Here is a 57671-nt window from a genome sequence, read left to right on the forward strand (position 1 = left end):
CTAGGTTGGGAAATTTACACCGACCTAGATGCAATGATCGCCAACCAAAACGACATTTCCGCCGCTGTAACCGCTTAAACGATTAAACCTAATCCCCCCTGGAAACCCAGGGGGCTTTGTCATGAAATTTATCCCTTTAGAAAATCCTGACCCAGCCATTTATCAGGATGAAGATTGGAACCTTTGGCGTTGTGGAGGAAAAACCGATGATGGTTACTTCATCATGTTTGAATGCGACGATGTGGGGCAATGGAATCCTCAAACCAGTTATGCAGAAGAATTTGCCCCCCATGAAATGGATCGCTTTGTCATTGTTAAAGCTATTCTGACCGCTTAAAATTTACCCAGGGGGGCTAGTCCCCCCACCAAAGGAGCCAAACCCTATGCCTACCATCGAAACTGACTTAAAAGACGTTCTAGCCAAGATTGACGCAAGGCTAGACCGAATAGAGCAAAAGCTAGAAGCACTGCCAAGACTAGAAACAGAAGTTGCCAACATCAAAGAAGATGTCAGGGAATTGAAAGGCAGTCAAAGGGCCCAAATCTGGGCTTTGATTGGCATTATTTTTTCCGTCATGATTAGCGCGATCGTCAAGTTTGGATTTTTTCCCAATCCCTAAATAATCAACAGAGCAATCCCCCTTTACTCGGAGATAAACCTTATGATTAACAACGACAATATTTGTTTAGATCAAATTGAGGAAGTCAAACGCCGGGATGATCGCTTCTTCCAGCTAGTCAACAAACAAGAGCAAACATCACGGACTATTATCATCGCCGCCGCTTCTGTTGTTGTTCTTAGCCCCGTCTTGGGAACTGTGGCAGAATTTGTGGCCAGGCTACTGGCTAACTAACCCTTAAGACTCCCATAGAACCTATCAGAAAAGGATTGTTTCTCGATCCAACGCTGATAGGTTTTTCTGTGTACTTCCTCCCCATGGCCCATCAGGGCGGCGGCCAGGTCGGTGGCCAAACCTTGTTCAAAAGCCCGCCGCGCCCAACAATGGCGGATATTGTAGGGGGCAACGGTTAACCCCAATCGCTTAAAGGCATGGGTGACGCGACTTCCCAAAGCTTCATTGTCTCCGTGGCAATCGGGCAAAGGCAGGGATGGATCTAACCTTTCCGCCCATTGGGGTAACAAAGGAAAAACAAACCTTTCCCGGTCAGTTTTGCCCCGGTCAACGTATAGGGTTGGGTAGTCAATTAGATCACAGCAAAAACATTCATAATTTCGCAGACCATAGACAATCATCAGCCCTGCCACCGTCCCCCAGGGGTCAGCATCCAACCCCGCCCAAAAATCCAATAGCAGGGAATCAGGGGGCAAATTCCTTGGGTTAACCGGGGTCAGCGGTGAATACTTGCCCCGATATTCCGAAACGCAATCAGGCAACCCCGCAAACTTGAGCAATTGAGCATAAGCCCCCACTAACCGCCGCCGGGTGCGAGAATCCGCCGGGGAAGCGATGACAATTTCTTTCAACACTTCCCCATCCAACGGGGCCGCCCAATCCACCTTGTTAAAGCATTTCCCCAAATATTCCTTCTCCCAAGTTTTTTGCTTGCCCCCCTTGGCTAAGTAATCCGCCCCCAAAGCCTCGATCCAATCCCCAAAGGTAGATTTTTCTGGGGCATGGTCAGGGAGCCAGTCAGCCCAACGGAAGCGATCGCAATCCAGGGCCGCCCTAATTTCCAGGCAAAGGGCAAAGGCCCGGTCAATTCCCCCCGGAGTAGTGGAAATCCCCAGGGCGATCCGTTGCTGTTTTTTCCCCGGGGCATCCCGTAAAGGGAACATTCCCCGGACAGACAACCAACCGCCCCGATCCTCCAGTTGAAGGTGAACCCCCCCGGTCTTTAACTTAGCGTTGGCCGTCTCAATTCTCATGGACTAAATACGGACTAAAATCATACTCACATTTACTTACATTTACCAACATTTCCGAAGGTTTATTTAGATTTACAAAGCGTAATAATCCCGAAAACCAAGCGGGTTAAAGGTTTTGGGCTTAAAGTTTGCAACATAAAAATGGCTCGGGGCGGATTTGAACCGCCGACCTTGGGCTTATGAGTCCCCTGCTCTAACCAACTGAGCTACCAAGCCTTGTCTGTTTCTTCAACGGACAGTTAACAACTATACACTAAATTCACAGCATGGCAAAATAATTTTTATGGGCTGTCGGGTACGGTGGCCAAAAGTTCGGGGGTGAGGGACACTTGGCTGAAATATTGTTTTTGGAATTGTTCTTCTGCAATTAAAGTTTCAATTTGCCGGACCAAAGCTTTCGGCCAGGCACTGCCGGGGGTTAACGCTGGGCTGTGCTCCTTGATCAGAATCAGAATTTGACTAGCTAAGCCATGGCTAAAATCCCATTGTTTTTGCAAGCTGAGGGGAGAAAGTTCGGCTGTTTTTCGTCCATGCCATTGTTCTTCTAACTGGGCCACTAAGGCAGTGGGACATTGGGGTAGAAAATGATAGGCCAGCACTAGGGGTTGTTGGGCGGCGATCGCGTGTTGGTAAGCCCGGCGTAATTCTGACCAACTACTGGGACAGGTACGGAGAACATGACCTTGGGGAGAAAGACCATTGTCTGGGCAATGGGGGGAACGGCGGTCAATTAAATTAGAACTAGTTTGGCTAGGGGTAATCCCTTGGGGTTGATGTAAACGAAAATCGATCAGACGCACTTCATAACGCCGATCGTAGGTGTTAAAGTCCAATTCCACCACCAAATCTAACGGTTCATTTTGGGGCAGTTCATCGGGATGGTGACCCCACCAGACCCCAGGGCATTGAATGATTTGACCATCGCCATCGGTTTGAGGTGGATATTCCGTCAGCCAAAAATTAGTTTTGAGATAGGACACCTTATTGCCGGTGCGGTCTTTGATGTTGCGAAAGCTGGGCCGCTCGACTTGTACTTTTTCTAGTAGTAGTTGGGGGGCGGGATTGCCCATGCCATAGGGTTCCAGCAAATTAAATTCCCGGAATAGGTCCTGTCCTAAATCTGCCACTGTGACCTGGAGGTCCACTGACAAAATGGGATCTAAACTAATTTGGGCTCCATAGCTTTGCCAAAACTGTTGATTAACTGCTTCCGTGAACAACGGCAATTTATCCAGCGGTAAGCTCAAGCCAGCGGCAAAGGGATGACCCCCAAAGCCCAACATTAAATGTCGTTGACTGTGCAGTAGGGCATAGAGGTCAATGTTGGCCACAGAACGGGCTGAACCCTTGGCAATTTCCCCATCTTGGGTGTTGAGCAAAATGGCCGGACGGCCACAGGTTTGGGCAACATGGCTGGCGGCTAGGCCTAAAACCCCCGTAGGCCATTGGGGATCGGTGAGTACTACTACCCCGGTGGTGGACAGGTCAATATTTTGGAGCCGTTGGTCAATTTCGGTGATGACGGATTTCTGCAGTCCCTTGCGTCTACTGTTGAGGGTTTCCGTTTCCGCGGCCAATTGATTGCAAATTTGTGGATCTCCGCTGGTGAGCAATTCCACCCCAAAGCTAGCATCCCCTTTAATGCGACTAATGGCGTTAATGCGGGGGCCAATACCAAAACCAATATCCGTGGGCCGATCGCCGTTACGGTTGCAAAGGTTAAGCAACGCATGGATACCAGGGCGGGTGGCGGTGCTTGGATCTTTTTGGGTACGAAGTTGGGCAATGCCCCGCTGGGCCAGGTAACGGCAATCCCCCTTCAGGGTGACTAAATCGGCAATCAAACCGATCGCCACTAAATCCAGTAACTTTTCCAAAGGTTGTTGGGGCACTGTGGGGTAATGGTCATAAAGAGCTTCCACCAATTTGAAAGCCACTGCAACCCCGGAAAGGTTAAACAGGGGATGGTCATCGGCAAAGTAACGGGGGTTAATAATCGCCACCACCTCCGGGCGATCGTCTGGCAATGTGTGGTGGTCAGTGACAATCACATCCATGCCCAACTGCCGAGCATAGAGAATTTCTGCCAAGTTGGTACTGCCGGTGTCACAGGTGACAATCAGCTTGGTGCCCTGGGCCGCTAAACGTTCTAGACCCGGTCGATTGAGCCCGTGAGATTCCCGCAAACGATTAGGAATGGTGTAACTCAACTGGTCAGCTTGGGGGAAAAACTGTCCCAATCCTTCCCATAACACCGCAGTGGAAGTAATGCCATCGGCATCGAAATCCCCCCAGATAGTTACCTTTTCCCTCTGTTCCATGGCCTGGCCCAACCGTTGTACGGCCCATTTCATTTCCTGGCCAAATTCCCAGGCACTAGTGGGAGTGTAATGCTCCGGCGTCACAAACCCGGCCAACTGATCCGCCGCTTGAATACCCCTTTGCCATAGCAACTGGGACGCAAATTTGCCGCTGGATTGGCCACAATGGCGACGTACTTGTTCGACGAAAATGGAGGGGGGGGTAACAGGGGGAATTAATTGCCAACGAAATTGGGCCATGGTCAAAGAATTGAAAGTGATTCCATGCTAACTTTTCCCCCTACTCCACAGTATGGCGGCTATCCACTCCAGCATTAATTTCCGTCAGGCTAGCTCGATATTGGGGAAATTGACCCATCAGTTGCTCCAATCGACGGCTATCAAAATCTTCCAATGCCTGGATAATGCCCCGGCCATAGGACTCTAAATCCTCCCAGCCATATTCCGTCCCCCAGCTTGCAAGGCGATCGCCAAAGTTTCTTAATTGTCGGGAAACGAGGGTGTGGCGTAAAGTGCTCCAAACGTTAGTTTCTTCCTGTTCTAGCAAGGAAATTAATTGTTGCCGTCGAGCTTGATCAATTAGGGGCACTGCCATAGAAGAGTGCTGACCAGATCTGCTTTGGTTAATTGAGCTGTTATCATCAGGGGCCATGTCCCCAGCCCTGGCCGGCAAAAATTTCTCCTTTGCACTGCTGGAGGCGATCGACCCATCCGAATTAACTCCATCGCCAGGGGAAAGACCGGACTCGGGCAAATTTTCCACCAAACGCACTGTCGGAAAACGCAAAATGAAAGTACTACCCTCCCCAGGTCGACTAAAAAGACTAATTTCTCCCCCCAACAATGAGGTTAAACGCTTGGTAATGGTCAAGCCTAAACCTGTGCCTCCATATTTGCGGGTGCTCTGTCCTTGACTCTGGGTGAAAACATCAAAAATCTTCGCTTGATCTTCCGGCGCAATGCCAATGCCAGTGTCAGTGACTTCAATGGCTAAAGAAATGTAGGTACCCTGGGAGCGGACTCGAATGTCTTCCACACCGATATAAATGAAAACCTGTCCCTCTTCGGTAAACTTAAGGGCATTACCCACTAAATTAAATAAAATTTGTCGCAGGCGTACCGCATCGAAATAAATAGGTTGGTTTAGACTTTCATCCACTTGGATAATTAACAGCAAACCTTTACTTTCAGCCTTGTAATCAAAAATTTGTTTGATTTCTCTAACGATTGTCCTTAAATCTACCGGCTCCAAATCAATTACTAATTTACCTGCTTCAATTTTAGAAATGTCTAAGATATCATCGATAAGTGCTAACAAAATCTTACTGCTAGAGCCAATGGTATTGAGGTATTTTTTTGTTTGGGACAAACTAAGATCTTTTTGTAAAAGTAAATCGCAAAAGCCTAGAATAGCATTCATTGGTGTCCGAATTTCGTGGCTAATATTAGCTAAAAATTCACCCTTAACACGGTTGGCCAATTCAGCATTTTCCTTTGCTTCTCTCAGCTTAACTTCAATGCATTGGCGTTCTTCGATTTCCTCTGCCAGTTGCTTATTAATCATAATTAAGGTATTGGTTCTTTCTGCCACTCTCGTTTCCAAGTTATCCCTAGCTTGCTTGATGGTTTTAAACTGACTTTGTAACGTGATCAGCATTTCATTAAAATTTTCATTAAGAGTAGCTACTTCACTCACTTCACTGTGGAGAGCGATGGGGGTTAAGCCTTGGTGTTCTAATTTGGCGGGGATGTCAGTGGTAATTTTAGCCAAAGTTAATAATGGATTAGCTACCCGTTTACTAACACGAATGGCAATGACTAAACCCACTAAACTTAAAAACAACAACAAGCCCAATTTTTGTACTGATTGAATCTGTAATTTCTCAATACTTTGTCGAGCAGGCAAGCCAATTACTAATTGCCAATCATTAATTTTATCCAAGGGCAAAATATGATAGTAATAGGAATCACGCCAGCGGAGAGCAGGATTAACTGGTTTATTCGGAGACCAATGGTAGGTTGATGGGGCCAGATTCCGGAGATTTCCTTCCTGAAAAGGCTGATAAAATTCTAAAGGTAATAGGTCATCAATAGTGCTGGCTATAATCTGATTTTGGGCATTGATGAGAGTAATATTTAATTCCTTAGTAACCCTATTTGCAGATAAAAGCTCTTTCGTTTTAGCCAGGTTTAAAGAAGCATTAACAAATCCCTCTAATCTGTTGTTAACCACTAGTGGAATAGTGATAGCCACATGGGGATCTATATTCACATTGGTGCGGTGTAGTCGAGATATTTGTGTTTTGAGAAGACTGGAAAAACCAGTTATTTTTTCTGCTTGAACCAGTCCTAATCGTGATTCTCCCACCTGATTCAACTCCGGTGAACTGGTAATAATTTTTCCCTGGCGATCGCCGACATAAATATTGCTAAAGCCAGCAAAAGCCGTTTGTATGGTCTGGGTCATGAGGTTAAGAGTAGGCAGTTGTGCCCCATTACCCTGATTAATTTCTGCTATTAAAGATGAGACTTTGGTGGCAAAAACTTCTGCTCCTTCTAGATGACTTTGGTACCAATCTTCAACGGAATTTTTAATGGGGATGGATAAAGCAGTTAATTCTTGAATTGTTTGCTTTTCCATTTGCAAAAAAGCTTCTTGACCATTAAAAACGGTGATAAATAGGAGGGGAAAAAAGATAAATGCTACCAAAAAATTAAATAAAGTTTGTTCAAAAGATATCTTTTTACAAACAGAAAAACCTGGTCTTCTTAAGGGAGAAAATTTCTGCTTTGATAAACTAAATCCAGTAATCAAAAAACTGGCAATTAAGCTATTAAAAATGCCATTGGCAGCTTGTTTAAGGGTAATTAAACTGGTGGTAACTGGGGTCATATCTAAACCCCAACGGTAAAAAAGATAAACCAAGGGCATGCCAATTAGCAGCCAAAAGAGACTGTTAATTAAGACTAAATTGGTTTGCCGACGGCGCAACATCAAGCCCACTACTAGGGCTTCAAGCATGATCATTAATATCCCGTAGCCATGGCGCCAAATGAATATGGTGTGACTGCCGGCGATCGCCGCACTAACTAAGCCCCAGGGCAAGCCATAGTAAACAAGCACCAGTAAAGTGGCGATGCTACCAAAAAGAAAATCAACTCCGAAAAATATATGTAGCTTAAAATAGTTTCCTCCATAACCCGCCAGTAAAAGGCAGGGCAAAAGCCAGTATTTTTGTAGGAGATTAGGAAATTTGCCCATGGGAAACCTAAGCTGAAATTAGGGAATAGAGGGGGCGCGTCGGTAAATAATCACCTCATTCTCTTGATATTCTGGCGTAAAAGCTGAATCCTGACCCACCTGTTGGGCTAGGGCTTCCACCGTGCCCTGGGAATTTTCCCAACCAGCGTAGTTGGTTTGCAATAACACCGCATCAAAACGGCTTAGATCGAAGGGAGCTTCCGCTTCAATGGCTAATTCTAGGTCAGGTCGATGGCTTAGGTGGGCCGCAAGGTGGGGAGAAGTCAAAACCCGATCGCCTGATTGCACCAAGGACACTGCTGTTTGTAGGTTAGCCAACTGTCCCCAATGGTGCCAATATCTACCGAAAAAGTAGGTGTATTTTCCCAAAGCTAAAAAGGCGATCACCGTCCAGAGAATAATCCACCGGGGCTTTTTTAACCAACTACTGCCCCGATACCAATGGGTCATCACCACCAGGAGCAGAAATGGCAAAATTGGCAACGAATATTGATGAATTAAATCCTTTTGAGGAAGATAGTCGGTGACTAAGTTAACAAATAGGGCGGGAATAGCCGGGATAGCCATGGCCCAGGCTTTACCCCAAATGCCCCAAATAATCGGCGCAGTTAATAGCACTAAATAAAATAAATTATCCAGCGTAAATAACATTCCTAAAACGATTTGGGGTTTAAGAATTAAATTTAAAATAATTTCTGTAACGGAATCCCCCAAAAAGCTATAGCGCCCCACTGCCGCCGCCTCTTCTCCACTAAAAGCTGGAATAATACCTTTGGTGGTAATAATAAACCAAGCAATGCCCGCTACAGTGGTAATGAGTCCCATTAACCTTTTTCTTTCCCAAATTAGCAACCAAATACCTAGCATAAATACGGTGAGGGAAAGCACCGCTTTGCTAGCCAAAATTATGATTAAACTAGTTAAGAAAATTCCCAACCTATTGGCTCTAGCGCTCCACACTGCCCACAGCAGAGCCGGTACAGCGATTACTTCAGTGTGAAAATCAAATAAATTGATATTAAAAACTAGGGGATATAGGCCATAAACCAAGGCCATGGTTAAACTCTCTTTTTCCCCTAAGCCTGTTTGTTTCGCCAATTGCCAAGTGGGCCATGCCCCCAAGGCTAAAGCGATCGCCTGAATGAAAAATAACCAATAAACAGAAGGATAAATTTTGTAAAAAATTGCGATGGGATAAACCAAAAAAGCGGCGTGATCCCCCAAAATATGGAAACCTCGAAAGGAGACCCGGGGATATTCCCCCTGACTGATCAGGTAAATAGCTTGGTCGAAAAAACCCAAATCCAGGGCGGTGGATTGAAACAGCCAGTGGCGCACTGTGGCACAAATGAAGAGAATGACAGCACCGATCGCCATTCCGATCAGCAGGGAGCGGGGGGGCAAAAATCCGTCAGGTTTGCTCTGGCTTACTTCCATGGTGATTCAACTAGGGCTAAAAACAAGGCAAAATTTGCCAAAACTCCTCCAACATTAGCAAAACAAGGGCGTTCTGTTGCCTTAATGGAGAAGATTCGGGGATCAATTACCATGTCAGACTGGGCCAAACCAACCACTGAAACCTCTTTCAGTCCTCAGGCTAGGATGGAATCGAGTCAGCAATGAATTTTGGAACAGGTTAAGTATCCATGGCCGAGGTTGTATGTTTTGGAGAAATGCTCTTTGACTGTTTGGCAGATCAATTGGGAGTGCCTTTGGAGCAAGTCAAATCCTGGACTAATTATGCCGGTGGCGCCCCTGCTAATGTGGCCTGTGCTTTGGTTAAACAGGCGATTAGCACCGCTTTCATCGGTCGTTTGGGGGCAGACAGGGCGGGACAAGAGTTAAAAACTGTTCTACAACAATGCCAAGTTAACGTTGATGGACTCCAAATTGATCCCCATAGACCCACTCGTTTAGTTTATGTAACCAGGACATGGGACGGCGATCGCCATTTTGCCGGGTTTGGGGCATATCACACCGGGGATTTTGCCGACACAGCGGTGCAGTGGGAAGCCATTCCTGAATCTTTATTCACCTCAGCCCAATATGTGGTGATGGGCACCATTGCCCTGGCCTATCCCCACAGTCGGACTGCCACGAAGCAGTTAGTGGTATTGGTAAAAAAACACCAGGTCAAGATCTTTTTGGATATCAATTGGCGATCAGTTTTTTGGGACGATGAAACGCAAGCCAAGGAACTGATTCCCACTCTGATTACCCACGCCCAAATTTTGAAATGTACCGACGAGGAAGCGGTCTGGTTGTTTGGTTACCAAGATCCGGTCACCATCCACAACAAATTTCCCCACCTCCAGGGGGTATTAGTCACCGCTGGGGACAAGGGTTGTGCCTATTCCCTAGGCAAAAACTATGGAGAAGTCCCTGCTTTTAGGGTCAATGTGCGGGATACCACCGGGGCGGGAGACAGTTTTGTGGCAGGATTTTTAGCCCAAGCCCTAATCCATGGGGACAAATTATTCACAGACGCTCACCTCAGTTGTCAGGCTGTGACCTATGCCAGTGCCATGGGAGCTTTCACTACTCTCCATCCTGGGGCGATCGCCGGTTAATCTCATTAACGTTAAAAAAATGTTGTTAACATTACCTAAATGAGGACTAATTCTATATGGTCTCAGTAAGTACGGCTTCTGCAACCTTGTTTAACAATGTGTCGGCCATAACCCTGTTACAAATAAATGAAATTGTCTGTAAAAGAGTGAAAGCTCCAACAAAAAACATCCACCCGGAGGAGAAACTGGTTGGCTGAAAGCCCAACAGCAATGGCTAACCGGTCAACATCAAAAAAAGTATAGAATACGGTAAAAAGTACGATTGTTAACCGTAAATTTTTAGCATTTTCCCTGGTGACAATGAATACACCACCATTGCAGCAAACCACAGATAAACCTAAACTAAGGCTTAATTCCCCATTTAAGTCCCTAATGCGAATCCATTGGTGGATGGCCCTCGCCTATCTAATTGTATTTTGTACTGGTATCTTAATGGTTAATCTAGAAAGGGGACAATTTTTACGCAGTGAACTATACGACTTCCACAAATCCATCGGCATATTAACCATGGCATTATTGACCTGGCGAATTTTCACCTTATTACAGGTTTGGTGGCGTAAATATACCAAACGTATCCCCAAATTATCCCCAGCTTGGTGGCGTAACTTTACCCTCCACCTGAGCTTATATTTCTTTATGGGAGTGGTGCCAATTTCCGGATTTCTGCTTTCTAATTCCTTTAAAGCTAATAATGTGAGATTTTTCTCCATTACCTTGCCCGATATTTTCCCCGAAAATGAAGCCATGGTAGAAATCGGACGCAATGCCCATTTTTGGTTAGCCTACACATTCTTACTTTTTATTTTCATACACATGTTGACTTATTGGAAAATAATCAGAGCTAATTGGCGAAGATGGGTCAATTTTATCAACAAATTTCAACAGCAAACCTAATTTTTTATCAAGATCCATGGCGTGGGAAAACCCTCAGATTTATCCGTGGGGAGTGTCAAGACAAACCCAGTCAAGCAGGAAGCCCACGCCTTTAGCGGAGGGAGCACTCAACGACCGAGAAGATTTTCAATTCCTTCACAGCCACCGGGAATAGTTTTTCTAGTTAACGTCCCCCCCAGGCACAGCAATAGCACCTCTGCTCCTCGCTTATATTTTTGGTATTACTGAAGTTGGCATTTTCCACCACTGCCCCCGTATATTCTCCAGTTTCGTAATTGGGAATATGGTTGCGACTGCGGGGACTGGCCTTATCCCCAGTGCCATAAAATAGCCTAGTTCCCTTCAGGTCAGCCCCATCAAGGTTGGCTTCGTAGAGCACCGCCCTGGATAGATTAGCCTTGACCAAATCCACTTGGCTGAGGTTAGCCCGGATGAGGTAAATCTCACTCAGATCCACCCAGCGCAGATCCTGCCCCACCAAATCCGCCGCCACCAGCATCACCCCCAGGTTAATTACCCTTAGGCCGTGGATGCGGTCTTCTTGGTAGCCCCCCATGCCATCAAAAATAGGGCGACCGAGGTAATAGTCCCGCTTGAGGGGAGTGAGTAGGCGGGATTGGGAAAGAAAGCGGAGAATTTTTGCCTTACCACCGGAATCCACACTGGCCAGAATGGCCGCCGTTCTTCCTTCAGCGAAGGCCCGTTCCTGGGGCCAATCTTCTAACATGCCTTGATCGCTCAAAGCTAGGTCTGAAATACCCTGAAAATAGGCGTCAATGGTCTGTTGCTGGGTGATGCGATTTTGTTGAATAGTCAAATCCTTGGAAATGACATATTGTTGCCAAGCAACGTACACTGCCAGCACAGCGATCATAATTTGCCCCAGGGCCCCCACCCATTCTGCCCAGGAACCAAATTCGTCGTATTTAAATTGATTGAGCCAATATTTGACAGAACTGTAAAGGCCTAGGTAATGGGCCAAAGCACCGCTTGCCAAGACAAAACCTAGCCCCCCCAACAGGGAACGCCGCTCTTGAACGGTGAGATAGTGCTGTATCCATGATTTGATGGTGGGGAGAATGACCTGCAAGGAAAACATCAGGGCTAACACCGCCGAAGTAAATCCCAACCAAGGCCAACGGCAGACTAACCCCAAGGCAATGCCCAGCACTGTCACCACCAGTAACCAAGGCATGGCCGGATCAACAGACTCTTGAAACACCCATTGGGGCAAAGAACGACGGGGCGGACTACTTTCCCCCGGCCCTAGGGCTGGAGGTAAATCGAACAACTCATTGGGCATAGCCAAAATATTCAGGACGAGGGCAATTCCTAGGATTTTAACCAAAAATATGTAGCGGGAAGTGCCACGCTCTAATCTTTGATTGAGCGATCCACCATAAACTATCGCGCAGGATAGTAGACGAAAGCCAAGTCATCGTGGTGGAAAACCTAGCTGTACGAAATATGATGCAAAATCATTGTCTTGCTAAGTCCATTGGACAAGTGGGATGGGGTCAATTTTGCACCATGTTGAAATACAAGTCGGAGTGGCAAGGAAAGGTCTATGTTGAATAGACAGATTCTTCCCATCTTCTAAAACCTGTAATATTTGCCTAAACAGAGTTGACAACCTTCCCCTGGATATTAGGTTTTGGCAGTGCGATAAATGTGGTGCTAAATATGACCGTGATATAAATACGGCACGCAACATCCGAGATGAAGGACTGCGTATTTTGACCTCGGGAACCGGGGATTCCGCCTATTGTCTAGCTGTAAGACAAGGTAGTAAAGGGCGCAAGTCTTCTACTACTTTGCAGGCTATTGGATAGGAAGCCTACACTGTAATCTTTGATTCAGCGTGGGTAGTTCACTGGATACCAGCGATGGTTATCCAAAGCGGCGATCGCCGTGAGTAGTTCCTTGGGCTGATGCACCAAAAAATCCGGCTCGTATTCCTGCAAAATGGCCGGCGGACTGAATCCCCAAGCCACGGAAATCATTGTTAACCGACTTTTCTTGGCGGCGCTGATGTCTCTGGTTTCATCCCCTACGTAAATTACTTCATCGGCCTTAAAATTATGCTCCTTCAACACCCGATTAATAATACGGTTTTTGCCAAATAGGGTGGTGCCTGCCTTAACAAAATCAAACATTTGTTCCAAATCATTGTTGCGCAAAAATATCCGCACATTATCCCCCAAATTAGAAGTGACAATGCCAAGCACATAACCCTTTTGCTTGAGTAGGGCCAACACTTCCTTAACATCTCCATAGGGTTTGAGGTCTTTGATTTCCTTGCCCAATTCCTTTTTAAACCGCTTCAAAATAAAGGGAATTTTAAAGGGGGAAACCTGGGAGTATTTAATAATTTCAGCCGAACTTAATTGCTTGAGGCGAGCCAATTCCACCTGGTCCACCGCTGGATAGCCAAACTCGTCCGCCAAACGATTGATAATGGCAAAAAAGGCATCGTGGGTATCGGCAATGGTGCCGTCAAAATCGAACAATACAGCTTTAATGGCCATGGTGAGGAGGGGGGCCAACTATTTGGTCAGTCTTTCATTGTAGATTAGCCTGGGCGTTCCGCCGTAACATAGCTGGTTTTATGCGCCTCAGGGCCGATGCGGTGAACTGTTGCTGCCAATCCGCCTCAGTGATATTAGCCAAAGCGTCTAACTCTGGGTTGAGATTGCCTTCGTAGGGATGAAAATCCGCCACGTCCGTGGGTTGGGCAAAACGCTCATTCCAGGGGCACACATCTTGGCAAATGTCACATCCCGCCACCCAACCTTGCAAATTGTTAGCGATCGCCGTGGGCAGGGTTTCCTCCCGATTTTCGATGGTGTGGTAAGCAATGCATTTGTTACTATCCACTACAAAGGGCGCCACAATGGCCTGGGTGGGACAGGCCTCTAGACAACGAGTACAAGTGCCGCAATGTTGACTGTGCGGGCGATCGCCGTTGAGGGGGATGTTAGTGACAATTTCCCCTAAAAATAACCAACTGCCGTAATCCCGACTAATCAAATTACCGTTCTTGCCCACCCAACCAAGGCCGGCCCGTTCGGCCCAGGCTTTGTCTTGAATGGGGCCCGTATCAACGTAATAGCGACTCTGTAAATCCGGCACCTGTTGTTCCAGCCACAAATTAAGAGCTTTGAGTTTTTTAGTTAAGACCCGATGGTAATCCCGTCCCCAGGCATAGCGGGAAATTTTACCAATCCCAGGCTGATCACTGCGGCGGTGGGAGGTGTAATAATTCAAGGCCACTGCAATCACCGACTGGGCCGACGGTAAAAGCTCTCTCACGTTTTGCCGTTTGGGATTATCCATCCAAGCCATGTCAGCGTTATAGCCCAGGGTAATCCAGCTTTGTAACCTTTGGGCTGCCTGATCGGTCTCCGTTGCCAAAACGTCAGCAATGCCCACCTGATGGAAACCGATCGCCAAGGCTTGGGCTTTAATGCGTTCCTCTAGGGGAGATTGGGACAAGGACAAAGGAAAAAATGAAGTTTGGGAGCTAAAACTTAGCTGTATTAACTATTAACAAACTACTCTAATTACTTAGTTGTCGTCAAAGGAGCCATGGCCCGCATCAAACTGGCCATTTCCAACGCATTCATGGCGTAGCCCCAACCGTGGTTGCTCTTAATGCCCGCCCGTTCTAGAGCTTGTTGCATGGTGTCCGTGGTTAAAATGCCAAAAATCACCGGCACCCCAGTCTGGCTGGCGATCGCCGCAATACCCTTGGCCGCTTCTCCGGCCACAAAATCAAAATGGGGAGTCTGCCCCCGGATCACCGCCCCCAGGCAAATAATCGCATCGTACTGCCCCGACACTGCCAACTTACGGGTCACCAACGGTACCTCAAAGCTACCGGGCACCCAAATATAATCCACCTGGGTACCTGTGGGGTCTACATCAATGCCATGGCGTTTGAGGCAATCTTGGCAACCGGAAAGTAATTTTTCCGTCACCAGGTCATTGAAACGGGCAATTACAAGGGCAAAACGAAATGGCCGGGCCGGAGGAGTAAACGACCCTTCATAAACTGTCATGGTGTAGTTCCCTAGATCGGGTTAGTGCTGAATCAAACTTTGCGGGGGCTATCCCCCACAGCATGGGTTCATCAACGGCCAGGCCGTGGGAGAAATATTACGGGGATAGGGCGATCGCCGCCCCTAGACGACCAGGAAGTTCAACAGGGCCACCACAATTACCAAAATGGCCCAAATACCGGAACCTAAATACAGCAAAGGCTTAGAACGGTCCCAGTTCTGGGGAGAAGCATAGGCCACTGGCACTCCCACCACCATCACGAAAGAAAAAAGCACCAGGGCCGCCAACGCAATCTGAAAAACAATGGACATTTTAGAGTTTCTCCTTATAAATTAGGCAAGACTGTCCCCGGCTGAAACCCTCGACAGTCGCTGATATGGGCAAATATTATCGTTGAATCTTTCCCTATGTAAGCTACCAAAATATGTGCCCTGAGGGAAGCACATAGCCAGATTACCCAGGGGTCATCGCCCAGCGACTTTGTCCAAGGTTTTTGTACAACCAACAAACTGGCGTCAGAATAAGATTCATCCTCAGGGAAGCAGGTCGATTTTTGGGAAACCAGACCATGCCTTAAATATTAAAATGGGCAGCGAGAGACTCGAACTCTCACGACCGAAGTCGCCACATTTTGAGTGTGGTGCGTCTACCAATTCCGCCAGCCGCCCTTGTTTTCTTCGGTGTTCAGATTATACGCATTTTTGCGCCCCTTGAGCAAGTTTTGATAGGTTTGGGAATCACTCCAACGATCAATTTCCCTGGCCCGGAGCACCGGCACCGGATGGGTCAGGTTTTGGGTTTGTAAATTCTTCAACATTGCCCCCATTTCATCTTCCCCCAGGCGATCGTATTCCCGGGCTTGGTCAATAAAAGCATCCAGATTTAACAGTGGAGCCAATTGGGGAGAACCACCGGCCAACTTCATCAACACCGACATCACCACCTTGGAATCCTGCACCGCCAACAGGGCCGCCCGATCACAGCTAAATTCAGCACAGCGCACCCACTCCAACATCTGGGACTGGAGGGATTGGGTCAACACCGCACCCCAGTTGGGGATTAGCCCCGCCGCCAACACCATAATGTTAGCCAAAGTCAAATACACCCCATGCTCACATTTAAGGTGTCCCAATTCATGGGCCATCACCGCTTGAATTTCCGCCGGAGTCAACATATCCACCAGAGAAGTGTGCATCACCATAAAAGGCTTTTTACCCCGCATGGCAAAAGTGTAGGCATTGGGTTGGGGATTTTGTTGGATGTAGAGTTCCGGCGCTTCCAGGTCGAGAATTTTACAGGCATCCAAAAGCAGTTGATAGAGATGGGGCAATTGTTTTTCCCCTACCCGGACACTGGCTGCCAAATTATTGAGGGCAAAAAACTTTTCCGCCACGGAGCCTAGCAATCCCCGCACCATCAGGTCTAGGCCAGGAATCTGCTTCAAGTTGGTGGTGGCCATTTGGTCCAAAGGATGGCGAAAATGGTCTGCCTTTAATCCCACCAAGGGAATGGAGTTGCTGATAAATTCTGACATTTTTAAAACCTGGCCTAACTTCACTGTTCAAATTCTATTGGTTTCTGAGCAGGAGGACATTGTGACAGCAACCATTCACCATGAGCCCAGGACAAGGCTTCCCCTTTGCTTCAGTTTAAGCAAAATCGGATAAAAGCCCCCCAGTATTGGGAAATTTAGAGAACAAATTAAAACTTTATCAATACCTCCGAAGTCCCGGTTACCCAGGCGATCGCTAAGGTTTCAAGCTAGTCTAAACATGGTGATCAAAATTGTTCTTACTGGCGGAGGGCTTGCCCCCTTTGTCCAACTCGTACTGTATAATTGAGAGTCTGTATCCTGGCTTGTACGGTAAGTAACAGGAGGCACGCATATTCACTAAACGGAGACTAAGGGATTAGGACTTAAAACTTACATGGTCAGTCAAACTTCTACAGCAACTATTGGATTCACTCTCGAGGACTTTGCCGCCCTTCTTGACAAGTACGATTATCATTTCAGTCCTGGGGACATTGTCGCTGGGACCGTATTTAGCATGGAGTCCCGGGGGGCTCTGATTGACATTGGGGCAAAAACCGCCGCCTATATTCCCATTCAGGAAATGTCGATCAACCGTGTGGATGACCCTGAAGAGGTGCTCCAGCCCAACGAAACCCGGGAATTTTTCATTCTGACCGATGAGAACGAAGACGGTCAGCTCACTCTTTCCATCCGCCGGATTGAGTATATGAGGGCTTGGGAAAGGGTCAGACAACTCCAAGCAGAAGACGCCACGGTGCGCTCCAATGTTTTTGCCACAAATCGTGGTGGTGCTTTAGTCAGAATTGAAGGACTGCGGGGCTTTATTCCCGGCTCCCACATCAGTGCCCGGGAAGCGAAAGAGGATCTAGTAGGGGAAGACCTGCCCCTGAAGTTTTTAGAAGTGGATGAAGAGCGTAATCGTCTAGTGCTCAGCCATCGTCGGGCCCTAGTAGAGCGGAAGATGAACGGTTTGGAAGTGGCCCAGGTAGTGGTGGGCTCAGTCCGGGGTATCAAACCCTACGGTGCTTTCATCGATATCGGTGGTGTCAGCGGTCTGTTGCACATTTCTGAAATTTCCCACGACCACATCGATACTCCCCACAGCGTCTTTAATGTCAATGATGAAATTAAGGTGATGATCATTGACCTAGATGCGGAACGGGGTCGTATTTCCCTGTCCACTAAGCAGTTGGAGCCGGAACCCGGTGCCATGCTAAAAGACCGGGATTTGGTCAACGAAAAAGCTGACGAGATGGCCGAGATTTTCCGGCAGAAACGTTTGGCGGAAGCCCAGGGCATTCCCTATGAGCCCCCCGCCTCCGTTGATGACACCGACGCCAACGATGAGGAAGATGAGTCCCTGGCTGTCAGCGCTGTGGATGAGTAATTGATCCCGTTGGTATTCCAATCGTCAGCAGAAATTCAATGATTTTCTGCCCATAAATCAATAACCCTGAGCTATTTTGGCCCAGGGCTTTTTATTGCACGTTGGTAAATAATGAGGACTTTGTTCTTGTCATCCTCAGTCCATCCCAAATCAATCAATTTCCGACGGCCACCGTTCCTCCAGTTGACCTTTATTAACTTTAATGATCTGGGCCGATCGCCGCCAGCGGTCATCAAAACGATTTAAGTGGGTGGTGGTAATAAGGGTTTGAAAGCGATCTTCAATGGCCATCAACAATTGCCCCTGGCGATCAAGGTCCAACTCCGCCAAGACATCATCCAATAACAACAGGGGCGGCTCCCCAATTACCGTTTCAATTAAACTTAATTCAGCCAATTTCAATGCCAGCACCAAGGTTCGTTGTTGTCCCTGGGAGCCATAGGTTCTGGCCGGGGTTTCATCAATGGCAAACCCCACTTCGTCTCGATGGGGCCCCACCACCGTTGCCCCCAGATGCAATTCTGCCGATCGCCGTTGGGCCAATCTTGCCAAAAAAGCCTGGTGTACTATTTCCGGTTCATCCCCTTCCCAGATCACATTGGGTTGATAGGTCACAGTGAGGGTCTCATTGCCGCCGCTAATGCGCCCATGCCACTCCTGGGCCAAGGGAGCTAGCCGGGCCAAACCCCTCGCCCGACGGCGGGCTACCCTAGTCCCCATTTCCACCAATTGCTGATCCCAGAGTTTCAAAGAAGCAGTTAATTCTTCCCCCAAAGCTAGACCGGTTTCCCACTGCTGTCGGAGGCTTTTTAGTAAAGCATTGCGTTGTTTAACAATATGTTGGTATTGAGCTAAAATGTGGGCATAGAGGGGTTCTAGTTGAGTTAATAAAGTATCTAGCCACTGGCGACGACAGTCCGGTGCGCCTCTGACCAAATCTAAATCTAAACAGGAAAATTCCACTGCATTTAAGCAACCCAAAAAATCTAACTGGCGGCGGCATTGGTTTTGGTTAATGCGTAGATTACGCCTGCCTGATCGCCGTAGGCCAATTTCTAATTCTGCCACACTGTACTGTCTTTCCAGTAAAGCTTTAATTTGGCCACTGGCCGCCCCATCCAACACCAATTCCTGGTCCCGGCTAGTACGATGACTTTTGAGGGTTGCTAATAGTTCTACTGCTTCCAATAAGTTAGATTTACCCTGGGCATTATTGCCCACCAAAATGGTTTTTTGAGCAGAAAATTCCACCTCCTCTTCCAGGTAATTGCGAAAGGCCCGTAAATAAAGTTTTTTCAGGTACATTTTTTTACTCAACGGGGCAAAAATCAGCAACCTTTGCCGGTCTAGGAAGCAAACTGTTGGGCATGGAAACGGGCATAGCGACCTTGGTGGGCCATCAATTCTTGATGACTACCCATTTCAACAATTTCCCCTCGTTCCAACACCACAATGCGGGTGGCCTTACGCACCGTAGCCAAGCGATGGGCAATAACAAACACAGTCCGTTGTTGAACAATGCGCTCTAAAGCTTCCTGCACCAGCGCTTCCGATTCCGAATCCAACGCCGAAGTAGCCTCATCTAAAATTAAAATGCTGGGATTGCGTAAAATCGCTCTGGCGATGGCAATGCGCTGACGTTGCCCTCCTGAAAGGGTGACCCCCCGCTCCCCCACATAGGTGTAATATCCCTGGCTCAACTCTGTAATGAACTGGTGGGCATTGGCGATGCAAGCCGCTTCCTCAATGGCTTTTAGGTCTAAATCAGTTTTGCCAAAGGCAATATTCTGGGCGATCGTGCCTGAAAAAAGAATATTTTCCTGGGGCACAATGGCAATTTGCCCCCGTAAACTTTTCAGGGTGATTCTATCAATGACGTGGCCATCAATGCGTAAACAACCCCCCGTGACGTCGTGGAGCCGCATCAATAGGTTCACCAAGGTACTCTTACCGGCCCCGGAAGCCCCCACCAAAGCGATCATTTCCCCTGGCTGGGCCTGTAAATTAATTCCACTCAAAACCGGTTTATCTTCTATGTAGGCAAAATCGACGTTTTCATAATGCACCGCTCCCTGGAGGTGGTCGATGGGCACGGCAGTGGGGCTATCTTCCACCGAAGGTTGCAGAGCAAAAATTTCAAAAATACGGTCAACGGAAGCTTCCCCCTGTTTGAACAAATTGTAATTGCTGGTGATGTGGCTAATGGGATCAATCAACATCGCTACCCCAGTGACGTAGCTAATAAATTCAATGCCAGTTAAGTTACCGAGGGAAATTTGCCAAGCCGCCAGGCAAAATAACACCACTACCCCCATGGCTTCCAAAAAACCCACCACCACAAACTGCAATGCCTTCATGCGTTCGGCCAAAAACTGCGATCGCCGATGTTGCTGGGCCTCTTCCCGAAACAAATCTAACTGGTAATCCTCGGCAGCAAAAGCTTTAACTAAACGGATGGCCCCCAACGTTTCCGTCAATAAAGAAGACAGATTAGAAATGCGGGTTTGACTACGGCGACTGAACTTTAACAACTGTTCCCCAAAAAAGCCGATTAGCACCGCCATTAGGGGGGCAATGACCAGCACCGCACAGGTAAGGGCCCAGTTGAGGTAGAACATGTAACCGAACACCACCACCAATTGCAACGCCGAAGGGACAAAATCGTGGAATAACTTATTCACCACTTCGCCGATGCGGTCAATGTCTTCTGTGAGTCGATAGGATAGGTCCCCTGTTTTTGCTTCCTCAAAATAGCTCAGGCTTAGCCGTTGCAGATGGGCATAGGTCTGCTCCCGCAGAGTCAATGCCATATTTAGCGCCGCCTTGGCCATGAGGGTATCCTGGCCATACTGGGCCATACCCCGCACCAGAAAAATTACTGCCGCCACCCCGGCCATAATCAAAATGGAGCGCACATCCCCCTCACCGATGTATTTGGCCATGCGTCCCACTAACCAGGCTAGGATAGGCCAAAAAACGGTAAATAACAGAGTACAGAGGAAAGCCAGACCGATGGTTCGCCGATGGGGACTAATGTAAGGGATTAACAGCCAGTAGCGAGATTTAGGGGAAGATTTTTTCTGCAAAGGACTAAATTACGTCGGGGAAAGAACCCCGTTGATTCTACCAAAATGTTACTGGTCCAGGGGCCGCAGGATGGGAACTCCATGGGTGATAATTGTCTCCGTTCTGTCCCTACTGTTTGGCCCAAAACTAATCCCTATGCTTTAGACACCGGGGGTAAGGCACCGGAATAAATTAAGCCTTTTTGGGCATCGATGGTGACAATGGCTCCATCCCGGATCTTTTGGGTAGCCCCCTTAAAACCCACAATCACCGGCACCCCCAGCCGCAAACCGATAATGGCTGCATGGCTGGTTAAGCTCTCTTCTTCGGTGATAATGCCCGCCGCCCGCCGCATCATTTCCACGCAATCGGCATTGGTAGAGGGTACCACTAAAATTTCTCCCTGGGTAAATTGGGCGATCGCCCGGGGATGTCCCGCTACCCTGGCCCGACCACTGACAGCCCCCTGGCCAATGCCTACGCCCCGTCCGAGAATGGCCTTGACCACTTCCACTTTAATTAAATCCGTGGAACCAGCCACCCCCTGCAATGTCCCAGCAGTCATCACCACCAGGTCTCCATCCCGGAGGAAATGGTTTTCCTGGGCCACGTTAATGGCGGCTTGGAACGTTTGACTGGTGGAGGGTAAATCTAACACGAGGAGGGGCTTAACTCCCCACACCAACTGCAACTGACGGGACACGTCCACATGGGGAGTAACGGCCAGAATGGGGGTTTTGGGGCGGAACTTGGACACATGGCGGGCCGTGGAGCCGGTTTTGGTCAAGGACATAATGGCCGCGGCGTTGAGAGTTTCCGCAATCTGGCTGACCGCACTGGAAATAGCATTGGGAATAGAAGTACGACTGGCTTCCGCTTGGGAAGGATTGATATCTTCTTGCTCAATGCGCTCCGCAATTTTGGCCATTATGGCCACCGCTTCCACGGGAAATTTACCGATCGCCGTTTCGTTGGAAAGCATCACCGCATCGGTACCATCGAGGATAGCATTGGCCACATCGGACACCTCAGCCCTGGTGGGTCGGGGGCTGTTGACCATACTATCTAGCATTTGGGTGGCGGTAATAACGGGAATGCCCAAACGGTTAGCGGTGGCAATGAGCTTTTTCTGCAAAATCGGCACATCCTCCGCCGGCAGTTCTACCCCCAAATCCCCCCGGGCCACCATTACCCCATCACATTTTTCCAGCACCGCCTGCATATCTTTGATGGCTTCGTGCTTTTCAATTTTGGCGATCACCGGCACTGATTTCCCCGCCGCCGCAATTAAACCTTTAATTTCATCAATGTCCTGGGGATTGCGTACAAAGCTCAGGGCCACCCAGTCCACCCCCTGGTCAAGGCCAAACATCAAATCTTCCTTATCCTTGTCCGTCATCGCCTTAACGGAAAGACAAACCCCAGGGAAGTTAACCCCTTTATTGCTAGAAAGGGTCCCCCCCACAATTACCCGACAGTGCAGATCCCGATTGACTCGGTCAATTTCCTCCACTAGCATTTCCAGTTTGCCGTCGTCTAGCAAAATCCTTGCCCCGGAGGGGACTTCATCCGCTAAATGCTCGTAGCTGATGGAACTAATAACCTCAGTACACTCCACCGGGCGACTGGTGAGAATGTAGGGGTCACCATTTTTCAGTTGTACGGAACCTGCATCATTCAAAAATTTACCCACCCGAATTTTGGGCCCCTGTAAATCCTGCAAGATGCCCACCGGTTGGTTCAATTCAAAGGCAATTTGACGAATCAAACGGATACTTTGTTGATGGTAGCTATGGTCCCCATGGGAAAAGTTGAGGCGGAAAGTGGTGGCACCGGCTTGGATCAATTGTCTCAGCACTTCCTTGCTTTGGGTCGCGGGGCCGATGGTAGCGACAATTTTGGTACGACGGGGAAGGGGAGACGTTTGCATAATGGGCTGAAATTAGGGGCAGTTAAATATAATAGTTAAGGCCGTGGAATTTTAGGCGGCGCCGGGGAAATATTCCCATTATCCGCCACGATCGCCGTTTCAGTTGCACCGGATTAGGGGGCGAAGAATGATAGGGTGGGCCGTGGGAAATTTTTTCTCCAAGGTTTTATAGGGTTTTGTATGGATGGTTCCGGTTCCGCTTTGTTAGCTCTGTTAAAGGATTACAGTCGTTTAGAAATCCGCATTCCCCAGAATGATCAAGAACGGAATGACCTCCGCCGGGCCATTATCTGGATTTGTGGCCAGAGCGAAACGGAAAATTTTGGCATTTGTGCCGACGACCAACATAGTGCCGAAGCCGCTTTAGGACAATATCTCCGGGCCCTGGACTACGACTCGGCGCACCGCGCAGCGGATCTCTGCGAGATCGCCATGGAAGAGCAGACCATCCAAGGGCCAGTATATTTGAAATGCCAGAGCCAATCCCTGCGGTTTTATGTGGCTAGTTATGAGGGTAGTTACCGGGGGGTGTTGATTTCCTGCCAAACGGAGGATGAAGCCCTGGCGGGAACTTATGGTTATTTTCCTTTGGATTTGTTCGCCGATTGAATGGAAGTTGAAAGACTAGGTTCAGCACACTTTAAACCGCTTTAAGTTAAAGGAAAGGGATTCTTCTCCACCCCGGCCACCTTAGACTTTCGCTTCTTGATGCTGCTGGGGAACGAAATAGTTGCCCCACCCAGGCTTCACCTGAACTAATCAAATAAACGAAAGTAGGGGTAACGTTTGGGAATGCCCTTTTCCTTTTCCAGGTCAAAGTTAATTACCCGCCAACAATCATCCTCTGTACCTGGGGAACTGAATTCTACCGGCAGACCGTAAAGACGGGGCAGGGGACTATCCCGGTCCTCGGGGTTACGCCAGCTACCTTGCCGTTGCAGATAAACGCTGACCAAATCGTAGTAACGGTGGGCAATAATTACCTTTGTGGCTCGGTAACCTTCGGTGTAGAGGCGATCTAAAGCTTCATGAATTTCAAAGCGGATACCGTCGGGGTGGGTATGTTGCCGATACCATTCCCCCTGCCAAAAGCGCCAGTGGCGACCAGATTGTAAATGGACTAAATCCTCTGTGTCGGGGTTAACTTCAAAGGCTCCATGGCGATTACAAAGGTACGTGTCTGTCAGGGTCAACGCTGGAATAGTTTGCCGACAGTGGGGACATTGGATTTCTGGGCCGAAAAGGGGGTATTGTAAACCGAGATTTTGCATGGAAAACCGTTGGAATGGGCGGTTAAAGCAGAGGCCCCCACATTATAACCAAGGGATCTTTTCCTGGGTTTCTGGCCTAAACTTAGGCCGACAATCATTCTTTCTTCCCCCTGGCGATCGCCTATGTTAGATGCCCTCGACCTTTCCCTCAAGCTGGATAAAGAGAGTTATAAAGAACAACTAGAGGATTTGATGCGGCAGTTGCGGAATCTGCAACAGTCCTGTTGGGAAGAAAAAACTCCAGTCATCATTGTCTTAGAGGGTTGGGCCGCCGCCGGTAAAGGCACATTGCTCAAGAAAATTGTTAACTACATGGATCCGAGGGGATTTTCCGTCAATCCCATTTTTGCGGCCAATGAACAGGAAAGAATGTACCCTTTTCTTTGGCGTTTTTGGCAAAAGCTTCCCCCCAAGGGGAGTTTGGGCTTTTTCTACCATAGTTGGTACACCAATTGTCTTGAGGAAAGATTATTTGGTCGGCTCCCCGCCTCCCAGGTGCATTTAGTGATGCGGGACATTAACGCCTTTGAGCGCCAGTTGGTGGAAGACGGAGCGGCGATCGCCAAATTTTGGGTACATATCAGCCAAAAAGAATTAAAAAAACGCCTGAAAAAATACGAAGCCGACGAGCTGGAAATGTGGCGGGTGCGGCCGGAGGATTGGCAACAGGAAAAACGCTACCAGGAATACTCCGCCCTAGTGGAAGAAATGCTCACTTACACCAGCACTGGCTACGGCCCCTGGACCCTGGTGGAGGGGGACTGTGAACGGTGGTCAAGGGTAAAGGTACTGTCCCAACTGGTGGCGGTAATTGTCCAAGCCCTAGACCAAAAGCGGGCCAGGGTCAACGCTAAAATTGCCCCCAGCCCCCCCCAAAAGGAATTGCTTCCCACTGAGCCCAATTTCCTGGCCAAAGTGGACTTGAGCCTGCAACTAAGCAAGGACGACTATCGGCAACGGTTGCGGGATAGCCAGATTGAACTACGTAAATTACAGGCCAAGATTTACCAAGAAAAAGTCCCCGTAATTGCCCTATTTGAAGGTTGGGATGCCGCTGGTAAGGGAGGGGCCATCAAACGTTTAACCGACACCCTCGATCCCCGTAGTTACCAAGTCAACACCTTTGCCGCTCCCACGGAGGAAGAAGCCCAATTCCATTACCTCTGGCGTTTTTGGCGCCGCATTCCCCCCGGCGGGAAATTTGGTATCTTTGACCGTAGTTGGTACGGTCGGGTGATGGTGGAGCGGGTGGAAGGGTTTGCCCGGGAGAAGGAATGGTTACGGGCTTACCGGGAAATCAATGAATTTGAAGCGGAATTAACGGCAGAAGGCTATGTGGTGGTGAAATTTTTCCTCCATATCAGCCCTGAAGAACAATTAGCCCGGTTTGAAGAACGGCAAAACAATCCCTTCAAGCAATATAAGCTCACCGATGAAGACTGGCGCAATCGGGAGAAATGGCCCCTCTACGACGTTGCTGTGAACCAGATGATGGCCCGCACCAATACCCCCGCCGCTCCCTGGACAGTGGTGCCCGCCAACGATAAATATTTCGCTCGGGTGCAGGTGATTCAAACGGTGGTGGAAGCGGTGAAAATGGAACTCAAACGCCGGGGCAAGGGCTAAGCCTGTCTGACCCCTTTGCCCGCCGTGATAAAATGCCCTTTAATTCGATCCAGACCCCTAACCCCCTATTGCCGTGGTTCTAGCCTCTTCCCACCCCTCCTCCTCCCTTACTCGCCATGGGACTCTGCAAACCTGGTTAACAGGCCTCAGTCAGCGCATTATTGACGGCGATTGCCTAACACGGGAAGAAGCATTGCAGTTGGCGGCGATCGAAGGGGAAGAAAATATTCTCCTGCTCTGCGAGGCGGCCAATGACATTCGTCAAGCCTGCTGTGGCAATGTGGTAGACCTGTGTAGCATCATCAACGTTAAATCCGGTAACTGCTCGGAAAATTGTGGCTTTTGTTCCCAGTCTAGTCACCATCCCGACCCCAACTCTCCCATCTACGGTCTGAAAACCGAGGCGGAAATCTTGGAACAGGCCAGGGCGGCGGCGGCGGCGGGGGCCAAACGCTTTTGCTTAGTTAGTCAGGGTCGGGGGCCTAAATACCATAGCCCCAAGGATAAAGAATTTGAGCAAATTCTGGCCACGGTGCGGCAAATTATCCAGGAAACCAACATTAAGCCCTGTTGCGCGTTGGGGGAAGTGACCCCGGAACAGGCCCAGCAATTGAAGGAAGCTGGAGTGACTCGCTATAACCATAATCTGGAGGCATCCGCCACCTATTACGACAAAATTGTTACCACCCACACCTGGCAAGACCGGGTCGATACGGTGAAAAATCTCAAAGCGGCCGGCATTCAAGCTTGTACTGGCGGCATTTTGGGCATGGGGGAAACCTGGGAAGACCGCATTGACCTAGCTTTGGCTCTGCGGGAATTGGAAGTGGAATCCGTGCCCCTGAATCTACTCAACCCCCGCCCTGGCACTCCTTTGGGGGAACAACAAAAGTTAAGTCCCTACGATGCCCTCAAGGCGATCGCCATTTTCCGGTTTATTTTGCCCCAACAAATTATTCGTTATGCCGGGGGCCGGGAAGCGGTAATGGGAGAATTACAGGATTTAGGTCTAAAGGCAGGCATTAACGCTATGCTAGTGGGCCATTATTTAACTACCCTGGGTCAACCCCCCGAACAGGATCAACAATTATTGGCATCTCTTGGCCTCGAAGGGGGAGAGGCCCCTATCCCCGGTGAATACCAATCCTGAATCTGACCTGGACCTCGTGACGGAGGAGATTGAACTCCCCAAGCCTTCCCTGCTGGCAGAAGTCCTGTTGGCGATCGCCGGACTGCTGTTGACTGTTTTTTGTACTTTTGTGCAGGTATTTGCCACCAATCCCCCTTGGCAATGGTGGGAGGAAGGCATTTATTCCAATCCTTTGGGCACAACTTACCAGGTGGGGGCCGTATTGCTCGCCGCCTGTCTGGGAGGAGCTAGGGCCGGGGCGATCGCCCAGTTGGGCTACATTACCCTTGGGCTAGCCTGGTTGCCCATTTTTGCCCATGGGGGGGGCTGGGATTATTGGCAACAACCCACCTTTGGCTATCTGTTGGGCTTTATTCCTGGAGCTTGGCTCTGTGGTTGGTTAGCTTACCGCTCCCAAACCAAAATTGAAACCCTGGCCCTCAGTTGCCTCGCCGGTTTGGGAGTCATCCACGGTGCGGGTATAGTCTATTTAGGCATGATGGCTGTGTTGAAACTGGGTAATCCCCCCATTCTGCCCCTGGCAGACTTGCCCCAGGCCCTATTGACTTTTTCCCTCATGGCGTTGCCCGGCCAGATTATCCTGGTCTGTTTAACCGCCGTGTTGGCTTACTTTTTGCGGAGAATTTTATTTTATTGATGGCCCGGTCTTTTTCCTTCGCTAAAAATTCCCTCTTCTGGCAAGTGGCGATCGCCGGCATTATCCTGGATCAGATCAGTAAACTTTGGGTGAGTCAGGCCATGGACCCCGTAGGCACCACTTGGCCTCTGTGGTCTGGGGTGTTCCATTTCACCTATGTGCTCAATACCGGGGCGGCGTTCAGTGCTTTTCGCGGCGGCGCTGGCTGGTTAAAATGGCTTTCCCTCGCAGTAAGCGTCGGCTTAATTATCTTTGCCGGCAAAGTTTCCCTCCGCAAGTTAGAACAATTAGGCTATGGTTGCATCCTGGCGGGGGCAGTGGGTAATGGCATCGACCGTTTTCTTTTCGGCCATGTGATCGACTTTGTGGATTTTCGCCTGATTAATTTCCCCATTTTCAACCTGGCCGATGTTTCCATTAACATTGGCATTGCCGCCCTGCTCTGGGCCAGTTTTTTCCCAGTTTCCTCTCGTAAGACGGAGTAACGATTAAAGCTAGTCTGTAAACTAGAAATTTGAAGTGACAATACAAATTTTTCTTGGAATCTCCGAAAAAAAGTAAATTGGAGAAGCATTAATTTAGATATGAAAATTAGAATTTATCCCTCTTCCGTCAGACTGAGGGAATTAAAATGGAGATAAAAGGCTGAAAAGCGCGGAGGGAGAATGACAAAGACAAGAGAGGCGAAAAAGACAGTACAGTGTGTAGACACATATAGTGAACTGTATAAAGATATATTTCCAGAAGTGAGGTCTTATGAGTCATTTAAATATATCATTGTGGGAATATTAAGTGATATAAAAAGAAAGAGTTTACCTGCAATAGCATCATCACTAGGATTGAAAAATGAACAGGGATTACTGCATTTCATGACAGATTCTCCTTGGGAATTAAAAGAATTAGAAAAAAGAAGATTAAATATTATCTTAGAAGTTTTAGAAGGAAGAGAAATAATAGTAATAATAGATGAAACAGGAGACCCCAAAAAAGGGAAAACAACAGATTATGTAAAAAGACAATATATTGGAAATTTAGGAAAAATAGAAAGCGGTATAGTGTCAGTAAATGCCTATGGTTACTGCAATGGAGTAACGTTTCCTCTAGAATCAAAAGTATTTAAACCAAAAGAAAGATTAAAAGAGGGAGATAAGTATAAAACAAAGCCGGAATTAGCAGTAGAGATAATAAAAGAACTAGAAGAAAGTGGTTTTAAAATAAAAAGAGTAGTGTCAGATAGCTTATATGGAGAAAGCCATAGCAATTTTATCAGTGCCGTAGAGGAATTAAAAATAGAATATGCAGTGGGAATCCGGAGCAATCATGGGGTCTGGCTTCCAAAGGAAGCTAAAGTAAGGGCAAATAAGTGGAGGAGGTTTGAACATATAAGATGGGATGGAAAACAGGAAGATAGGTATATCAGAGAAATAGTTTATGGCAAAAAAAACGCAATAAGATATTGGGAAATTAAAACAGAAACAGAAAAAGAGGAGGAAAAAGCAGGATGGTTTGTAATGACTCGAATACCAGATATTAAATATAAAGAAGTTGGCAGAATATATGGGGTAAGGTCATGGATAGAATATGGATTTAAGCAATGCAAAAGTGAATTAGGATGGGCAGATTTTAGGGTAACTCATTATGAGCAAATTCAAAAATGGTGGGAATTAGTGATGTGTGCATATTGTATGATTTGTTTTTATGATGAGAATTTTAATCCGACTCTAAATTCAACGTCAAAGTATCATCAAAAGCATGAAAAATGGGATAAAGAAGAAGGGTGGAAAAAATGGCTAAACAACCTACGATTAGTGATCTCTGTATTTAATGCAATAAATCTTATCAAAAAGTGGTTAAAAGTATTTCCATTTGCCCATGTTTTGGATGAGTTAACTAAACTTTACAACAAGGTTGATAAGCTAGATCGATTAAAGTATTTGCTAAATTCATGGAATACATTCTATTCTTCTTCTGCCTAGATTGATGAAAGAGGGTTATAGCAAAGGACGAGATAGTTAGGACAGTTCTCTCAACGCTATATCCAATGCAGAAATCAGCGATTCTCCATTACTAACAAGTTGGGAAACATAACGTTTTAGTCTCGCCCAGAACTTCTCAATTTTGTTCAAGTCTGGTGAATATGGTGGTAAAAATATAACCTCACACCCAGCTTTTGCTACCAATGCCTTTATTCTTTCTTTCGGATGAAAGCTTGCATTATCCATGATTAGTATCTGACCTGGTATTAACTCTGGTAATAACATTTCTTCTATCCACGTGCATACTACTTGAGCGTTACAGTATCCTTCAAATATCATTGGAGCTATTGTTGTTCCATTCCACCAACAACTTATTATGCTGACTCTCTTGGTTCTATGTCCTAATTTGCTCGCCTTTAATCTCTCTGATTTATGACAGTACCCATAGGGGTAGTCTAGAGTGTCATCTAGACCGGCTTGATCCATATAAATCAGTTTTTCTGCCGCATATTGCTTGATTTCATCTTCAAATGCCTTTCTCTCTTCCTCTTCTATTTCCCTGTAAATATAAGTTTTTTTTTCTAGTAAACCCTATTTTCTTTAGAGCCTTACTTATTCTTATTCTACTTACAGGCTCTGGCCATTTTTCTGCCATTTGTTTTTGCGTTAAATGACCGTTCTCCTCCGCAAATTCTCTGAATTTATCCAAATCATCTATTTTCGGTCGTGGACCACGCTCATAATCTCTCTTCGCGGCTACACTTCCTGTTTCTTTCTTCTTTTTTATCCATAGGTCTAAGGTGTTGCGACTAATGTTCAGTGTTCGGCAGACATGGCTTTTCTTCTCTCCTTTTTCTACTGCACTTACCGCTTTCTCTCTTAGATCTACACTGTAGGGGGCTGGCATCGCTTTTTTCCTAACTCTTTCCATACATTATGTCCTAACCTTAGCAATCTTTGCTATAGCTTTTTCAAGAGCTTTGACTAGAATATCGGCATTATCGAGGATTGTGCCAAGTTTTTTTTGAAATAAATGAGCTTTGTCTTTACCTCTGTCGTGGTTGAAATTTAAACAATAGGTGTAGATTTTTTTGTGATAATCTGCCCGTTCAGGATTGGGTAATTTCATGACGATTGAAGGCTCGATCTCACTGTTTGAATCATTTGAATCAAAATATCTGCTGCTTGTTCAATTTCTGCATCGGTTATAAATTTCCCTATGCCAATCCGTAAGGCTCCATCAATTAGGTCAGGAGGGAGATTCATCGCTCTCAACACATGGGAGGGCACAATGGTGCCGCTAGAGCAGGCTGAGCCGGTGGATATGGCTATTTGCTCCCGGATTCGAGCAATAATAGTACTGTTGGGAATATCAGGTATGGCGATGTGTAAGTTGCCTGCTAAACGCTGAGACTGATTGCCGTTAACAATCATCTCAGGGATAGCTTCTTGGAGTCTGGTTTGAAGATTGTCTCTTTTTCTGGCGATCTCCGTTTCATCTTCCTCCATTTCCAATCCACGTAAACGACAGGCTTCTCCAAGTCCAACAATGCCGGGGAGATTGAACGTGCCAGGGCGCAGTCCTTGTTGTTGCCCACCACCTAAAAACAGGGGTTCAAGAGAATGATTGGTTTTGCGGATCAGTGCGCCAACACCTTGGGGAGCATAAAGTTTATGACCAGATAGAGCCAGCATGGTGATGTCCCAATCCTGAAAATTAATTGGAATTTTACCGATCGCTTGGGATGCGTCACAAAAGAAAGGGACGGCATGACGCTTGGCGATTGCCGCAATTTTTTCAATGGGATAAATGGTTCCGACTTCGTTATTGGCGGCCATGATGCAGAGCAAGTCTAATCCTTGACGGCAGACTTCTTCAATTTCATTGATATTTAGGTTTGCTTGGGCATCAACGGTTAGGATGAGCAATTCGATGTGCCCTTGTTTTTGAAGAATTTGACAGGTATCGAGAACAGCTTTATGTTCAACGGCAGAGATAGCTATGCGGGGAATTTTTTGTTGCTTTTCTAGGGCCAAAACTGTGCCTTGGATAGCGAGGTTAACACTTTCGGTTGCGCCGGAGGTGAAAATAATTTCCTGGGGACGACAGTGAATTAAATCTGCAATTTGCTGTTTACCCTGGTCAACAGCCCTACGGGCACGATCGCCGACGGCATGGTCAACACTGCTGGCATTACCAAATTGCGTTGTCATAAATTCCACAACCTTTTCGGTAACCCTTGGGTCAACGGGGGTTGTGGCATGGTAATCGAGGTAAATCATTTTTTACAGCGATAAAAAACTTCCGAGTAGTTAAAGACCTTATAAGAGTAGCAATCCGGTAAAAAATATAATAACCATCGCATTAAAGTTTGCCATGTATGAGAAGAGTCTAAGCTAAGATTCATTTCAGTTAAAAAGTGATCAATAATATTCTTCATTTCCCCAAATCTGCGAGGCTTATCTAAATGTTTGTCTATGTACTGGATAATCGGTGTTTGTTTTAAAGCTAAAGCGATATATAAGTTAAAATTTTTCTCTGATAATCCTTGGGTAAAAGAAAGATATTCTAGTTCTTGTTTTGCCAGTTCTTTGCCTGTTGTGGTCAACCGTTCCCATTGATCAGAGTAAGCAAGGTAAAGTTCTTGCGGATTTCTCAATAATGGAATCCAATTAGGATTGACTTCAAATATGGAGAAATTGGACGGAGAATTAAGTTCAATCTTAATATCAATATTCTCTATCATATTTTTATAGGTTTCATAAATATCTTGCGTGACCAAAAAACTTTGAGAGATAAGATTTTCTTCAAAATCTTGAAGAGACTTATCGGTAAATGAGCAACAAATAAGTAATTCTAAATTAGATTGTTTGTTAAATCCCAAGCCTCGATTTGTTAAATTTGCCGAACCAAGTAAACACAAGTCATCAAAACGATAATATTTTGCGTGTAAATATTGACATAAAAACAACTGAGATCTTTCACGATCATTAATTAGATTCCAAATTTCTATGTCACTAACACCTCCAAGAATTTCTTCAGGAATCCATCGGGTGACAATTATCAAATCAATGTTTTCTGAAGTTTTATCTAAAATTTGAGACAATACACTTTGTTTGATAAAGGGAGCAACTAATACCAATTCAATTTTAGTATTGTCTGTACGGGACAGAATATTATTACCTAGGTCTTGATACATTATTCGTTTCTCAAGAACTCTCCAGCAACTAAACCCCAATCTCTCCTAGCACGGCTTGCATTTTGCTTTAATTCTCCTGGAGGTAATTCGTCTTCATATCTTGCCCAAGCCATGATGAGTAATTCTAGACCATCTAATGCATTAATCAATCTATTTTTTAGAGTTTCGATGTCAGCATCTTCTACATTTTTTTCTAAAATTTCAACTAAATTGTTATATGCCGGATGATTCATATTGAGGGTGACCATCACAGACCCCCCTTTAGATTTAACAGAGAAGAATGCATCATTATCGTCAAGGTAAGCTTTTGTCCAAGTATATTTGAAATTATTTTCTACAGTGATATCTGCGATTTCTGTTGCTTGAGTTTCTGTAAATCCATCATTAATTAATGTCTCTTTAATTTCCGCTTTCTTTTGAGGTATTGGTAAAATTTCTGTTTTATCACTTTCTCCAGCATAGCCTTTTCTTTGACGCTCTCTAGTCACAAGAGTTGCTGATTCTTCTACTTTGTAAGGATCATGGCGTTTGTTAGAGTTGTCTTTTCTTGTGCCTTTGGTTTGATTTTTTAATAATTTGCGAATTAAAGACAAATTATTATCTATTTTATGAACAATTTTAATCAATAGAGCGTTCGGATCGTTACTTTGCTCTAATTCTTGAATATATTCATGAATAGTTTTGTCATCTTCTACTAATGAATCTAAGTCTATTTCAAGAAATTCTTTAAAATTGCGTGCAGATTGTTTATTATTAGTTACACCAAAAATTTCATCCAGGGCAGGAGGGAATTCGACTTCAACTCCCCACCAACGCTCAGTTGGATCGTGGGTATTTACCATTCCCGCATCAAGCTCTAGCTCTCTTCCAGCCCTGACAATTGAAACGCCTAAGTTTTTTGATGCGTGTTTACCATGAAGCTTTCCACCGGGATTTTGACCTTGACGAGCCTCTTCGCTGGCATAGGAGAATCTAACTGAAACAATATGCTCTTTGCCATTCAAAAGATAAGGAAATTTTACAATATCATCTTCACTATCTTCCCAAGGAATAAACATGGAACGATTTGAAAAGGGCTCCGGACAAGATGTTTTCTCCATTAAATACATTGGATCATTCGGTAAAGCATTTTGATCAATTTTAGAGCTATAGTATAAGTCCTCCAAATCAAAAGTGACCAGTCTAATTTGAACATCACCTTTATGAAGAAAGCGACGGTATATCCTACCAATTAATAATTCTGAATTATTGATAATTGCCTTGCCTGTACGCCACATACAGCGATCAATTTTTGACCAAACCACTAAAGTTCCTGAGTTACGAAAACTCTTCCCTACTTGTCGCCATACTTGAGGAATTTGTTTTGAAGTGGGCGTAGGAACTTCCGTAATTTGTTTTTCTTTGATTTCATCAATATCCAAATAGGTATAAAGCGCATTTTCTACGCTATCAGTCCATGACCAAACATCGACTCTCTGGCATTGGGAAATCGAAGATGAGGGTAATCCCATGCCGAAGCGACCAATACCTGTATGTTTATCCGACTCTAGATATGTGCCATTACCAAATTGTAAGGCAAGGCGTAAAACATCGGCACTCATGCCACTGCCATTGTCTAACACACCTATTTGATGAATTTGATTAGTGGCTCTTTGTCCTGTTTTATTTTTGACTTCACCACAAAGTAATTCTACTTGAGTGGCTCCTGCTTGGATGGCATTGTCCATTAATTCTGCGATCGCATAGGCAGCATTTTTATAGCCGTTATCTCGCATTGCAGTAACAGCTAGGTGAGCAGGTACAATTTCATGAGTTTTCTGGGTCATGGTTTTTTCCTCCAAACGTCTTCCCAATTGTGAAAAGCTTCTGTAACAGATCCGAAACCAGGGAGCTGATTATCAACTACAGTAACAATTTCGGCAGTTTCATTGCCTCCGGCTTTAACCCCTCGAATAGCTCTACCTACCATCTGACTGTAGAGAACCAGAGATTTAGTCGGTCGGGCAATAACTGCGGCACTGGTTTTAGGTGCGTCGAATCCAGTGGTTAAAACACCATAGTTACAGAGAATTTTTGATTCGGCATCATTGTTTTTAAAATTGCTAATAATTTTTTCTCGGTCAAATTTAGGAGTTTCGCCTGTAACAACCTCGGATGAATAACCCCTCACTTTTAATACAGTAGAAATCACTTTAGCATGATGTACTGATATTGCAAAAAAGATAATGCGTTGATGACGTTGAGTTAAATCTTCTAGTTCTAAGATGATGCGTAAGTTGCGTTGCTCATCTTCTTCTAGTCGCTTGAGAATAGCATTCGGAATTTCCAACTGTTGATTAATTTTGTCTATGTCTTGCAGACTAAGTTCTACACCACTATCGTAAAACAAGGAGCGGTAATTCGCTTTAGCAAGGTATTGTTGATCAACTAAATAATCAACTGGGCTGTCATATCCTTCAATTTCAAGAGTAACTTTATTGTTAGCAAAGAATTTAGAAAGTTGTGCATCCGCATCAATATTATTCCATGTTCTGCCGGGGGTTGCCGTTAAACCTAACAGAGCGTTTTTTTCATAGGGAACAACTAAAGAATCTAAAACAAGACTATAGGTTTCAGCTATTGCTTGATGGGCTTCATCAATAATGACTAGAGAAGAACGAGCACCTAAACGGTTAATAAACTGAATACTTTTTTTAGTAGTGTTGTAGAGCTTAGAGAGTCCAGCGACGATAAATCCATCTCGAACATCTGTTGAATCCAGATCATGACTTCCCCAAAACCGATAAATGGACATCGGACGATCGCCAAGAGATTGCCACGCCTTATGAAATTCCTGAACAGCCTGTTCACAAAGTTCTTCACTATAGGCAAGCCAAATCACCAGTGTAGGTTCATTATCTCTCAAATGATCAGCAATAATATTCATCGCTGTTCGAGTCTTACCTGCCCCTGTAGGCATGTGTAGAATTACTCGACAGGGATCTTTTCTTAAATGTTGTTTTATTTTAAAAGCCGCATTACGTTGATGACTAAATAAACTATATTTAGGATATAAAATTTCCTCTGAAACACCCTCTATATTTATCTCTTGATTATTACTTTGAATTGGCACTTCAAAAAAACGAAATAAATCTCTTTCTTTTTCAGAACCTTTAGGTATTTTAATTGATTCTAGTGATTCAATATTATCATATGGTAAATCTAATATTGTAGCGAGAATTTCTCGTTGTTTAGCACTTAGTAAAGAAAAAATAATATCTCTTGTCTTCTTATTGATTAATAAGATTCTGGCATCAACAGTTTTAATTAAATGATTTTTTATATGGTTGTCTGAACTATAGCCCAGAGTTTTCAAGAGTTTTGATACATCTTGATCAAGTAGACTAGATATTTTTCCTGAATTGGCTTTTAAGAGAGAATATAGGTCCAAGATTTATTCTACCTCTAAAAGTTTTTCTAGTTTGACTGTGACTTTTCTGCTCAATTCATCAAATCTACTTTCTAAAACCTCTTTATAAAAAGCATTATTGAAATCATCCGGGGCTTCTTTTAGTTTACTCTCCATTGAGGTAGAGATTATATGATCGTCTAGAGAAGTACTTGTTAATTTTTCAAAGTATTGCTTAGGGGATAAATCACTAATCTTTCGGTTAGCGGCTTTAGAAATATCAGTCAAATTTAACGGTGAATTGAGAATATGTTTTTTGTCTCTTCTGAGAACTTTTGTGCTTTCTTCAATCTTCGTCGCTGTATCTAGAGGAATAATATGATGCGTCTCTAACGATCTATCTTGATTTTTAGCAATTTCCAACGCTTTCAACCTCTGAGGATGAGAGTTGTCATAGTTAATTGAGTTGAGTAAAAAGTCTTTTGGCTGACTAGCCAAAATAAACTGAAGAATTTCAGTCCTAATAGCAGTAGATGGTAAATTATCTTCTTGATGTAGAAGTAAGCTTTTTGTGGCATATTCATCTTTATTTAATATATTTTCTTCGTCTGTTTTGAAAGGATTTTCATAGCCTTCTATAAAGCACCACTTGTATAACTTTTTAAGATCTTCAATACATTGTTCGTTTTGCCGATTGCTATAACGGCCAGAAAATAAGCTAAGCCAATACCAGTACTCAATTTTATTTAATAGAGAATCGTTATAATTAAAAGACAATTCTAGTGGGTCTTGAATATTATCTGGCTTCAGTTCTATTTTGATTTCATCTATTTTTTCTATCTCCAAGGATTTTGAATCGGCTTGAAAAAAGCAGTATGCGATTGGTAAAAGCATTAACTTATAATGTAGATCACCAATAAAAATTACACCACATCGAAACTGAAGAAAAGAAAAAGCCTTTATTAAAGAAGATGTAGCAATCTTGATATTTTTATTAATTTCAGTCGGCTTTAAATTCAAAATTTTATTCCTTTTAATATAATCGACACTTATTTTGTCAACATTAAAATCTTCCCCCGAAGAGTAACAAATAATTGATAAGGTATTAAGTAATTCTTCTTTAAAAACTTTATCTATAGAATTATCCTTAATAACTCTTATTGCTTCAGGATTCCAGTCAATCAAAGCATTAGTAGGATGACTTTGACTTGATAAAGTTACTGGTATCTGAAACTCTTGAGATAACCATTCCTTTAGTGTGTCAACCAGCGAACGAGTACCTGCTTTTGCTGTTTTTGCGACAATAAGATCAAAATTATTTAAAGGTGTCCCTGATTCATTTATCGTTTCAAAAATTGCAGCAGCTCTAGCTATTTCAGCTGTTGGCAAAATAGTCTCTAGAAGCTCAATTTCTAGCAAACTTTCTAGTGCAGAGTTAAAGTCTGTTGCCCATTGAGTTGCCAAATCACGCAGTGCATCATCAAGCTCAGATTCAGAAGAATCATTGCTGATATCAGGGTTTATATGACCGAGAAGATTGTTTGCATTTATCTTATTATCTTTGATTTTTGCAAGAAGATACTCTCGTTTTTCGTTGGAAATCTGCTTTAAAACTCGTCTATGTATAGATGTACTTTCAGATCCCTTTCTATAAATTTCATATAAGGGGACAAGTTTCTTCGCTGCGAGCTTTTTCGAAAGAACAAGGGCTTTTTGATTTTGATCTTCAATTAAATTATCATTGTCATCTTTTGGAATATATGCAGGATGATAAATTTTTTCTTCTGCTTCTTTAACGAGAATTTTATATGTAAAAATATAATCTTGAATTTGATCAGGTTCATATTGAGATAAGGACTCCTTGTTAAATCTCAAGCTTTTGTAGCCAAAAATATCATCTTGATCTGGAAAAGTATCATCTTCATTTGGAGATGTATTGATTTTTAAATACCATCGATTCCTTAAAGGAGCATATAATTTATCCCATGTTTCTTTCCAATCTTTTTCACTCAATAAATATAGATCATCAAACACACTTTTAATACAAGAAAGTCTTTGTTGACCATCCAGTAAAAATCTACATTCTTCTACTGGTTCTGAAGAAATAGCAACGCCTAATCTTCGAGATGGGAAGTCATCTTTAGTTCCCCTAAGCATTAATACACTACCGATTGGCAAACCAACAATCAAAGAGGAAAGTAATTTTTTTTGTTTTTCAATACTCCAAACAAAATCTCTTTGAAAATCTGGTAGAACAATCGCTCCTCGTGATTCTTCTCTAAAAAAAATCCTTAAAGTCTCTTTAGAAAATTCCATAGTAAAATTAATTTCTTATTTTTTAGTTACAGATGACAAGCTAAACAAGGCAGTTGCATATTCTCTTCCTCTAGTACAACCTCTAAAGATTCTGCTAAAGGTCGATTTGGAGCCGCTTTCGTTTCTCGCTGCATTGCTTTTTTATGCTTTGCAATAATTTCCTCTTTTCTTGCTAAAAGCCCCCGTAGCGTTTCCCCTTGAGTCCAAGTATAGGTACGCCCATCACTGTGGTTTTCCTCATAGGCGATCGCCTGCTCAAAAAGATCTGGATGTTCTTGGGCTAGCATTACCCATTCATATTTACGCTGGAAAAAGCAGAAAAAACAACCTGAACGGCTACGCCAGCGATAATAGTCTGGCATTCCAATCCCACTGTCTTCGAGGATTTGGATAATATCTGCTTTGACTAAGCCACGCTCTTTGAAAGGGAAGACCGGCTTAATATTAGGTTTTGTTGAGATGTAACCATCTCGATCCTCGTCCGCACGGATACCGATATAACTGATGGCATCATCATCACCAACAAATATTTCAAATGGCTTGATCTTCATCATGCTCGTACACCAGCGCATTTGAGGAGATGGCAACATTCCACCATGAAGATCTAGAAGATGGTCAAATCCCCTGTTGGCACTCAAGTACTTAATCTTAATGCCTAACCGGGCCCGAATACGGTCAAGGTATTCATAGGTTTCTGGCAACTCTTTGTGAGTATCGCAGAAGAAATACTCTAAATCTGGAATTTCCTTATGCAGCAACACAGCTAAGGCCGTCGAGTCTTTGCCTCCAGATAGCCCTAGAACTTTTCGTACTTTTTTACTCACGCATTACCCCAATGGTATGGGACTTAAGCCAGTATATTAACACCTAAATCATAAAGCCAAACAAATCAATTTACAAAACTCAACAACTTACCTTCTATGGTATATGCAATTTTTATTTTCCTGTTATTCCTTGAGGCGATTTTTTCGCTTTAATTTGCCTAATTGCTCTTTATTTAACCGCTCTAGGAGAGTTTCCATTAATTCCATCAGGATAACTTGCTGTAACTGAGGATCTTCCTTGTCTATCTCCCCTAAGATTCTATTGAGTGTTTCCTGGGCCTGGGCCTTACGCTGGCGTTCAATCCACACCATTCGATTTTCCTCTTGTCCATCTGGACGAGTAACCGTTATTCTGCGGGCTTCATAGGTATCTCCCTTGGGTTCAATATCTTTTTGTAAAGCTTCTAAATTTTTGAAGCGGCGTGATATATCCGCTAACTGAACCTCAAACTGTGTCTCATCTTGATCCGTCCATGACTCTGCTGGCTTATCCGCAATAATCATTAGCAATGCTTCTAACCACTGCCGATCTGGAACACTATGATCACAAGCAGCAATTAAAAAGCGTTTTAACAATGGTTCAACACATTGATCAAATAAAAATTTGGAACGAGTTTCCAAATCCTCTCGAAGCTTGAGAGAATCTTTTTGAATTCCAAATGCTTGATAAATCAAAAACTGACAGCGAGATAACAATGCATCATAGGCTCCGTGAATTTCTTTTAAAACTTCAACCAGCTTTTTTTTCAATAATTGAGCTTTATGAGTTTGATTTTCATCGCCATCGGGCAAAATTGGTTCGAGTCCTAAAGCTTTGGGAATTCCCACAAATAAAAGCTCATCTGGCTCAACAGTTTTCTGTAAGATTGTCAGAATTTTTCTGGCTTCTGGAGAACATTGTTGGGATTGTTGAGTATAACGAGGGAGCTTTTTAACAAATTGATATAAAGGTGATACAACTGTTAAAAGAGTAGTATTTCTCATTGCACCAACTGGTTTTAAATTAGGTGACTTAAGAATACTTTCTAGCTCTTTAAATACCTCTGCACGAATACCTGCAATTTCAAATGACTTGACAGCAAAGCGCTCTGGATAACGTATCAATAGCTCAAGATGCTCCACCCCTAACAAAGGAACAAAAGTCCCATCTTGATAAATGCCAATATCATCCATGTGATGGATTAAAATCGCAGTCAACAAAATTGGAATAACACCTTGTTTAATTCCATAGGGAGGTTGCTCTATTTTTTTGTATAGGGCATCTAGTGTCCCGGGTTTTTCCTTAGCTTCCATACAAAAATCTTCAATTGCTTCCCAAGCCGTAGCAAGACCAGATTCTGGCTTAGGCGGCATAAATCCCCATTCATCATCCATAAATAGACGATGAATATGGCTTACTTCTAGCAATGATGCATACATGGTCACTTCTGGGCCATAACCTTCCAAACCTAGCCGTGGATATTCACTTTTTTCGATCATCGCTACAATTAACTCGCGCCGCGCTTTACTACCTTGGGAGGTTAATTCTCGTCGATTGATCAGTTCATTATCGAGTTGAATACCTTTTACATAAATCTGATCACAAAGCGCTGAAAGTTTTGACTGCAAAGTCCGGGCATGTTTAACAATTACAACCTCCCCTGTTATCCAGCATTTATTTTTACTAGACGACCAACTAAACGCTTTTGCAATTGCTTCATCTAGCAAACGTTCAGCTTCTAGTAGTCGATGTCGAACTTCACGACGAGCAACACCATCATTTTGTAACTCTGGGGCATTTTTATAGATAATTTGAAGTGCCTGAAACTCCCTGCTCCGTGTTCTCAGTAAATCGAAACTATGAATAGCGATCAGAATTAGCGGTTTATAATCCGCTGTTAATTTAGGGGGATCTTGAATAATTTCAGTATCCAGCCAATATAGAATTAAACCATCAAAGCTTGGATCGGAACAGGTTAAATTTTCCCACTGTTCAGTTCCATCAGTATAACGTTGCTCAAAATAACGCAAATTACCTGTTTGATTGTAATGTCTCTGGGCAACTAAAGGCTTTAATGGAGAGACTTCTTGCAATAAATCAGCTAGACGACTGCGGTTCTTTTCGACCTGTTCGGCGATCGCCAACTCCACATTAAAATCAGACCCCTCCCAAATTCGTAACTCATCCAACTGACGACGATGGGTAATTAAACCTTTTTGCATTAACTGTTTAATTTCAGCTTGCCAGTAATCAGATTCCTTACTTTCTGCTTGATCACATAACGCCCAAGTAACCAATGCTGAAGTTGCCTTCAGGTTTCCTGTCGTTGTTACCAAGTTCAAAATCCCCACGGTTTTCAGAACCTCTAGTGTTTGGGGAGATTGATCACGAGCATCTTCAATTAATCCCTGAATCTCCACCCACCGTTGCAGATTCAACCGAGACGCTAATCCCGTTACCGCTTCCACAAAATAGTCGTATAAGTGATGAAGTTTAAGGGTCGGTAAGCTAGAGGCAATAACAATCGTCTCTAAAAAGTGCTTAAAAGAATGGGGTTCATCACTCGTCAAAAACGTAAACAGTGATCGATCATTTTGAGCATAGCGAGTGCATAAAAGCGGTAACACAAACGCTGTGAGAGGATGCAACGGATAAACCTGTGTCAATAACTCTGGCGTTGTTTCCTGATCGCCAATTAAACCCGATAATGTCTGATGCCATTGCCCACTTTTTTCTTGAACCGTCCCTAGGATTGATTCAGCCTTTTCCCGATCAATCACCTGAGCAATTAATCGAGTCATTTGATTTGGTGATTCTGTAAACGGAATATCTTCAAATCGACCTTGAATCTTATTCCACTCATTCTGCTCTGTCACCGAAAGGCGATCGCCATAGCCCCCAAAAGATTGATGGAGCAGCCCAATAAAATAAACTTGATTCTCCCCAGAAAGCGACAACTCCGCTAATTGTTGGAGTAAATATAAATCGGTAATCCCTTGATTTTGGGCAGCATATTCTAAATTCTTGCCTAATTCATCCACAATTATGAGAAGTGGCTTATTGGCCATCACCACTAACTCTTTAATCGCCCGCAAAATTGCCTTTGGCGTAACCTGACAATCCCCCGTCTCTGATTCAACTTTCCAATCCGTGAGTTGACGCAAAAGCTTGTCTGCTCGCTGATTTTTTGGAAAAAAAGCCTCTGCCCCTTGGGATAATGCACGGGCCAATGTCCAGGTTAATGGCTCCTGTTGACCAGTTGCAAAAGCCACCATCAATCCCTCGGCAGGCAAAGCAGTGATCGCCTCTAGAATCGGGCTTGTCGGTTTCAAAAATCGCTCTGCAATTGCGACAGCAACGTTATGAACTTCCGTATTTTTTGGCGTACAAAGACTTGCTAAAAAATGAATAAAGGCAGACTTTCCCGTTCCGTATACCCCTGTCAATGTCCAGGCACGATGAGTCTTAGGTTTTGAGAATGTAGGTAAAATCCGCTCTAATGTCGCCGTAGAACGCTCTGTAAGAACATAACCTTCAACCGTGCTTGCTTTGCCTAAATCTCGTTCTAAATTGACTGAACGATAATAACGGCGATGTATCTGGAAATATTGGCTTAGGGTAGTCACGATTGCTTAAATCAATAAATACTAAATATCAGCGTAATAGGTTTCTAGGACTTGGTTAGCTAATGCTATCGGCTCTGAATCAAACCAGAATTGCAATTTACCGGCCGCATCTTCTAGCCCTAAACGGTTGTGGGTACGGCCAACTGTCTCTATTGCACCGCATAAACTACTCTCTGTTAACTTAAAAACCATTCCCGGACTCCCTTCATCATAAAGGAGCTTGGCTAAAGGAATTGTCCGTGCCGTCTCATTAACTCGCTGAGCATAGTTCAAGACTGCATACAAAATAACTTCAGGGACTAAGGTCGATTTATATCCTAAACGAAACAAGTAATGATTGCCACTGGCTGGACTAATCAATCCTAAATCCACAAAAGGACAATCTAACGATTCTTCACTGGCAATAAACTTTTTAATATTAGGTTGCTTAGCATACATCCTAAGCAAACAACTGACATCTTTTTTTAGAGAAGATTCAGCAATATTCCCCGATAGGCGATCACCGTAATCAACTAACGCATCCAATAGGTCACGGTCGGTAAATTCCAAACGATTAAATTGATTAAATATGAACCACCAAGCCGAGGCTAAACATGGTGTTTCTAGTAACTTCCAGTGTAATAACCATAGCGATGCGGGATCTTCCAAATAAGAATCCCATCCCTGATCTCCCAGTAATGCTTCTCCAAAAATCGTTGGTTGATCATCTTCCAACAACTTAAAGGCTTCGCACCAGTAGCGAATTGATCGCACCATATTCTTCCCGACTCCAAGCAACACTGGTGCATCTTCTGCTAAAAAAATGCGCGAATTATCCCTTGCTCGATCAAATCCTTTTTTGAGCCAACCAAAACGTGGATGAAATGTCTCATGTCTTGCAAAGATAGGTTTTAACTGATTTTTATATTTTGGAATATCAAGATCAAATTGAACTTTCATAATCATGTATTTTAATGCCTTACTATTTTAGCATTTATTGTGTCATAATCTATGGAGGTAGGTGGTGCCATTAATATGACAAGTTAATGTCAAGTCAATTTTAATCTTTCATCATCATGTTTTATAAGGTGTGAATTGTAAATTCATAATCAAAGAACTCTTTGCATAAACAATTGAATTTTTGACGAATAAAGCTTTTTTAGTGTAATTGTAATAGACGAAACTTTGGCAATTAAATTACATAAATAGTGCTATTTTTATAAGCTTCAATTATTCTCTTTCTTATTTTCATTGGTAGAGCTGTGATTGTTTTCAGGCTCCTTTTATGCGTGCTATTGTAATATCTTGTCAGGAAGTTTGTGCTGTCTATGTTTCTCTGAGAACTGGAATCGGCTTTCCTTCTACTAATTCCGGCGATCGCCGCTATCCCTCTCTTTTGGAATGAAAAGCCCAAGCCAATTAATGTTGGTGCCTGACCTGTTCCATTGTTCTTGCCTCTCAATGTCACGATTTGTGAACTTAACCCCATACCTTATGCCAACATTGCTTGATTTTGTTAAAGTCGATACAGAAAATATTCGTTTTATCTTCCTCAACTTTGTCTAAAAAAGACATCATTGGGAAATTGCCAGGGATTCTGTCACTTTTATGGTCACAGGATCTGGCCGCAGTGTGACCCAGCATTGTTTTATCCCAACCAATCCTGGGCCGGGGAGGCATAAAACCTTTTGAGCAATATGGAGGACCGCTGATGAATACCGCATCTCCCATTGACTGGGATGAAATGTTTGAGTATTTGCCGGGGACAATAGTAGAACTCAACTCCGAACCGGGGGTTTTATATCAAATCGACTGTTACGAAACCTGTATGGTTCCACCCATCTGGTTAGTGGGGGATCCACGGCCACGCTATCCTCACCAGATGCGGATTGTGTCGCGTCAGCAGGTTAAGGCTTGTGAGTTGGAGCTTGAACCATCCTTTGCCTGATGGGAAAGAATCCTGTGATTCCCGAACCTGAAGGCCATGGCAATGGAGATTTTTCATACAGCAACAGCAACCCAGCCATAACAACAAAAAAAAGCCAAGGTCAACGGTGGAAGACTAGGAGGAGGATAATACAATGGAATATCCCGCTTAATCCCTCATCAGACCTCAGCAAGAATCGGCTATGAAAGCAATTATGGTGGTTGGTACCACCTCCCATGCCGGGAAATCTTTTCTGACCACCGGTTTGTGTCGCCTGCTCCATCGTCGGGGTTATCGGGTCACTCCCTTTAAAGGGCAAAACATGGCCCTCAATGCCTTTGTCACCGTTGATGGTGGAGAAATGGGCCACGCCCAAGCAGTGCAGGCCTGGGCCGCCGGGACTGTTCCCAGGGTGGCCATGAATCCCATTTTGCTCAAACCCCAGGGGGATATGACTTCCCAGGTGATTATGTTGGGTAAGGCCGTAGGCACCACCAGGGCCCAGGAATATTACCAAAATTACTTTGACCGGGGCTGGCAGGCGATCGCCGCATCGTTGCACATTTTAGCTCAGGATTTTGACGTGGTGGTGTGCGAAGGGGCGGGTAGTCCAGCGGAAATTAACCTTAAGCATCGAGATTTGACTAATATGCGGGTGGCCAGCCATCTCGGGGCCGCCACTATTCTCATTGCCGACATTGACCGGGGTGGTGTGTTTGCCCATGTTGTCGGGACTTTGCAACTGTTGGAGCCAGAGGAAAGAAAATTAATCAAAGGCATCGTCATCAATAAATTTCGCGGCCAACGTTCCCTGTTGGATAGTGGTGTTACCTGGCTAGAAGAATATACCGGCATTCCTGTATTGGGAGTCATTCCCTATGGGCAAAATCTCTTCTCAGCGGAGGATTCCCTCGATTTGCTGGAAAGGAGCGGTCGCCCCAGCCAAGGAGATATTCGCATAGTAGTACTCCGCTTGCCCCGCATTGCTAATTTCACCGATTTTGAGCCCTTGGAGGCGGAATCCGGTGTTTATGTGGAGTATCTTCCCCTAGAAAAGCAGTTGGGCCACCCCGATGCCGTAATTATTCCCGGCAGTAAAACCACGATCGCCGATCTGCAAGCGTTACAAAACAGTGGCATGGGTCAGCAAATTATGACCTACGTCCAAGCTGGTGGCACTGTGATGGGCATTTGCGGCGGCTATCAAATGCTGGGGAAAAGTATTGCCGATCCAGAAAATATCGAAGGCAATCTTAGCAATTGCCAAGGGTTGGGACTCTTACCCCTGACCACGGTCATCACCCCGGAAAAAATTACCCGCCAACAGGAAACCATCACTTGCGCTCCCCAGCCAGGTTTAAGGGTCACTGGCTACGAAATCCACCAAGGCATCAGTCGGCGATCGGAACATAGCCAAGACTGTCTGCCCATGTTTGACCGGGAAGAGCTAGGCATGGTTAATGGGCAACAAAACCTTTGGGGTTGCTACCTCCACGGCCTATTCGATAACGGTGCCTGGCGGCGGTGTTGGTTAAATAACCTACGTCAACGACGGGGCTTGGGGCCATTACCAACCGCTATTGGCAATTATCAAGAACAACGGGAAGCCATGTTAGATTCATTAGCAGATTTTGTCGAAGCCCATGTCAACCTCAATCCGATTTTGCAGTCATTCCCAGGGGAAAATGAAACACTTTAATTAATAGTTTTTTAGGATGATGAAAGGAATTGCGGCAGAAGAGGCTTTTGTCACCCAGAATATTGCTGATGAGTGGACTCAATACACTGGTTAATAGCCTAGGATTGTTCGACCACATTTTCCCCCTCCAGGGTGACCAATAACGGCATGATATTTTCCTCCAAGCGACCCATGCGAATGAGATCGGCATAGGTTTCTGCTTCGATGTCCAACACCGTCTGGTCAAACTTTTTGTTGGCCACTTCCTGTAATAGGGGATATTCCTGTAAAAGCAGTTTGAGTTTGTCGGTGACGCTTTGCAACTGGCCTTGGACTAATTCCTGCTTATAACGCAGCCGCTCTGGATTAATGTCAGGAAATTCATCGGATTTTTGTATTTCTGCCAACACCCGCCGTAGGGCAATTTGTCGGGATACTAGCTCTGCATACTCCAAGCGTTGGGGTTGATCGCCAATTAAATCCAAGCCTTTGAGTACAAATTGGGTGGTTAGTCCCTGTACCAATAGGGTGAATAGCACCACACCAAACACAATGTCGATAATGGCCTGTCTCTCGGCGATCGCCTGGGGCACACTCAGGGCGACGGCAATGGCCACAGACCCCCGCAATCCTCCCCACCACAGCACGGTTTGCTCCTGGAGAGTAATGTGGGTACTGCTAATCTGATCACTCACCTTGTTGCTAATCAAGCTCAGACCAAAAACGCTCACTAAGCGAGTCACCACCACTGCCGCAATGGCAATCAAAATCAAATTGAGGTGATCCGAAAGGCTGCTTAGGCCAATTTGATCACCAATCAACAGGAAGATAATGGAATTAACAAAGAAGGCAACAAATTCCCAAAAAATACTGACAATCAACCTGGTGCGGGGATTCATGCCAATGCGAGAGCCGTAGTTGCCCAACACCATGCCCACTACCACCACACCAATTACCCCTGATCCCCCCAGGTTTTCCGCCAGAATATAGGCACCATAGGCTGACACCAGGGTAAGGGATTGCTCCACAAAGGGAAGGTCAAATCGTTGGGTCAACAAAGATAAGCTAAAACCAATCAGCAGGCCACAGCCCACCCCAATGCCGATCACTGTGACAAATCGAGCTAGGGTAGTGGACAAATCAAAAGTGCTAGTGCCCAGGGGAATGCCCACCAAAATAAGGAAGACCACCACCGCCACGCCGTCGTTAAACAGGCTCTCTCCTTCCATTAACGTATTTAGTTTTTTGCTAGCCCCCAACTCTTTAAACAGGGCAATTACCGACACCGGATCCGTGGCTGAAAGGGCCGCTGCCGCTAAAAAGGCGATCGCCAACTCCATGCCCCCCCAGTGGGAAAGGGGAAAGGCAATGCCCACCACACAGATGACCACCCCGAAGGTGGCAAAGAGGATAATGGGAAACCAATTTTCTTTGAGATTGCGCCACTGCAAATTCCACGCCGCTTCAAACAAGAGGGGAGGCAGAAAAATTTCCATGATCAATTCCGGCGATAAATTGATCAGTTTCACATCCACAAAGGCTAGGGCCATGCCCACAATTACCAACAGCAGGGTGTAGGGAATTTTCCGCAGAATTGGCACGGTCTTGGACAGGGTCGCAATGCTTAGGGAAACCGAGAGCACAATTAGGAATTGCTCTAGGTTATAGGAAATCGAGAGGGATTCGTTGACCGCTGTATCCACGGTTTAGGCTCCTTTCTGGCTGAAATCTCCCCCATTATGGGGCCACTCCGGTCTGAGAGCAAAGTAAAACCTAGAGTTTGGGCCAGTCCATGGCCAGCTAAGCAGATTTTTTCTGAGGCAAAAGTCCATTGATCTGGAGGGCAACCAAAGAATAAACCGAGATGACCATCCATTAATTCCAATTCACCAGACTGAGCTTGTCAAAATCATTGGTTTTATTCTATCATCAATTATCTGATAACAATCTCAGGTCTATGCAAGTGAAGATCATGGCCATTAGTTTATCCCAGTTATTGACTCCAGCGCGGCCTAGACCCAAGCCCGGCCAGGACTGGCAACCAAAAATTACCGAAATTTAGCTTCAGTTCCAGTCCAGTCTGGGTTTGAAAAAATTTTAATCCGTCTCCCCAAATTGTCCATCCCCATCTAATCACCATCTTCATCAAGGACATGCAAGCAACCTTACACCAATTAAAAGTTTTTGAAGCCACCGCTAGACATGGCAGTTTCACCAGGGCGGCAGAGGAACTGTACATTACCCAACCCACCGTTTCTAGCCAAATTAAACAGTTATCTAAAACCGTAGGGCTTCCCCTGTTTGAACAGATTGGCAAACGACTCTACCTGACGGAAGCGGGGCAGGAACTGCTGGTCACTTGTCAAGATATTTTTCGCCGCCTAGATAACTTTGCCATGAAGGTGGCAGACATCAAGGGCACAAAACAGGGGCGTTTACGCTTGGCGGTAATTACCACGGCAAAATATTTTATTCCCCGTTTACTGGGGGAATTTATCCAAAAATACCCTGGCATCGAAGTCTCTCTCAAGGTGACTAACCATGAGCAGATTCGTCATCGGATGCAAAATAATGAAGATGATTTGTACATTGTTAGTGAGCCGCCGGAAGAAATTGACCTTAATTACCAGCCTTTTTTAGATAATCCCTTGGTGGTCATTGCCCGTCGGGACCATCCCCTAGCGGGAAAAAGCAATGTTCCCATTACGGCGTTAAATAATGAAGCGTTCATTATGCGGGAAAAGGGCTCCGGTACTCGTTTAGCAGTACAAAATTTGTTCCACCGCCACTATGTTGATGTGCGGGTTCGCCTGGAATTGGGCAGTAATGAAGCGATTAAACAGGCGATCGCCGGTGGCATGGGCATTTCTGTATTATCCCAACATACCCTGGTGTCGGAGGGTGCCCGCAGTGAGCTGGCTATTTTGGACATTGACGAATTCCCCATCAAACGCCGTTGGTACGTGGCTAACCTGGCGGGCAAACAACTGTCGGTTATTACCCAAACCTTTTTGGACTATCTCACGGCCGTTACCAAAAATATGCCACCCCCATTTGCGGAGGAGTTTTCCACTGCGAAATCCGTGGTGGAAATTTCCTAGTTCCTAGCTGGTTGGGAATGGTACAGCGAGTTCAACTCCGTTGATTTGAGTATGGCCTTGGCAATTGTAGTTTTGCCTCGTTTTGCTTCTGTGTGCCATCTGAAAGTTGTTCATGACGCAGAAGTAGCGCCAATTCAAAGTTGAAGCGCATCAAAATTTGATGAAATACCTCAAAAGGAGTGCGATTAAGTAAGTTTTTTTGTTTTATTCAGCTATCCCTCTTCCGTCAGACTGAGGGAATTAAAATGGAGATAAAAGGCTGAAAAGCGCGGAGGGAGAATGACAAAGACAAGAGAGGCGAAAAAGACAGTACAGTGTGTAGACACATATAGTGAACTGTATAAAGATATATTTCCAGAAGTGAGGTCTTATGAGTCATTTAAATATATCATTGTGGGAATATTAAGTGATATAAAAAGAAAGAGTTTACCTGCAATAGCATCATCACTAGGATTGAAAAATGAACAGGGATTACTGCATTTCATGACAGATTCTCCTTGGGAATTAAAAGAATTAGAAAAAAGAAGATTAAATATTATCTTAGAAGTTTTAGAAGGAAGAGAAATAATAGTAATAATAGATGAAACAGGAGACCCCAAAAAAGGGAAAACAACAGATTATGTAAAAAGACAATATATTGGAAATTTAGGAAAAATAGAAAGCGGTATAGTGTCAGTAAATGCCTATGGTTACTGCAATGGAGTAACGTTTCCTCTAGAATCAAAAGTATTTAAACCAAAAGAAAGATTAAAAGAGGGAGATAAGTATAAAACAAAGCCGGAATTAGCAGTAGAGATAATAAAAGAACTAGAAGAAAGTGGTTTTAAAATAAAAAGAGTAGTGTCAGATAGCTTATATGGAGAAAGCCATAGCAATTTTATCAGTGCCGTAGAGGAATTAAAAATAGAATATGCAGTGGGAGTCCGGAGCAATCATGGGGTCTGGCTTCCAAAGGAAGCTAAAGTAAGGGCAAATAAGTGGAGGAGGTTTGAACATATAAGATGGGATGGAAAACAGGAAGATAGGTATATCAGAGAAATAGTTTATGGCAAAAAAAACGCAATAAGATATTGGGAAATTAAAACAGAAACAGAAAAAGAGGAGGAAAAAGCAGGATGGTTTGTAATGACTCGAATACCAGATATTAAATATAAAGAAGTTGTCAGAATATATGGGGTAAGGTCATGGATAGAATATGGATTTAAGCAATGCAAAAGTGAATTAGGATGGGCAGATTTTAGGGTAACTCATTATGAGCAAATTCAAAAATGGTGGGAATTAGTGATGTGTGCATATTGTATGATTTGTTTTTATGATGAGAATTTTAATCCGACTCTAAATTCAACGTCAAAGTATCATCAAAAGCATGAAAAATGGGATAAAGAAGAAGGGTGGAAAAAATGGCTAAACAACCTACGATTAGTGATCTCTGTATTTAATGCAATAAATCTTATCAAAAAGTGGTTAAAAGTATTTCCATTTGCCCATGTTTTGGATGAGTTAACTAAACTTTACAACAAGATTGATAAGCTAGATCGATTAAAGTATTTGCTAAATTCATGGAATACATTCTATTCTTCTTCTGCCTAGATTGATGAAAGAGGGCTATAGCAAAGATTGCTAAGGTTAGGACATAATGTATGGAAAGAGTTAGGAAAAAAGCGATGCCAGCCCCCTACAGTGTAGATCTAAGAGAGAAAGCGGTAAGTGCAGTAGAAAAAGGAGAGAAGAAAAGCCATGTCTGCCGAACACTGAACATTAGTCGCAACACCTTAGACCTATGGATAAAAAAAAAGAAAGAAACAGGAAGTGTGGCCGCGAAGAGAGATTATGAGCGTGGTCCACGACCGAAAATAGATGATTTGGATAAATTCAGAGAATTTGCGGAGGAGAACGGTCATTTAACGCAAAAACAAATGGCAGAAAAATGGCCAGAGTCCGTAAGTAGAATAAGAATAAGTAAGGCTCTAAAGAAAATAGGGTTTACTAGAAAAAAAAACTTATATTTACAGGGAAATAGAAGAGGAAGCGAGAAAGGCATTTGAAGATGAAATCAAGCAATATGCGGCAGAAAAACTGATTTATATGGATCAAGCCGGTCTAGATGACACTCTAGACTACCCCTATGGGTACTGTCATAAATCAGAGAGATTAAAGGCGAGCAAATTAGGACATAGAACCAAGAGAGTCAGCATAATAAGTTGTTGGTGGAATGGAACAACAATAGCTCCAATGATATTTGAAGGATACTGTAACGCTCAAGTAGTATGCACGTGGATAGAAGAAATGTTATTACCAGAGTTAATACCAGGTCAGATACTAATCATGGATAATGCAAGCTTTCATCCGAAAGAAAGAATAAAGGCATTGGTAGCAAAAGCTGGGTGTGAGGTTATATTTTTACCACCATATTCACCAGACTTGAACAAAATTGAGAAGTTCTGGGCGAGACTAAAACGTTATGTTTCCCAACTTGTTAGTAATGGAGAATCGCTGATTTCTGCATTGGATATAGCGTTGAGAGAAATGTCCTAACTATCTCGTCCTTTGCTATGGTTCTCCCTAGCCATAGCTTAGATAGACTGCTTCATATTGCTAGGACATAGCTCTTGATAGACTTTTGGGTCTAGCTTCCACACGCGCTTCCAAGCGAATAGAAACGTCACCAAGTCAGCGTAGTGCTGGTAGTAACGATCCGTTCTAAAGGCCGCCAAGATGGCTTGAATCTCAGGCAATGTAAATGACTTAACTTTCTGCTTAGGGGCTGGTTTTACCCGCTCTAAAAGGATGCCCATGGGTTTTGTCCGAGTGTCTGCTCAGCCCAATTCCAACAGGACTTAACCAGGGTTAGGTAGTCTTTAGCCGTTCGTTCGACCACTCGCTTTCGCAAGTACTCGGCAAAAGGGACGGCACTGGCCTCATCCACAGTGTCTGCTGGCTTAGTTGAGAAAAATATGTCTAAATGTCGCTGCATAGCTCTATATCGGCACAGACTGCCCACCTGCAAGTCTTTGACTTTGGTCTGAACCGCAGTGAATTTCTCAAATAGCCTAGTCACGGTGGTTGCCTCGCGCCTTTTAGCGGCAGCTTGGGTGGCTTGTACTTCTTGAGGGTCTCATCAAAGTTGCCGGAGGCAATATCCAGTTCGATCTGAGTCGATTTCTGCTGGGCCACGATGCGATTGACTCGAGAATCAGGCAAACCAACGGCTATGTAATGGCGTGTGCCTCCATAGGTAAAGCGTAATCTCAGCCTGCCTTTATCACTTTCTACCTTGACAAGGCTTCTATCTAGGTCGCGGCTCAGCGTCGGGCGTGCCGCTACGGGGAGTTGCATAGTAAGTCATCTTCCTACCAATTTCCTACCACTCAGACGTCCAAAAATGGCCAACCTCACCCCCCTGATTGACAATATGCTCTAAGGTCATCAAAAAGTTGATGCGTCGGCTACAAGGCGCTTCTGCAGCAGTAGGTTTTAGAAGAATCGGGATGACAGGATTCGAACCTGCGGCCCCTTCGTCCCGAACGAAGTGCGCTACCAAGCTGCGCTACATCCCGCAATTCAGCCTTAAGATCCTAGCATAGGACATATCCTTTCTGTTTTGTTATTGAATACCTCCCTGTTTAGCCATCAGCCCAATTTTGTTTTTCTTCAGTGGAATCATCCTCGTCGTTAGCGTTTTCTCCCTCTCCATCTTCTGAATTTGTTGCATCGGATGAATCAGTTGGTTGCTCTGGCAGATCTTCTAGTTCACTGGCGATCGCCTCAGTGACTTGTTCTGGTGTGACTTCGGGCTCATCCCCCCCCTGCCCCGGCTGAATTTCAGTTGCGGGATCGGTAACGTCTTCCACTGTTTCCTCAATTACCACCGCCATTGCTTCAGAAGTCGGGGGAGAAATATCTTCCGTCTCTTCTTCTGCTTCCTCCTGGGTTATGTGGTCATCTTGCTCCACCACATCTATGGGCTGTTCTTGTTCAGCGACATTTCCTGAGTCAGGCACCTCCACTAAGGTGATTTGCTGTTCAATTTGTACCGTTTCCACCACGGCAATTACCTGAGTTTCATCAGTTTCATTATTTTCTTCCTTGTCATCGGCAATCCCGTCGGAATTTTCCAGCACGCCATCGGAATTAACTGACGATAAATCTTCTCCCCAATCTTCCCCATCATCCCAGTCATCGCTTTCAACATTGGCGCTCTCAGATTCAAGGTTTAGGGTCTGTTCCACCACTGTTGGGGTTGATTGCTCCGCTTTAGCAGGGGGGCTAGCGGGCTTTTTACGACCAAACAAACGCTGGAAGAGTTTTGATTTCGGTTTTTTCAGCAAAACTTCCTCTGATTGATCGGCGGAAGACTTAGCCGTTTTTTCTTCCGCCTGATTAGATGTTTCGACAATTTTTTCCACTGCTTCCTCCGCTTTTTCTACCACCTCTTCTGCCACAGTCTCAGCAACTTCATTCAATTCCTCCACCATGGTTTCCGCCGTTTCTATGACACCTTCCACTTCCTCGGAAATATCTGGATTCTCTTGGGTTATAGCTTCGGGAACTTCTTCGGTGATGGGAGACGGAACATTCACCGGGATAGAATCTTCCCCTAACTCTGATTGTTCACCGGTTGCTGGTAAGTCCTGTTTAACCGCTGCCGTCCCCGGTTCAATTTCGGTTTCAGTCTGTTTTCCGTCAGCATCTTTATCCTTTGCTAAAGCTTTGGCTTTGGGTTTACGTTGCAAGCCCCCGGCCAACCAATCCAACAGGGAAAAACTCGGAACTTCCACAATGGATTGTCTGGCGATCGCCGCCCGGAGTCGGAGAGTTTGCCAAGCGAAGGCCAGGACTAATACCACCACGGCCACTTGGCCGAGGAGAATTGCTCCAGTGAAATGTTGGGCACAGTTCCAGAGCACCAGGCCATAGAAAAAGCCCACGCCACTCCAAAGGAAATCGTCCTTGCGATGCAGTTTGGGGGCAAAAAATGCCGAAAAGAAAAAAGCTAGACTGGCTAAGGCCACTGCACCGGATAGCATCAACGCCAACATCGGAAGTTACTCCATCGAGAAATTCACCTTTCCATTCTGCGTTATCTTGACCTTCCTGTTCAATTATCGTCCCCGGCTAACCCCGCGCTTTACCCCCCAATGGCAAGGAGCAGGAACCGTAATGGAAGATTCTGCTCCTCTGTGGATTTGTCCATGGGAAGCTGTCTGGGATACCAACAAAAACTACAGCCGATCGCCCTAGAATTTATTCAAGTTGATGCCCGCTTCCTTGGCCATGGCGTTGATGCCTTTGGATTCCAAAGTTTTAATGGCAGTGGTGGAAAGACGCAGACGTACAAACCGATTGCCTTCGGGCCACCAAACCCGTTTCCATTGCAAATTCGCCTGTTGTAATTTCTTGGTGCGACGGTGGGAGTGGGATACGGCAAAACCGTTATTAGCTTTTTTCCCGGTCAGTTGACAGCGACGGGCCATGGCAGATCTCCTTATGATCAGATAAAGTCCGATCTAACACTATATCAGAGGATTATGGGCTGGCGATCGCCAGTCTTTGCCTAAATCGTTTAAAACTTAATGCCGCTGGGCTGGTCAGGGGTGGCCACAATACGATGGCAACCGGAACTGGGCTTAGCCCATTGATATTGATACTCCACCGGATTACCCCAGCAAATACCCAAAAATAACTCAGTTTGGGTGCAGTCCAACTCTGCCCATTCCCCCTGTTCCCACAGTTCAGCAAAAGATTCCCGTCGCAGGGGTCGGTGATGGTGGGCGATTAGCCAGTAATTTAACTTCTCCGTATGTCGCTGCCAAAATGCCAATATTTCCCTTTTAACAGCCATTAACTTTTCCTTGTCTCCTTCCACCGCTGTTAACTGGTTATGGATTTCGGGAAACTCGATGGATTCTCCCTGGAAATGACATTGACGCCACACTAACCCCGAAACGTTATGTTGCCGTTGATATTGATGGATTTGCTGACGGAAATCTTGATAGGCAAATACTTTCCCCACCTGGTTCAGGTCTATGGCCTTGGCCACAATGGGATTATCCAGGCGATCGCCGGGGGAGAGCAACTGCCGTTTACCCTGACAAGTGGCCCGTAGCTCCTGCTCCAAAATTTCTAGCAACTGCTGGGTTGTGTAGGTCATGGGGGGAGAAGGGGCGTTAAAAAAACTTAATGGTACGACTCAACGAATCCGTTTAGGCTAATAAACTAGGCATATTTTTATCTTCCTTAACAGCCAACTTTTCATTCAACCCAAGATATACAGGTATTTTTAGCATGAGTGTCAACTTAGCTTCCCAGTTGCGGGAAGGGACGAAAAAATCCCACTCCATGGCGGAGAACGTCGGCTTTGTCAAATGCTTCCTCAAGGGCGTTGTCGAGAAAAATTCCTACCGTAAGCTGGTTGGCAATCTCTACTTTGTCTACAGTGCCATGGAAGAAGAAATGGCAAAGTTCAAGGACCACCCCATCCTGAGCCACATTTACTTCCCTGAATTGAACCGTAAACAAAGTTTAGAGCAGGATCTGCAATTCTATTACGGCCCCAATTGGCGGCAGGAAGTAAAAATTTCTTCCGCTGGCCAGGCCTACGTAGACCGAGTACGGGAAGTGGCCGCCACCGCCCCCGAATTGTTGGTAGCCCATTCCTACACCCGTTATTTAGGCGATCTTTCCGGTGGTCAAATTCTCAAGAAAATTGCCCAAAATGCCATGAATCTCCACGATGGTGGCACGGCTTTCTATGAATTTGCTGACATTGATGACGAAAAGGCTTTTAAAAATACCTATCGTCAAGCCATGAATGATTTGCCCATTGACCAGGCCACGGCGGAACGGATTGTGGATGAAGCCAATGACGCCTTTGCCATGAATATGAAAATGTTCAATGAACTTGAAGGTAACCTGATCAAGGCGATCGGCATTATGGTGTTCAACAGCCTCACCCGTCGTCGTAGTCAAGGCAGTACCGAAGTAGGGCTCGCCACTTCCGAAAGCTAGATTCTCCTAGCGTGACAATTTATCCAGGGAAAACTGGTGATTTTAGGGAACCGAATCAACCTAGAGTTGCCAGTTTTTCTCCGTCTGTCTAGAACCTGTTGGAGACATCCCCTGTCCCCTTAATTCTAGGAAAAATCGGACTTGCTCAAACTCTCCCAACGTTGCCGGGAGCTTCAGTCGTTCGATGTCAGGGATAATTTTTAGGTCTTTCAGACGTATCTTCAGGTATTCGTAAACAAGTTACCCAAGCTCTTCAGCAATTTTCACCATGACCGTTTCCCCCACAACCCAACCCCAAACCACCCATTCCTTACCACCGGCCGACGCGAAGCAACGGGTCAGCCAATTTATGCAATCTCTCCAAGACGAAATTTGCCAAGGGCTAGAGGTCTTGGATGGTAAAGGAAAATTTCAGGAAGATAGTTGGCAACGGGAAGAAGGGGGCGGCGGCCGTTCCCGGGTTTTAACGGATGGAGATTTTTTGGAACAGGGGGGAGTTAATTTTTCCGAAGTCTGGGGCAAATCCCTACCGCCTTCGATTTTAAAACAGCGCCCTGAAGCGGAAGGCCATGAATTTTACGCTACGGGCACTTCCATGGTGTTACATCCCAAAAATCCCTACGTTCCCACGGTGCATCTTAATTACCGTTACTTTGAAGCGGGCCCGGTGTGGTGGTTCGGTGGGGGAGCCGATTTAACTCCCTACTATCCCTTTGCCGAAGATGCCGCCCATTTCCATCACACGTTAAAAAATGCCTGTGACCAAACCCATGGGAAATTTTACCCGGTGTTTAAACGCTGGTGCGACGAGTATTTTTACCTCAAACATCGCCGGGAAATGCGGGGTATTGGCGGTATCTTTTTTGATTACCAAGATGGCAATACTCCCCTTTACCGAGGGCCCGATGCCAATGGCCCAGCGGCCCAATACAGTAACCAACTAGCCCCCATCGAACCCCTGGGTTGGGAAGATTTGTTTAGCTTTGCCCAACGCTGTGGCCGGGCTTTTCTGCCGGCCTATAGCCCCATTGTGGAAAAACGTCGCCATACTGAATACGGCGATCGCCAAC

52 protein-coding genes, 3 tRNA genes and 1 pseudogene (2 of these 56 cut by a window edge) are annotated in these 57671 nt (G+C 45.0%); 23 read left to right on the forward strand and 33 right to left on the reverse strand.

Going from position 1 to position 57671, the window contains the following annotated elements; genetic code table 11:
• The 4 genes in view from IQE94_RS05620 to IQE94_RS05635 are tightly spaced (at most 46 nt apart) and all read left to right on the forward strand, a layout consistent with a single transcriptional unit that may run on beyond the window.
• Positions 1–78, forward strand: the 3' end of a protein-coding gene (locus IQE94_RS05620; protein ID WP_223342887.1) for a hypothetical protein. 168 nt of this gene lie to the left of the window's left edge; 78 of the gene's 246 nt are visible here — the last part of the coding sequence; the start codon falls outside the window, past its left edge; the stop codon is at positions 76–78.
• Positions 79–121: 43 nt separating this feature from the next.
• Positions 122–337 carry a hypothetical protein gene (locus tag IQE94_RS05625; protein ID WP_162327834.1) on the forward strand — a complete coding sequence of 72 codons (216 nt, stop codon included), beginning with the start codon at positions 122–124 and terminating at the stop codon, positions 335–337.
• Between the two features lie 46 nt (positions 338–383).
• Positions 384–620 carry a hemolysin XhlA family protein gene (locus IQE94_RS05630; protein WP_223342888.1) on the forward strand — a complete coding sequence of 79 codons (237 nt, stop codon included), beginning with the start codon at positions 384–386 and terminating at the stop codon, positions 618–620.
• Between the two features lie 42 nt (positions 621–662).
• Positions 663–854, forward strand: a complete 192-nt coding sequence (locus IQE94_RS05635; RefSeq protein ID WP_223342889.1) for a hypothetical protein — start codon at positions 663–665, stop codon at positions 852–854.
• Here IQE94_RS05635 and IQE94_RS05640 read toward each other — a convergent pair.
• The 5 genes from IQE94_RS05640 to IQE94_RS05660 form a co-directional block, all read right to left on the reverse strand.
• Positions 851–1888, reverse strand: coding sequence for a hypothetical protein (locus IQE94_RS05640; protein ID WP_223342890.1), 1038 nt, complete (start codon positions 1886–1888; stop codon positions 851–853). The genes IQE94_RS05635 and IQE94_RS05640 overlap by 4 nt on opposite strands.
• A gap of 142 nt (positions 1889–2030) precedes the next feature.
• Positions 2031–2104, reverse strand: a tRNA-Met gene (locus tag IQE94_RS05645).
• A gap of 65 nt (positions 2105–2169) precedes the next feature.
• Positions 2170–4449: a single-stranded-DNA-specific exonuclease RecJ gene (gene recJ / locus IQE94_RS05650; protein WP_212716713.1), complete on the reverse strand. Its 2280-nt coding sequence runs from the start codon at positions 4447–4449 to the stop codon at positions 2170–2172.
• A gap of 40 nt (positions 4450–4489) precedes the next feature.
• Positions 4490–7471, reverse strand: a complete 2982-nt coding sequence (locus IQE94_RS05655; protein WP_212716715.1) for an ATP-binding protein — start codon at positions 7469–7471, stop codon at positions 4490–4492.
• 18 nt (positions 7472–7489) lie between these two features.
• Positions 7490–8908, reverse strand: a complete 1419-nt coding sequence (locus IQE94_RS05660) for a DUF2079 domain-containing protein (protein ID WP_212716717.1) — start codon at positions 8906–8908, stop codon at positions 7490–7492.
• A 209-nt stretch (positions 8909–9117) separates the two neighbouring features.
• Between IQE94_RS05660 and IQE94_RS05665 the strand changes: the two genes are divergently transcribed.
• Complete coding sequence (locus IQE94_RS05665; RefSeq protein ID WP_212716719.1) at positions 9118–10041, forward strand: carbohydrate kinase; 924 nt, start codon at positions 9118–9120, stop codon at positions 10039–10041.
• Between the two features lie 372 nt (positions 10042–10413).
• The gene (locus IQE94_RS05670; protein WP_223342891.1) at positions 10414–10935 is read left to right on the forward strand and encodes a cytochrome b; all 522 of its coding nucleotides are present in this window, start codon (positions 10414–10416) and stop codon (positions 10933–10935) included.
• 163 nt (positions 10936–11098) lie between these two features.
• Here IQE94_RS05670 and IQE94_RS05675 read toward each other — a convergent pair whose 3' ends face one another.
• Positions 11099–12283, reverse strand: coding sequence for a pentapeptide repeat-containing protein (locus IQE94_RS05675; protein WP_255611371.1), 1185 nt, complete (start codon positions 12281–12283; stop codon positions 11099–11101).
• Between the two features lie 95 nt (positions 12284–12378).
• Here IQE94_RS05675 and IQE94_RS05680 point away from each other — a divergent pair, with 95 nt between their 5' ends.
• Both IQE94_RS05680 and IQE94_RS05685 read left to right on the forward strand, forming a co-directional pair.
• On the forward strand, positions 12379–12513 hold the full coding sequence (locus IQE94_RS05680; RefSeq protein WP_249214041.1) for a hypothetical protein: 135 nt from the start codon (positions 12379–12381) through the stop codon (positions 12511–12513).
• Positions 12514–12545: 32 nt separating this feature from the next.
• Positions 12546–12767 carry a zinc ribbon domain-containing protein gene (locus tag IQE94_RS05685; RefSeq protein ID WP_304650930.1) on the forward strand — a complete coding sequence of 74 codons (222 nt, stop codon included), beginning with the start codon at positions 12546–12548 and terminating at the stop codon, positions 12765–12767.
• A 24-nt stretch (positions 12768–12791) separates the two neighbouring features.
• Here the strand turns inward: IQE94_RS05685 and IQE94_RS05690 are convergent, their stop codons facing one another.
• The 6 genes from IQE94_RS05690 to IQE94_RS05715 form a co-directional block, all read right to left on the reverse strand.
• Positions 12792–13463 (reverse strand): HAD-IA family hydrolase, encoded by a 672-nt coding sequence (locus IQE94_RS05690; protein ID WP_223342892.1) that lies wholly within the window; start codon positions 13461–13463, stop codon positions 12792–12794.
• Between the two features lie 34 nt (positions 13464–13497).
• Positions 13498–14403, reverse strand: a complete 906-nt coding sequence (queG, locus tag IQE94_RS05695; RefSeq protein ID WP_255611398.1) for a tRNA epoxyqueuosine(34) reductase QueG — start codon at positions 14401–14403, stop codon at positions 13498–13500.
• Positions 14404–14498: 95 nt separating this feature from the next.
• Positions 14499–14996 (reverse strand): 6,7-dimethyl-8-ribityllumazine synthase, encoded by a 498-nt coding sequence (ribH, locus tag IQE94_RS05700; RefSeq protein ID WP_212716724.1) that lies wholly within the window; start codon positions 14994–14996, stop codon positions 14499–14501.
• Between the two features lie 123 nt (positions 14997–15119).
• Positions 15120–15308, reverse strand: coding sequence for a photosystem II reaction center protein PsbZ (gene psbZ / locus IQE94_RS05705; protein ID WP_014407093.1), 189 nt, complete (start codon positions 15306–15308; stop codon positions 15120–15122).
• A 275-nt stretch (positions 15309–15583) separates the two neighbouring features.
• A tRNA-Leu gene (locus IQE94_RS05710) sits at positions 15584–15665 on the reverse strand.
• Positions 15644–16555 carry a M48 family metallopeptidase gene (locus IQE94_RS05715; RefSeq protein ID WP_370630515.1) on the reverse strand — a complete coding sequence of 304 codons (912 nt, stop codon included), beginning with the start codon at positions 16553–16555 and terminating at the stop codon, positions 15644–15646. The genes IQE94_RS05710 and IQE94_RS05715 overlap by 22 nt, the downstream gene beginning before the upstream one ends.
• 370 nt (positions 16556–16925) lie before the next feature.
• On the opposite strand from IQE94_RS05715, the gene IQE94_RS05720 reads away from it, so the two are divergent.
• A complete protein-coding gene (locus IQE94_RS05720) occupies positions 16926–17918 on the forward strand; it encodes a 30S ribosomal protein S1 (protein WP_223342894.1) in 993 nt (330 codons plus the stop codon).
• A gap of 150 nt (positions 17919–18068) precedes the next feature.
• Here IQE94_RS05720 and recF read toward each other — a convergent pair whose 3' ends face one another.
• The 3 genes from recF to pyk form a co-directional block, all read right to left on the reverse strand.
• Entirely contained in the window at positions 18069–19223 is a 1155-nt protein-coding gene (recF, locus tag IQE94_RS05725; protein ID WP_223343202.1) for a DNA replication/repair protein RecF, read from the reverse strand.
• Between the two features lie 41 nt (positions 19224–19264).
• Positions 19265–20926: an ABC transporter ATP-binding protein gene (locus IQE94_RS05730; protein ID WP_223343203.1), complete on the reverse strand. Its 1662-nt coding sequence runs from the start codon at positions 20924–20926 to the stop codon at positions 19265–19267.
• Positions 20927–21138: 212 nt separating this feature from the next.
• A complete protein-coding gene (gene pyk / locus IQE94_RS05735) occupies positions 21139–22914 on the reverse strand; it encodes a pyruvate kinase (protein WP_212716732.1) in 1776 nt (591 codons plus the stop codon).
• A 180-nt stretch (positions 22915–23094) separates the two neighbouring features.
• Here pyk and IQE94_RS05740 point away from each other — a divergent pair, with 180 nt between their 5' ends.
• Entirely contained in the window at positions 23095–23523 is a 429-nt protein-coding gene (locus tag IQE94_RS05740) for a DUF1824 family protein (protein ID WP_212716734.1), read from the forward strand.
• A gap of 146 nt (positions 23524–23669) precedes the next feature.
• On the opposite strand, the gene IQE94_RS05745 is transcribed toward IQE94_RS05740, so the two are convergent.
• Positions 23670–24185: a TIGR02652 family protein gene (locus tag IQE94_RS05745; RefSeq protein ID WP_212716736.1), complete on the reverse strand. Its 516-nt coding sequence runs from the start codon at positions 24183–24185 to the stop codon at positions 23670–23672.
• A 123-nt stretch (positions 24186–24308) separates the two neighbouring features.
• Here IQE94_RS05745 and pap point away from each other — a divergent pair, with 123 nt between their 5' ends.
• The 5 genes from pap to IQE94_RS05770 all read left to right on the forward strand — a co-directional run bounded on the left by pap (position 24309) and on the right by IQE94_RS05770 (position 29574).
• Positions 24309–25811: a polyphosphate:AMP phosphotransferase gene (pap, locus tag IQE94_RS05750; RefSeq protein WP_223342895.1), complete on the forward strand. Its 1503-nt coding sequence runs from the start codon at positions 24309–24311 to the stop codon at positions 25809–25811.
• A 73-nt stretch (positions 25812–25884) separates the two neighbouring features.
• The gene (bioB, locus tag IQE94_RS05755; protein WP_212716741.1) at positions 25885–26961 is read left to right on the forward strand and encodes a biotin synthase BioB; all 1077 of its coding nucleotides are present in this window, start codon (positions 25885–25887) and stop codon (positions 26959–26961) included.
• The gene (locus tag IQE94_RS05760) at positions 26945–27598 is read left to right on the forward strand and encodes a biotin transporter BioY (protein WP_223342896.1); all 654 of its coding nucleotides are present in this window, start codon (positions 26945–26947) and stop codon (positions 27596–27598) included. Before bioB ends, IQE94_RS05760 begins: the two co-directional genes overlap by 17 nt.
• Positions 27598–28083 (forward strand): signal peptidase II, encoded by a 486-nt coding sequence (gene lspA, locus IQE94_RS05765; protein ID WP_223342897.1) that lies wholly within the window; start codon positions 27598–27600, stop codon positions 28081–28083. Before IQE94_RS05760 ends, lspA begins: the two co-directional genes overlap by 1 nt.
• A 180-nt stretch (positions 28084–28263) precedes the next feature.
• Entirely contained in the window at positions 28264–29574 is a 1311-nt protein-coding gene (locus IQE94_RS05770; protein WP_223341782.1) for an IS701 family transposase, read from the forward strand.
• 36 nt (positions 29575–29610) lie between these two features.
• On the opposite strand, the gene IQE94_RS05775 is transcribed toward IQE94_RS05770, so the two are convergent.
• From IQE94_RS05775 to IQE94_RS05825, 11 genes are all read right to left on the reverse strand, one after another.
• Positions 29611–30141 carry an IS630 family transposase gene (locus IQE94_RS05775; RefSeq protein ID WP_223343185.1) on the reverse strand — a complete coding sequence of 177 codons (531 nt, stop codon included), beginning with the start codon at positions 30139–30141 and terminating at the stop codon, positions 29611–29613.
• Positions 30101–30505, reverse strand: a complete 405-nt coding sequence (locus IQE94_RS05780) for an IS630 transposase-related protein (RefSeq protein ID WP_223341982.1) — start codon at positions 30503–30505, stop codon at positions 30101–30103. Before IQE94_RS05780 ends, IQE94_RS05775 begins: the two co-directional genes overlap by 41 nt.
• Before the next feature lie 3 nt (positions 30506–30508).
• Positions 30509–30703: a DUF6883 domain-containing protein gene (locus IQE94_RS05785; protein WP_223342898.1), complete on the reverse strand. Its 195-nt coding sequence runs from the start codon at positions 30701–30703 to the stop codon at positions 30509–30511.
• Positions 30700–31857, reverse strand: coding sequence for a cysteine desulfurase family protein (locus IQE94_RS05790; protein WP_212716747.1), 1158 nt, complete (start codon positions 31855–31857; stop codon positions 30700–30702). The genes IQE94_RS05785 and IQE94_RS05790 overlap by 4 nt, the downstream gene beginning before the upstream one ends.
• Entirely contained in the window at positions 31854–32774 is a 921-nt protein-coding gene (locus IQE94_RS05795) for a phospholipase D family protein (RefSeq protein ID WP_212716749.1), read from the reverse strand. The genes IQE94_RS05790 and IQE94_RS05795 overlap by 4 nt, the downstream gene beginning before the upstream one ends.
• Positions 32774–34600, reverse strand: a complete 1827-nt coding sequence (locus tag IQE94_RS05800; RefSeq protein WP_212716751.1) for an ATP-binding protein — start codon at positions 34598–34600, stop codon at positions 32774–32776. Before IQE94_RS05800 ends, IQE94_RS05795 begins: the two co-directional genes overlap by 1 nt.
• On the reverse strand, positions 34597–36204 hold the full coding sequence (locus IQE94_RS05805; protein WP_212716754.1) for a DEAD/DEAH box helicase: 1608 nt from the start codon (positions 36202–36204) through the stop codon (positions 34597–34599). The genes IQE94_RS05800 and IQE94_RS05805 overlap by 4 nt, the downstream gene beginning before the upstream one ends.
• Before the next feature lie 3 nt (positions 36205–36207).
• Positions 36208–38478, reverse strand: a complete 2271-nt coding sequence (locus tag IQE94_RS05810) for a DUF262 domain-containing protein (RefSeq protein ID WP_223342899.1) — start codon at positions 38476–38478, stop codon at positions 36208–36210.
• A gap of 26 nt (positions 38479–38504) precedes the next feature.
• Positions 38505–39302 (reverse strand): phosphoadenosine phosphosulfate reductase family protein, encoded by a 798-nt coding sequence (locus IQE94_RS05815; RefSeq protein WP_212716758.1) that lies wholly within the window; start codon positions 39300–39302, stop codon positions 38505–38507.
• Positions 39303–39425: 123 nt separating this feature from the next.
• Positions 39426–42908, reverse strand: a complete 3483-nt coding sequence (locus IQE94_RS05820; RefSeq protein WP_212716760.1) for a hypothetical protein — start codon at positions 42906–42908, stop codon at positions 39426–39428.
• A gap of 21 nt (positions 42909–42929) precedes the next feature.
• The gene (locus tag IQE94_RS05825; protein ID WP_212716762.1) at positions 42930–43847 is read right to left on the reverse strand and encodes a DUF4007 family protein; all 918 of its coding nucleotides are present in this window, start codon (positions 43845–43847) and stop codon (positions 42930–42932) included.
• A 751-nt stretch (positions 43848–44598) separates the two neighbouring features.
• Here IQE94_RS05825 and IQE94_RS05830 point away from each other — a divergent pair.
• Entirely contained in the window at positions 44599–44835 is a 237-nt protein-coding gene (locus tag IQE94_RS05830) for a hypothetical protein (RefSeq protein WP_223342900.1), read from the forward strand.
• A gap of 181 nt (positions 44836–45016) precedes the next feature.
• Positions 45017–46513 carry a cobyric acid synthase CobQ gene (cobQ, locus tag IQE94_RS05835; RefSeq protein WP_212716767.1) on the forward strand — a complete coding sequence of 499 codons (1497 nt, stop codon included), beginning with the start codon at positions 45017–45019 and terminating at the stop codon, positions 46511–46513.
• Between the two features lie 98 nt (positions 46514–46611).
• On the opposite strand, the gene IQE94_RS05840 is transcribed toward cobQ, so the two are convergent.
• Entirely contained in the window at positions 46612–48195 is a 1584-nt protein-coding gene (locus tag IQE94_RS05840; protein ID WP_212716769.1) for a Na+/H+ antiporter, read from the reverse strand.
• Positions 48196–48645: 450 nt separating this feature from the next.
• On the opposite strand from IQE94_RS05840, the gene IQE94_RS05845 reads away from it, so the two are divergent.
• The 4 genes and pseudogenes from IQE94_RS05845 (at position 48646) to IQE94_RS05860 (ending at position 52128) form a co-directional block, all read left to right on the forward strand.
• Positions 48646–49593 (forward strand): LysR family transcriptional regulator, encoded by a 948-nt coding sequence (locus tag IQE94_RS05845; RefSeq protein WP_212716771.1) that lies wholly within the window; start codon positions 48646–48648, stop codon positions 49591–49593.
• A gap of 279 nt (positions 49594–49872) precedes the next feature.
• Positions 49873–51000 (forward strand): annotated as a pseudogene (locus IQE94_RS05850) (IS701 family transposase); the annotation flags it as partial.
• 233 nt (positions 51001–51233) lie between these two features.
• Complete coding sequence (locus IQE94_RS05855) at positions 51234–51638, forward strand: IS630 transposase-related protein (protein WP_223342902.1); 405 nt, start codon at positions 51234–51236, stop codon at positions 51636–51638.
• A gap of 7 nt (positions 51639–51645) precedes the next feature.
• Positions 51646–52128: an IS630 family transposase gene (locus IQE94_RS05860; protein WP_249214045.1), complete on the forward strand. Its 483-nt coding sequence runs from the start codon at positions 51646–51648 to the stop codon at positions 52126–52128.
• 519 nt (positions 52129–52647) lie between these two features.
• Here the strand turns inward: IQE94_RS05860 and IQE94_RS05870 are convergent.
• From IQE94_RS05870 to IQE94_RS05890, 5 genes are all read right to left on the reverse strand, one after another.
• Complete coding sequence (locus IQE94_RS05870) at positions 52648–52929, reverse strand: Arm DNA-binding domain-containing protein (protein WP_212716775.1); 282 nt, start codon at positions 52927–52929, stop codon at positions 52648–52650.
• 147 nt (positions 52930–53076) lie between these two features.
• A tRNA-Pro gene (locus tag IQE94_RS05875) sits at positions 53077–53150 on the reverse strand.
• 66 nt (positions 53151–53216) lie between these two features.
• Positions 53217–54632, reverse strand: coding sequence for a Ycf66 family protein (locus tag IQE94_RS05880; protein WP_212716777.1), 1416 nt, complete (start codon positions 54630–54632; stop codon positions 53217–53219).
• Between the two features lie 198 nt (positions 54633–54830).
• On the reverse strand, positions 54831–55067 hold the full coding sequence (gene rpmB, locus IQE94_RS05885) for a 50S ribosomal protein L28 (protein WP_010871496.1): 237 nt from the start codon (positions 55065–55067) through the stop codon (positions 54831–54833).
• Positions 55068–55156: 89 nt separating this feature from the next.
• Positions 55157–55744 (reverse strand): hypothetical protein, encoded by a 588-nt coding sequence (locus IQE94_RS05890; protein ID WP_212716779.1) that lies wholly within the window; start codon positions 55742–55744, stop codon positions 55157–55159.
• Positions 55745–55878: 134 nt separating this feature from the next.
• On the opposite strand from IQE94_RS05890, the gene IQE94_RS05895 reads away from it, so the two are divergent.
• Positions 55879–56601 carry a heme oxygenase (biliverdin-producing) gene (locus tag IQE94_RS05895; RefSeq protein ID WP_212716780.1) on the forward strand — a complete coding sequence of 241 codons (723 nt, stop codon included), beginning with the start codon at positions 55879–55881 and terminating at the stop codon, positions 56599–56601.
• A gap of 268 nt (positions 56602–56869) precedes the next feature.
• On the forward strand, positions 56870–57671 hold the 5' portion of the coding sequence (hemF, locus tag IQE94_RS05900) for an oxygen-dependent coproporphyrinogen oxidase (RefSeq protein ID WP_223342903.1). It continues 221 nt past the right edge of the window; 802 of the gene's 1023 nt are visible here — the first part of the coding sequence; it begins with the start codon at positions 56870–56872; its stop codon lies beyond the right edge, outside the window.

It is taken from the genome of Synechocystis sp. PCC 7339, from assembly GCF_019924095.1.
Classification (GTDB): Bacteria; Cyanobacteriota; Cyanobacteriia; order Cyanobacteriales; family Microcystaceae; genus Synechocystis.

Excerpts from the sequence above, each read along its gene's own strand:
- IQE94_RS05625 (WP_162327834.1), top strand. The coding sequence starts at position 122 with ATGAAATTTATCCCTTTAGAAAATCCTGACCCAGCCATTTATCAGGAT.
- IQE94_RS05630 (WP_223342888.1), top strand. The coding sequence starts at position 384 with ATGCCTACCATCGAAACTGACTTAAAAGACGTTCTAGCCAAGATTGAC.
- IQE94_RS05635 (WP_223342889.1), top strand. The coding sequence starts at position 663 with ATGATTAACAACGACAATATTTGTTTAGATCAAATTGAGGAAGTCAAA.
- IQE94_RS05640 (WP_223342890.1), bottom strand. The coding sequence starts at position 1,888 with ATGAGAATTGAGACGGCCAACGCTAAGTTAAAGACCGGGGGGGTTCAC.
- recJ (WP_212716713.1), bottom strand. The coding sequence starts at position 4,449 with ATGGCCCAATTTCGTTGGCAATTAATTCCCCCTGTTACCCCCCCCTCC.
- IQE94_RS05655 (WP_212716715.1), bottom strand. The coding sequence starts at position 7,471 with ATGGGCAAATTTCCTAATCTCCTACAAAAATACTGGCTTTTGCCCTGC.
- IQE94_RS05660 (WP_212716717.1), bottom strand. The coding sequence starts at position 8,908 with ATGGAAGTAAGCCAGAGCAAACCTGACGGATTTTTGCCCCCCCGCTCC.
- IQE94_RS05665 (WP_212716719.1), top strand. The coding sequence starts at position 9,118 with ATGGCCGAGGTTGTATGTTTTGGAGAAATGCTCTTTGACTGTTTGGCA.
- IQE94_RS05670 (WP_223342891.1), top strand. The coding sequence starts at position 10,414 with ATGCGAATCCATTGGTGGATGGCCCTCGCCTATCTAATTGTATTTTGT.
- IQE94_RS05690 (WP_223342892.1), bottom strand. The coding sequence starts at position 13,463 with ATGGCCATTAAAGCTGTATTGTTCGATTTTGACGGCACCATTGCCGAT.
- ribH (WP_212716724.1), bottom strand. The coding sequence starts at position 14,996 with ATGACAGTTTATGAAGGGTCGTTTACTCCTCCGGCCCGGCCATTTCGT.
- psbZ (WP_014407093.1), bottom strand. The coding sequence starts at position 15,308 with ATGTCCATTGTTTTTCAGATTGCGTTGGCGGCCCTGGTGCTTTTTTCT.
- IQE94_RS05720 (WP_223342894.1), top strand. The coding sequence starts at position 16,926 with ATGGTCAGTCAAACTTCTACAGCAACTATTGGATTCACTCTCGAGGAC.
- recF (WP_223343202.1), bottom strand. The coding sequence starts at position 19,223 with ATGTACCTGAAAAAACTTTATTTACGGGCCTTTCGCAATTACCTGGAA.
- pyk (WP_212716732.1), bottom strand. The coding sequence starts at position 22,914 with ATGCAAACGTCTCCCCTTCCCCGTCGTACCAAAATTGTCGCTACCATC.
- IQE94_RS05740 (WP_212716734.1), top strand. The coding sequence starts at position 23,095 with ATGGATGGTTCCGGTTCCGCTTTGTTAGCTCTGTTAAAGGATTACAGT.
- IQE94_RS05745 (WP_212716736.1), bottom strand. The coding sequence starts at position 24,185 with ATGCAAAATCTCGGTTTACAATACCCCCTTTTCGGCCCAGAAATCCAA.
- pap (WP_223342895.1), top strand. The coding sequence starts at position 24,309 with ATGTTAGATGCCCTCGACCTTTCCCTCAAGCTGGATAAAGAGAGTTAT.
- lspA (WP_223342897.1), top strand. The coding sequence starts at position 27,598 with ATGGCCCGGTCTTTTTCCTTCGCTAAAAATTCCCTCTTCTGGCAAGTG.
- IQE94_RS05770 (WP_223341782.1), top strand. The coding sequence starts at position 28,264 with ATGACAAAGACAAGAGAGGCGAAAAAGACAGTACAGTGTGTAGACACA.
- IQE94_RS05780 (WP_223341982.1), bottom strand. The coding sequence starts at position 30,505 with ATGGAAAGAGTTAGGAAAAAAGCGATGCCAGCCCCCTACAGTGTAGAT.
- IQE94_RS05785 (WP_223342898.1), bottom strand. The coding sequence starts at position 30,703 with ATGAAATTACCCAATCCTGAACGGGCAGATTATCACAAAAAAATCTAC.
- IQE94_RS05790 (WP_212716747.1), bottom strand. The coding sequence starts at position 31,857 with ATGATTTACCTCGATTACCATGCCACAACCCCCGTTGACCCAAGGGTT.
- IQE94_RS05795 (WP_212716749.1), bottom strand. The coding sequence starts at position 32,774 with ATGTATCAAGACCTAGGTAATAATATTCTGTCCCGTACAGACAATACT.
- IQE94_RS05800 (WP_212716751.1), bottom strand. The coding sequence starts at position 34,600 with ATGACCCAGAAAACTCATGAAATTGTACCTGCTCACCTAGCTGTTACT.
- IQE94_RS05810 (WP_223342899.1), bottom strand. The coding sequence starts at position 38,478 with ATGGAATTTTCTAAAGAGACTTTAAGGATTTTTTTTAGAGAAGAATCA.
- IQE94_RS05825 (WP_212716762.1), bottom strand. The coding sequence starts at position 43,847 with ATGAAAGTTCAATTTGATCTTGATATTCCAAAATATAAAAATCAGTTA.
- IQE94_RS05830 (WP_223342900.1), top strand. The coding sequence starts at position 44,599 with ATGAATACCGCATCTCCCATTGACTGGGATGAAATGTTTGAGTATTTG.
- cobQ (WP_212716767.1), top strand. The coding sequence starts at position 45,017 with ATGAAAGCAATTATGGTGGTTGGTACCACCTCCCATGCCGGGAAATCT.
- IQE94_RS05845 (WP_212716771.1), top strand. The coding sequence starts at position 48,646 with ATGCAAGCAACCTTACACCAATTAAAAGTTTTTGAAGCCACCGCTAGA.
- IQE94_RS05855 (WP_223342902.1), top strand. The coding sequence starts at position 51,234 with ATGGAAAGAGTTAGGAAAAAAGCGATGCCAGCCCCCTACAGTGTAGAT.
- IQE94_RS05870 (WP_212716775.1), bottom strand. The coding sequence starts at position 52,929 with ATGCAACTCCCCGTAGCGGCACGCCCGACGCTGAGCCGCGACCTAGAT.
- IQE94_RS05880 (WP_212716777.1), bottom strand. The coding sequence starts at position 54,632 with ATGTTGGCGTTGATGCTATCCGGTGCAGTGGCCTTAGCCAGTCTAGCT.
- rpmB (WP_010871496.1), bottom strand. The coding sequence starts at position 55,067 with ATGGCCCGTCGCTGTCAACTGACCGGGAAAAAAGCTAATAACGGTTTT.
- IQE94_RS05890 (WP_212716779.1), bottom strand. The coding sequence starts at position 55,744 with ATGACCTACACAACCCAGCAGTTGCTAGAAATTTTGGAGCAGGAGCTA.
- IQE94_RS05895 (WP_212716780.1), top strand. The coding sequence starts at position 55,879 with ATGAGTGTCAACTTAGCTTCCCAGTTGCGGGAAGGGACGAAAAAATCC.